Below are 48,277 nucleotides of genomic sequence, written 5' to 3'. Positions count from 1 at the left end.
ATAATAAAAAACTCTCGAAACAAGATTATGTTTCGAGAGTTTTTTAGTTATTTGTTTTGCTAGGAGCTGTGCATGGATGCTTTAGCTGAAAATTACTTTCATCGTTTCTAATAATTGATCAAATGAGGTGATTTCGATATCACAGTTCAATGGACCATCAACTTTTCGTTCACGATGGTTAAACCAAAGCGCTTGCCAACCAGCTCTTTTAGCACCTAATACGTCATTGTCGTAGTTATCGCCTACATATAGAGTTTCTTCTGCAGTTAGATTGAAACGTTCTTCAGCAAGTTGAAAAATCTCTTTTTCTGGTTTCTGAAATCCTGTTGCTTGCGAAACGATCATATGCTGTGAAGGAATCCAGTTTGCTAATTGAAGTTGATTCAATTTTTTGGTTTGATGATCGGTGGGACCATTGGTAATGATTCCGAGAGGGATATTCATTTCAGTCAAGAAGTCCAATGTTTTCTTTACTTCCTCATGAAGACAGATATTATCTAATTCTTCTTCATAAACTTGTTGGAAATAAAGACCTTCTTCTTCAGTAATATGTGGATAATCTAAGTCTTTTAGTGATTGGCTGATTCGATGTGCACGCATATACTCCAAGGTCCATTTTCCTGCCATCACTTTAGGGAAATTTTCATCACTGTGATGACGGAACCGGAGATATAATGGTCCCATATCTATATCTGAAACAAGCGGCACTACTTTTTTTACCGCATTTCTAAATGGCTGTTGTTGATCGTACATCGTATCATCAACGTCAAAAACAACTGACTTAATCAAATTCTACACGCCTTTCGGTTTTCATCATTTTTTTCATAAATCCTCGACTATTGTATCAGAAAAATACCGGTTAAAACGTTGTTAAATAAAGGTTTTTATTACTATATTTCGCTTTTCTTGACAGAATAAGCTTTTTAAGTTTCAGTTTTTTTCACTAAAATAGTAAAATTGAATATCATTTGATTATCTGATGAATAAATTAATCCTCAATGAAACGAAATTCTGACTAATTTTAATAGAATAATCCTATTTTACTTGATAAAGAATGTTTTTTTTAATACAGAAAAACGAAAATGATCAAAATATAAAATAACACTTAATGATGACGATAAGGCGTTTTGTAGTGATTTTCATTTTATAACCATTGTAATATAAAAGGGTGCTTAATTAGCGGACAAAATAAGGGTTAGGTTCAATTAAAAGGACTGTTGTAATAGCAAACAAAATAAAGCAGACAGAAATAAAAAACATAATTTTTTCAAAGAAACCGTTTTTTTGTGGGGTGAGTAATAAAATAATAGTACAACTTTAAAGCCTGTTTCAATGGCAGGTTATATTTGAATTAAATTTGAAAACTCTCATTTTTTAATTGCTAACTAAACGTAAAGTGTTGGTTTTACGGAATATAAATCTTAGATAACTTTCATTTTTTTGATAAAATATTATGAAAAAAGCTAGCTATTTAAAAGTTGATTATGTATAATAGAAACAGATGGAAGATTATAATGATCTTCTGTTACAAAAAAGTGACATTAGTCATGAAAAGGAGTGGTGCACGTTGTTAACACTATATACTTCCCCAAGTTGTACTTCCTGTAGAAAGGCCCGTGCGTGGTTACAAGAACATCAAATTCCATTTGTTGAACGAAATATCTTTTCTGAACCATTAAATAGTTCAGAATTAAAGGCAATCTTACAAATGACTGAAGATGGCACAGAAGAAATTATTTCAACACGTTCAAAAGTTTTCCAAAAACTAAACATGGATCTTGATGATTTACCATTGCAAGAACTGTTAGAACTCGTTCAAAATAACCCTGGATTGTTGCGTCGTCCGATTATGATCGATGACAAACGCCTACAAGTTGGTTTCAATGAAGATGAAATCCGTCGTTTCTTACCACGTGATGTACGTCAATTGGAATTGCGTCAAGCACAATTAATGGCTGGATTATAGAAAATAAACGTTAACTTAGAAAAACTATTTTTGTAGTTTTTCTAAGTTTTTTTTTACCAGAATAGAAAGTACATATAACTAGATGTAACATGCAAAGGAATTTTACTCTTTGGGTGATAGCGAGATTTGAGAAGACCAAAATACTTGGTCTCAAAAATTTGATTTATTGTTAAGGATTACTTTTTGAATGCCGTTTATTCGTTCTCGCATTAGGAGTGGCTTTTTGTCCTAAGCTCTTTTTTACGTTTAACTAAGTGAACAAAATGATGTCAAGGTTAAATTAAAAACTTATTTTGATTTTAAATGGTAATTTTTTTTCTTTACATTTAAGCTTATTTCGCTACAATGAAGTTATATTGATAGTTGTGGCAAAGTGAGGTGTAGCCAGATGGAAATGGAACATATTAATGAAAATACGATCCGAGTAATGATCGGTCATGAAGATTTAGAAGAGCGAGGCGTCTCATTTTTAGACTTGCTTGGTAACCATAGAGAGATCGAAAATTTTTTCTACAGTATTTTAGAAGAAGTTGATATTGAAGATGAGTTCCGCAGTAGCGAAGCTGTTACATTTCAAGTGCTTCCTAAAGGAGACGGTTTAGAACTTTTTATTAGTAAAAACTTACCGAATGAAGAAATGCTCCAAGAAGACGAAGACTCTTTAGACTCTGATGATGTAACTGAATTTATCCAGCAACAAATCTTAAATAATGAAGAAGAAACGACTGAACGCATTTCCGATGAAACAGAACACCAAGCGATTTTTGCTTTTGAAGACTTTGAACAAATGATTCAACTAGCCAATGATGTCGAGTTGGAATCAGCCTGGACAGATTTGTATTTACTAGATGGTATCTACTATTTAGCCGTACATTTTTGGATGGAAGATTTAAACCAAACAGATGTCGCGAATGAAGTAGCTCGAATTTTAGAGTTTGCAGAAAGAAGCGATCGGACCATTGAAACATTGAACGAATATGCGCAATTACTTATGGAACGAAATGCTTTGGAACGTACAAAATTTTATTTTGCGTAAGCAGCAAATAATCAAAGAAACAATTTGAAGAATCTGATCAATGAAAATGATCAGGTTCTTTTTTTGACGTATTTTCTTTTAGAAGGGGGGCAGCTAATTTATGATGGTTGCAATCGATAAACATGGAAAAAGATTTCTGGCTACAACATGTACGAAACGGCAAAGTCTTTTCTGCCCAGCTTGTAAGGAACCAGTGATATTAAAAACTGGGCAGCAAAAAACAGCACATTTTGCTCACAAAAATTTACAGGATTGTTTTGGTTTTAGTGAGAAAGAAACAACGGAGCATCTCCAACTCAAAAAATATTTTTTTGAGTGGTGTAGACAATTTGTTACTCATCCGCCTGTCTTAGAAGCCTATTTACCAGCCCTTCGACAAAGACCAGATATCCTTTGCGGGGATCTAGCCATAGAAATTCAGTGTTCAGTTCTCGCTTATGAACGGATGAAAGAACGAACAAAAGGATATCTAAGCAAAAACTATCGTGTTTGGTGGATCTTAGGCTCTGCTTTTTTCAAAAATGATCGTTTAAAAACGAGAGAAAAGTACTTTTGTATGTACAATGACACCATGGGCACTCATTTATGGAAAATCGATTGGCTGGAAAAAAGATTATATTTGTTTTATCATTTGGCAGAATTATTTTCTGGAACAGTAACCTATGAAACAATCAGCTGGCCTTTCTTTAGTGAATCTCCTGTAAGTCTATTAGAAAAACAGATGGAGAATCAAAATCGGCAAAAAGTTCTTACTAATGTTGGCTGTCAAAAATGGTTACAAAAAAAATTATACTATCGTCAGTCTAAATACGTTCATTTACAAAAACAATTCTATCTTAGAAAAAAACATTTACTTTATTTATCTCCATGGATGTACGCAGAAAGTCGATTTTTTTTTATTTTCAAGAAAAAGTCTTCTTTTATCGTCTTTTATTTGAAGAAATCATCAGTGAACAAGCAGGCAGAAGCCAACAATGGAAGTATCTCAATTGGCTCCAAAAAATTGAACCAAATAAAACAACTTGGCTTTATCCAATGGTTGATAAGAAAAAGATTTTCCGATTACTTTACCAGGAGTGTGAGGAGATATTCTTGATGTCAAACAGAAATAAATTATGATACACTAATTAAGAGTAGCTGATTTTAGTAGGCTTATTCATTTTTCTATTTTCAATATGAATTAGAAAAAAAGAGTGAAAACAATAAAGGAGTGTATTAAATGAGTGAAACGACCCAATTACCAAAACGAGAAGAATTGCCTGAAGAACTAACTTGGGATCTCACCAAAATCTTTTCTAGCGATCAAGAATTTGATGAAAAATACCAAGAATTAACAGAAGAATTAAAAAATTCCGATCAATATAAAGGAACATTAGCAAAGGGTGCGACAGAATTTCTGAATGCGCTTGAATTTGTTTTAGATGTTTACCGAAAAGTGGAACTCATTTATGTCTATGCTCATTTAAAAAATGACCAAGATACAGCAAATACGACTTATCAAGCGTTATATGCGAGAGCAGGAAGTTTATTTTCTAAAGTAAGTGAAGCAGTCTCTTGGTATGAACCAGAAGTCCTTCAACTTTCAGATGAGCAGATTTGGCAGTATTTTGAGCAAGAGCCGAAGTTAGAACTATATCGTCATTACGTAAAACAAATGGTGGATAATCGTGCGCATATATTATCTGCAGAACAAGAATCATTACTAGCTGGAGCAGGAGAAATTTTTGGCGCTTCCAGTGATACATTTGCTGTTTTAAACAATGCCGATCTAGAGTTTCCTACGATCGTGGGAGAAGATGGGAAAAAAATCCAGCTTTCTCATGGTGTCTATGGTCAATTGATGGAAAGCACAGATCGTACAGTTAGAGAAGCTGCATTCAAAGGGCTTTATCGTGTCTATGATCAATTTAAAAATACGTTTGCTTCAACATTGAGTACCCATATCAAAGGGCACAATTACAAAGCAAAAATTCGCCATTATCATTCTGCTAGAGAAGCTTCTTTGAGCAACAATCATATCCCAGAAAGTGTTTATGATACATTGATTGAAGTAGTCAATAAAAATCTTCCGCTATTGCATCGCTATATGGAATTACGCAAACGTCTTTTAAATGTAGAAAAACTGCATATGTATGATCTATATACACCAGTATTAGGAGAAGCTCCTATCAAGTTCACTTACGAAGAAGCGAAACAGAAAGCTTTGGAAGCTTTGGCACCAATGGGGGAAGAATATCTGTCAGTGGTAGAAAAAGCTTTTGCTGACCGTTGGATCGATGTGGTCGAAAATAAAGGGAAACGAAGTGGCGCTTATTCTTCAGGAAGCTATGATACCAATCCTTATATTTTAATGAACTGGCATGATACGTTGGATCAATTATTTACGCTCGTACATGAAATGGGACATAGTGTGCATAGTTACTTTACTCGTTCAAATCAACCGTTTGTTTACGGTGATTATTCCATTTTCTTAGCAGAGATTGCTTCAACAACTAATGAAAATATTTTGACAGAATACTTGCTTGAAACTGAACAAGATCCACGTGTTCGTGCATATGTCTTGAATCATTATCTTGATGGATTCAAAGGAACGATTTTCAGACAAACACAATTTGCAGAATTTGAGCATTTCATGCATGAAGAAGATGCCAAAGGTGTACCTTTGACCAGTGAATATCTAAGCGACAGTTATGGGGAATTGAATGCCAAATATTATGGATCAGCGGTAGAAAAAGATCCGGAAATCAAATATGAATGGTCTCGTATCCCACATTTCTACTATAATTATTATGTTTATCAATATGCAACAGGCTTTTCAGCTGCCTCTGCTTTGGCGCAGAAAATTTGGGGTCAAGAGCCAGATGCTCTAGAAAAATACCTTACGTATTTGAAATCAGGAAATAGTGATTACCCAGTTGAAGTCATGAAAAAAGCAGGCGTCGACATGACAAAAGCTGATTATATCGAATCAGCTATGACTAAGTTTGAACAACGATTAAATGAATTAGAGGAACTAGTTGAAAAATTGTCATAAGTGTTCGAGACAAGAATGCGTTGATTATCAACAGATAGCTTCTGTTTCTTTTATCTGATCTAAATAGCTGAAACCCACAAAAGTCCTATGTGGATTTCTGTGGGTTTTAGTTATTTACCTCATAATTAAAATAAATAAGAGCATTTTATTTTTTTATAGTTGCTTGTTTATATTGACGTAATTTTTATTTTTTCTTATGCTATAGAAAATAATTTGTCTGATAGATGTTGGGGATGCCTATCAATACTTCTAAAAATACATAGATGGTATTCAAGTGTCAACTCTATGAAATAAGCCAAAATTTTTCTTATTGTCAGAGAAGTTGCACAATATTTTTGTACCATACACATTCAAAAAAGAAATGGAAGGATGAATATGTCTTTTTGGGGATTTGAACAAGAGTCAGATGAAGTAGTGTTAACTTATGTCAATTGTCATGTACGTTGTCTGCGAGAAGCTGCTCGCTTGGAAATGAAGAAAAGAAGAGCAAAGAACGCGAAGAATAAAAAACAGAGCTATAATAGGAAGAAGGTGACCCATAAATGATGGAAGTACAAATCACTAGAAAAAGTGAGTTAACAGAAGGTGGTTGTAATGCCTGTGGTATCGTAGATGCTGCGATCTATTCGCTGCAATTAGGAACGAAAACAGCAATCATTGCTGATTTGACTGTGGGTTCGTTAGTTGACAGTCTAGCACTACTAGAAGGATATGAAGGTGAGGACATCTATGAAATGTTAGGAGAAGTTCGCCAGTTGAGTAGAGCAGGCAAGACGATCAATGTTTCTGACGAATTAGGGAATGTGACTTTTTGTACAGCTGATCAGCAACTGACCGTCAAAAATAGGATGGAGCGTCCAGCTTTATTTGAGCAAGTGAATCAGATCCTTCAACAGTTTTTTGAATTAGGACCATACAAATTTAAAGAAATAGCCACTGTACCAAACCATGATCCTGAATGGCAAAAACGAATCGAAGATCAAACGGATCATGCGTATTTATTTCAATAATAGCAGATGTTTTATTGAAATGGATATGGTGAGGAAATTAGCTGCAAAAAGACCGACTGCCAAAAGTTGTTTAAATGAACTTTTGACGGTCGGTCTTTATTTTGACACTTATTTTCAGGTAGCATTTCATGATTATTTGTTTTTTTGAAAAGTGACGATCTTAATTTAGCTTTATTCTTTTGAACCGTAACGTTGAACTACCTTACATTTCTTTCATTGGATTAAGCTGAAACACTTTCTTCCATAATCTTTGTAGTACCATTGCCGATGTGTGCCACATAAAATTCTGGGGCGTAGCCAACGACGTCTAAGTATTCATCATAGACCTTGTTTTTAAAGTTAGGGATATTTTCTTCTTTGACTAATGCGATCGCACAGCCACCGAAGCCAGCTCCTGTCATACGGGCGCCTAGAACACCTTCTTGTTTTTGAGCTGCATCGACTAATGTATCAAGCTCGATACCAGTTACTTCATAATCATGTCTCAACGAATCGTGTGAAGCATTTAATAATTGACCAAAAGCAGCCAAGTTTCCTTGTACTAGTTCAGCTTTAGCTTCTAATGTTCGTTGGTTTTCAGTAACTGCATGACGAGCACGACGAATCAATGTGTCATCACCAATCAAATCAATGTTTGCTTCAAATGTTTCTTCGTCTAAATCACCTAATGCTTGGATAGCTAATTTTTGTTGGAGACGTTTTAGTGCTTCTTCACATTCACTACGTCGTTCATTATATTTAGAATCAGCTAATTCACGACGTTTATTTGTATTCATGATTACTACTGCATAGCCATCTAATTTTACTGGAACCATTTCATATTTCAACGTATTTGTATCAAGTAGAATAGCTTTGTCTAATTCGCCAAAGCCAATCGCAAATTGGTCCATGATCCCTGAATTGACGCCGATAAATTCATTTTCTACTTTTTTACCAATTTGAACTAATTCAAGTCGATCAATGGATAAATGGAATAAGTCTTCTAAGGCAACTCCGACTAACAATTCTAAGGAAGCGCTACTTGAAAGTCCTGCACCGTTCGGGATCGTCCCTTCAACTAAGAGTTCAAAACCATGTTCAATTGGGTAGCCTGCTTCGTTTAGTTTAACAATCATACCTTTGACATAGTTTGCCCACCCTGCTTGTTTGTCGTAATCAAGTTGGTCTAAAGTAAAGCTGATGACACCGTCGTCTTCAAAGTTTGTTGAGTAGACCAATACTTTATTATCCTCACGAGGTGCGGCAACTCCTTGTGTGCCATAAGTGATGGAGGCAGGGAAAACATGACCACCGTTATAATCTGTATGTTCACCAATCAAGTTGATTCTGCCTGGAGAAAAATATTGTGTGGTTTTTTTAGGTCCAAAGATTTCTGCGAATTTTGTATTTAAACTGCGTTTGATTTCCATAGTTAGATACCCTCTCTTGTGTCGATTTTAAATTCTGTAGTTGTTTCAAATGGTGTGTGTGCTGCTAAATGAATATTTCCAAAAGCTGGATACTGTTCAGCTCCTGGAGCGATTTGAGTCTCAAACGTGATACCACCGTGGTTGGCTAGTTTCTTTCCATGCATTTCTGGGGTATCTTGCCCAAAGTTAGCAGTGAAGATCACAACACTAGGTGAATCGGTCATGATGCTTACTTTGATTTGTTCATCGGGACTTAATAAATAAGCCGATACATGATTCATATCTGGGTTATTTAAAAAGAAAGGATGATCGATCCCGTCAACGAGTTGTTTTTGTTCAAATTGACTAGTAAAGACAGTGGCTAGTTTTTGAGGTGTTTGAAAATCAAAAGGTGTTTGAGCAACACTCGCTTTTTCGCCAGTTGGTATACTATCAGGTCGTAATGGAGCGAAAGACTCACTGTCTAGCCAAAGTGTATGTTGATCAATTGATTCTTCTACATCGCCACTTAAATTGAAATACACGTGGTTGGTCGGATTGAAAAGCGTATCCTGATCACTGATTGCTTGCGTTCTAACACGCCAAATGTTGTCTTCTGTCAAAGTATAACAAACTTCTACGGATAGATTTCCAGGAAAACCATGTTCTCCGTCGGGACTGGTAGTAGTAAATGTGACTGAGCTTTCTTTGTCTGTTTCACTTAGTTGATACGTCCATTTTTTCTGTTCAAATCCTGGTGTACCTCCATGAAGTGAATGCCCTGTCTGAGGATCGACACTCAATTGATAGGTTTGATCATTCAAAGAAAATTGTCCTTTTTCAATCCTACCTGCTGTTCGTCCGATCGTTGCACCGATATAGGCATCTTTTGTCAAATATTCTTGTGCGGAGTCAAACCCTAAAATTAATTCCCGATCATTAGCAGTCAGTTGAACGATCCGTGCACCTAAGTCAGTGACGGCTAATTTAAGTCCGTGAGTATTGGATAATGTGATCAAATGGTACCCCTGACCAAAGTCTTTTTCTGTAATCGTCATAATATAATTCCTTTCTTAATGTTGTGGAATGATAAAGTCATCTTCTAATTCAGATGCGAGTTCTTCATGTGAAGCTAATTTATTTTCTAGTTCTTTGACGATTTGCGCATGTTTTTTCTCTGTCAAAGTGATCTTCCAAGCAAAAATGATGGCAGAAAAGAACATCAATGCTGCAGGAACATAAAATGCATACGCTTTAAAAGTCATGATCCCATGATTGGTAATATCAGCAGCAGAAGCATTTCCAGTCATACCAGCTGCGATTGCGACAAAACCAACGATCCCATTAGATAAAGCACCTGCAATTTTATCGAGCAGTGGGCGAATCGATAAAGTCACAGCTTCGTTACGAATCCCATTTTTCCATTGTCCATATTCCACAGAATCAGTGATTGTCATCAAGGCAGATAAAAAGATCAACTGTTGTGGGAAGTAAAATAAAACAAGTCCAACGATCACGATCGGTAAGCTAGTGCCTGCGATAGAGAAGAAGAAGTAAGAACTGATCATCATCGCAATACCGCCGATATAGACATAGCGTCTAGAAATCAATCGTGTCAAAGCAGGGAATAAAGGCACAGCGACTAGTCCAAGTAAAGCTGCTACTAAACCGACAATCCAGAATTGAGTTGGTTGACCTAAGACATATTTGAAAAAGTAGAATAAAACGGCAGTTGTTGCTACATTGGCAATAGCATAAGCAATGTAAGAAAGTGCTAACCACATTAATTGGTCATTTTGGGCAATTGCTTTAAAGACATCTTTGATACTTGCTTTTTCATTTTGTTGACGAATCGCCGTGTCGACTTCTTTTGTTCCTAAAGCTGTAATAATTGCAGTTCCTCCAGAGATCACAGCGGTAATCACACCGAACCAGAACCAACCTGAAGCGCCTTCAACATGATGAGCAGTAACTAAATAAGTGAAAAATGTGACGATTGGTACGACGACCAAAGTAGTCCCGTTTGCTCCTAAGGAAGAACCGAATCGAGCAAAAGTCGCGAATTTTTCTCTTTCTTTGGTTTCAGTACTTAAAGCTGGAATCATTGACCAGAAAGCAATATCTTTAAATGAATAAAAACTATCTAATAATACAAAAACAATGGTAAAAAGGATGATAAACAAAGTTGTATTGTGAGTAGCAAGGCCAAAGAAATTAGTAAAAAGAAAAATCAAAAGGAATGAACTAACTAAACCACCAATGACCAGCCATGGTTTAAATTTTCCATATTTTGTTCGAGTATTATCAATAATCCCGCCAATCAATGGATCGAAAACGATTTCAATCAAACGAATACCAACGACTAAACTGGTCACCGTAGCGATCATTCGAGCAGTAGTTGCTTTATCTGTACCTGCAAACATCTCGCTTGTTACAAAAACCATAAAATAAGTGCTGAGAGTAACATAAAAAGTATCATGACCGAATGCGCCTAAAGCATAAGAAACCCGTTGTATCATTTTGTTCTTCATAGTATCTAATCCCTTCTTTGTTAAATATACAATAAAAAGTTAAACGGTTACAATAAATAAATAAAGTTCTTTTTCTACTATTGACTTTATCAAGAAAACGCTTCCTGATGAATATATTTTTGTGACTAATATTTAACTTTTTGTTGCACGTTGTAGAACAAGAAGAGTAAAGTAAAAACAAAGGAGTGAGAGCGATGGAGCAAGCAATATTTTTAAAAAAAGAACGTCAAGAATTAGCTAAAGGGTGTTATTTTGACTTTTGTGGATTTTCAAAAACTTTGCCATATCATTCTTTCGGTCCAGCAATCAGACAAGATTATGTGTTACATGTCGTGATGGAAGGTAAAGGAACTTACCATGTGAAAGAACAGCAATATCAATTGCAAAAAGGGGATCTGTTTTTGATCCGGCCAGGGGATTCTACTTTTTATTTAGCAGATGGTGAAGAGCCTTGGGTCTACTGTTGGTTGTCTTTTGGAGGGCCATTAGCGAAAGAGATCATTGAACGTTCCTTATTCAAAGAAGATCAGTATACAATGGTTTCTGCAGGTATTTCGGCATATATAGATATTATTTTGGACTGTCTTCATTATTCACAAGACGGTTTAGCAGATGAATTAGAATTGACGGCTTTGACTTATCGCTTTTTATCCGTATTACTAAAAGATGGTGGGAAAATCGGTTTGGGAAATCAAAAGGTTTCTTCGCCACTAGCAATCGAGACAGTGAAGTATATTGAAGAACACTATCCAGAAAATTTAACAGTAGAGGAAATTGCTCGACAACTGTCAGTCAACCGGAGTCATCTATCAAGAGTCTTTAAAAATCAATTAGGAACGAGTATCAAAGAATATTTGATTGGCGTGCGAATCAACCGAGCAGCATTTTTATTATCGTTGACTGATGATTCAGTAGAGTGTATCGCTTATCAAGTTGGTTTTAATAGTTTAGTTGTATTTAGCCGAATGTTCAAAAAGACAACTGGAGAAACAGCAACAAATTATCGGAAACGGATGAAAAATGAAGCGTCCAAAAACCTTTCATTAGGTGCTTTGAAGAAAGAATTAGAAGAACAAGAGATTGTTTCCTGGTCTACCTAACCATAAGGCAGGAGACTAATGACATTTTGTGTTCTGTGCTAAACTAGGAAATAGCAAGAATGAAGAGGAGTCAAGAAATGAGAACTTTGATTATCGTTAGTCATCCTACGATTGAGACATCATTGAACCAACAATTTTTTAAAGAAGCAACTGAAAATTTAACGGTTACTTGGCATCATTTGGAAAAACATTATCCAGATTGGACGATTGATCGTGATACAGAACTTGAATTATTAAAAACACATGACCGGATCATCTTCCAATTCCCTTTGTATTGGTATAGTGCGCCAGCTCATTTAAAACTATGGGAGGACACTGTATTGGAACATGCTGACGAAATTCTTAGAGGCAAAGAATTAGGGGTTGTCGTGACAACTGGCGTTTCTGAAAAAGAATATCAAGCAGGCGGGAAAGAAGAATATACCATTTCTGAATTATTAAGACCGTATCAGCGGATTGCCCACAAGTTTGAAATGACTTTTTTACCTCCATTTGTGATGGCGCAATTCATGTATCAAACAGAAGAAAAGCGTTGGGAGCGTTTAGTGGCGTATCAACAATACCTGACATTAGTAGGCAAACCGACCTTGATCCAGCGAATAAACTGGTTTATTGAGCGACTAAGCAGCAATCATTCTTTACAACAACTAGATCAGACCAAGCAAGCATTCTTAATCGACTATTTAGAGAATGAAAAAGAAGAGATTGAAGACCTCACATTTATCTTACAAGAATTAAAGGAGCAATAAAATGGCGGAAGAATGGTTTGTACGACAATTGGAAGAATTAAGTACATCGGTAGATTATGAAACAAAAGCTGTGTTGCATGAAACAAAAAAACTTTTACTGGAAATTTCAGAACGAAAAGTCCAATTACAAGGAGAAATCGATGGAGAATCCTGGAATCATCAAAAATGGTGAGTTTTGTTTATAAATAACACAGTTTAAAATGTTCAGAATGATGATTATTTGCTACAATGGGATTAAAGTAGGATTGATAACGCTATTTTATATACTAATGGGTGGTGAAAGTAATGAACGAAGAAAACGAGCAAAGAGTCAATGTCCGAATGGCTCGTAGACAACAACAGAAAAAAGAAACGCAACGCCGATTGATCAAAATTGGTTCGGCTGTTGCTGTTTGCTTAGTCCTTATAGGTGCTGTTACAGCTCTTTATTTTCATGGAAAGAATAGTTCGAGTGCAGAAAGCTCGGTCGCAAAAACAAGCGAAACTACCACAAAAAAAGCTTCTTCCACAACGAAACCAAAAAATAAAGAAACTGCAAGTTCGACTCAAGAATCGAAAACAGGCACACTGACGGATCAGTTACAAACGATTATGACAGATTATACAAAGAAATTGGAAGAACAAACGCCTCGTTTGATCGAAGAATACCAAGCTGAGATTCAGAACAATCAAAACGGTGTGATGGGGTTGTCTGCGATTGCTAATCAAAAGGCTCGAGCGCTACAAGCTATTTCTGATGAAGGGATCAGCAAATTACAAGCAACGTATCAAGCAGCACCAACCAAAGAAGGCGTAGATCTTGCAAATTGGATCAACCAACTTTCAGCAGATTATACGGAACAAGTAGCTAAAATTTCTGATATCTATCTCCGAACAAGTGCTTCGGTACAAGCAGAAACGTCAAGCAGTCAAACAACTAGTGAAACGGAAACTAGTGTTTCTCAGACGACTGACTCAACGACACAATCTTCCAGTCAAGCTACCCAAGGAACCGAAGGACAGACAGCAAGTGCTACTTCAAATGAACAAGCTGCTACTACTGTCGTTCAACAAGGAGAAGGTCCCAACCAGATTGCGGAACGTACAGGGATACCAGTTGATAAGCTTTTATCATTGAATGGGATGACGATGGACAGCTATTTCTTCAGTCCTGGAGAAGTATTGAAATTGAATTAAGCCACTGACAAGATGCCTTGATCAGCAAAAATAAGCTAGCGACCAATTAATTGATTGGACACTAGCTTATTTTTTTGAATTGAAATGGTTTGTTTAAGTTCATCGTGAACTGAATAAAAGATATAGATAATAGTAAGATAGTGATACATAAATAATCGTAGAAATTTTTTTATTTTAGACCATAAAAAGCAGGGTCCCATTTGATGGGAAGCCCTGCTTTTTTGATGAAGATTAGCGACTTTTCAGTCTTCGTTCACGTAGAAAATAATGAATCGTCATGTAGCACAAAAACACGAGACCAATAATCAATGGAATTCTTGTTTCTTGATTGATAAACATAAAAATCAAGACAATGGCTAAAAATAATAAAGTAAGATAATTGGTATAAGGTGATAATGGCATTTTAAATGGATGATCTCTCATTTCTTCTGGGTGTTGTTTTTTAAATTGGATCTCACTAAGTAAGATAACTACCCAAGGAACCATCCCCGGTAAAATACTGGAACTATAGACAAAAACGAAAATATTTTCTGCATGATTCACAAACAAAGGTAACAGGTAATTTAAAACTAGGCCAATCAATATCCCGCTAGAAATCGCTACGACTGGATAAAAAGGTACGCCATGACGGGTTAGTTTTAAAAATTTCCTCGACATTTTTCCATTGATTGCTAAGGTGTAGATCATTCGACTGGCACTGAAAATACCCGAATTACACCCAGATAAGGCAGCCGTCAAGACGACGAAATTGATCAATCCGGCAGCAAATGTGATCCCGATTTTAGAAAATGTTTGAACAAATGGGGAACCTATTGTGCCTAATTGATTCCATGGATAGATACTAACGATAATAAAAATAGCACCAATGTAAAAAATCAAGATTCGTCCAATAGTTGATTGAACAGCTTCAACGATCGTTTTTTTCGGATTTGCAGCTTCTCCAGCGGCCATTCCGATCAGCTCGATTCCTTGATAAGATGCAACAACAATGGATAGCGCAAAAAAGAAACCTTTTACTCCGCCGGTAAAGAAACCGCCGTTTTTCCAAAGATTAGAGATCCCGACTGCTTGGCCTTGATTTCCTAAGCCAAATAAGATGACACCTAGCCCTACCAGAATCATCAAAACGATCGTGCCGACTTTAATCATTGAAAACCAAAATTCTAGTTCACCAAAAGCTTTAACAGAAGCTAAGTTGGCAAGCATCAAAAAGAGAATGACGACAATCCCAGGAATGATTGTTGGCAGATGAGGCCACCAATAATTCATATATTCACCGACTGCAATGACTTCACTGATCCCGACAACAATAAACTGAAAGATGTTACTCCAAGCAGTTAAATAACCAGCGACAGGATGAAGATAATTACTAGCATAATTCGCAAAAGAACCCGTTGAAGGATCGACATAAAGCATTTCGCCAAGTGCTCGCATGATCAAATAAAGAAAGAGACCTGCGACAGCATAGGCAACCATTACTGAGGGACCTGTCCAACGAATGGTTGAGGAAGCACCCATAAACAATCCTACGCCGATCGTTCCTCCTAGTGCAATCATCTGAATGTGACGGGCACTAAGGCTTCGAGTTAATTTTTCTTCTTCCATACTAAAACTCCTTTCATTTTTGAGTAAAACAAGCAAATACGAATAAATGATAGACATTAATAACAAATAAATGATCAATAAAGACAATTTGCTTTTAAAACTCTTGATGTGATTTTACAGAAAGTTCTCACAAATTGCGAGCCTTTCTTGTAAAAAAATCATGCGGGATACTTGAAAATGCTTTCGTCTTTAGTTAAACTATAGTTAAATAAAAAGTTAGGTAAACCTAAAAGGAGTGGAGAATGTGTCAGAAGCGATCATTAATATCCAGCAATTAACCGTTGCTTATCAAGGAAAGTTAGCGTTAAACGAAGTTGATGTAATGATCCAACCCAAAAAAATCACTGGGATCATCGGTCCAAATGGTGCGGGAAAATCAACTTTTATGAAAGCTATACTGGCTTTGATTCCCAAAGTATCTGGAGAAATTTCTTTTGGCGGTTCATTGCTAAAAGAAGCACGTAAAAAAATCGCTTATGTTGAACAACGAAATGAATTGGATCTCTCTTTTCCAATTGATGTGTTAGGTGTGGTCTTATTGGGGACTTATCCATCATTAAGGTTGGGACAACGTCCGGGAAAAAAAGAAAAAGAACGAGCACAGCAAGCATTAGAAAAAGTCGGTATGGCTTCGTATGGGAAGCGACAAATAAGCGAATTGTCGGGTGGACAGTTACAACGTGTTTTTATTGCCCGCGCATTGGCGCAACAAGCAGAATGGATTTTTCTTGATGAGCCATTTGTAGGGATTGATGCCGTAAGTGAGAAAAAAATTTTTTCAATATTGAAAGAATTAAAAGCAGCAGGTAAAACGATCATCATTGTTCATCACGACTTGTACAAAGTAACAGAATATTTTGATGAAGTGATTTTATTGAATCAGCAATTGATCGCTGCCGGACCTGTTGCAACGACATTTACTTCAGAAAATCTGAAGATTGCTTATGGTGAAGTGATCGGGCAATTAGTGAAAGGAGCAAAAGAAAAATGATCCAATCGTTTATTGAAGGAATGATGAACTACCAGTTTTTACAATATGCATTGTTCACATCAATGCTCGTTGGTTTGGCTTCCGGGGTGATCGGATCTTTTATCATCTTACGAGGGATGTCGTTGATGGGAGATGCTATTTCACATGCGGTCTTACCAGGAGTAGCAATTTCTTACATGTTTGGCTTTAGTTATATTTTAGGTGCCACGGTCTTCGGCATGTTGACGGCAGGGCTCATTGGTTTTGTCACCCAACGAAGTCGATTAAAAAATGATACAGCAATCGGTATCGTCTTTAGTTCATTCTTTGCATTAGGAGTCATTTTGATTTCTTTTGCCCAAAGTGCTACGGATCTGTACCATATATTATTTGGAAATGTGTTAGCGGTGAGAGAAAGCGACCTGCAGATGACGGCAATCGTTAGCGGTATTGTGTTATTGTTTGTGTTCATTTTCTATAAAGAACTCAAAATTACTTCTTTTGATCCGATGATGGCTAAAGCTTATGGGCTAAATATTACCTTGATCCACTATTTGCTCATGTTTTTCCTGACGTTAGTCGCAGTGGTTAGTTTACAGACAGTAGGGACGATCTTAGTGATTGCGATGTTGATCACACCAGCTGCTACAGCTTATCTATTAACGAATAGTTTAGTGAAAATGATTGCTATCTCATCAACAGTTGGTGTATTAAGTGCAATCTTAGGGGTATTTTTTAGTTATAGCTATAACTGGCCTTCCGGTGCAACCATCGTTTTAGCTTGCGCGCTATTCTTTCTGTTGGCATTTTGCTTTTCACCTTCTAAGGGAATCTTTTTTGCTCATAAACGGGTCATAAAAAGCGAGTAAAAAGAATGATCATGTAAAACAAATCATTTGAAAAAAGGAGTAATGAGATGAAAACCAATAACTATCGGATTTTTTGGGTAATGTTCGCAAGTTTCTTTTTGTTAGTGGGCTGTGGCAGTCAAGAAAAGCAGGAAGCTAATAAAGAAACGACTAAAGAAACATTGAATGTTGTAGCAACCAACTCTATCTTAGCGGATATGGCAAAAGAAGTAGGAAAGGAACATGTAGCTGTTCATAGTATCGTGCCTGTAGGAACAGATCCTCATGAATATGAAGTGTTACCAGAAGACATCAAAAAAGCGAGTGATGCCGATGTGATTTTATATAATGGGCTAAATCTAGAAACTGGTAATGGCTGGTTTACAAATTTAATGGAAACCACACATAAAAAAGAAGAGAAAGATTATTTTGCAGTGAGTAAAAAAGTAACACCCATTTATTTATCAGGTGGGACTTCCAAGAGTAAAGCTGACCCTCATGCCTGGTTAGATTTATCGAATGGGATGAAGTATGTAGAAGAAATTACCCGTATTTTTTCAGAAAAAGATGCTGAAAATAAAGCAGTCTATGAAGAAAACGCAAAAAAATATATTGAAAAGTTGAGCGAATTGGATGAAAAAGCTAAAACAAACTTTCAAACAATTCCTGAAGATAAAAGATTATTAGTAACGAGTGAAGGAGCTTTCAAATATTTTTCCAAAGCTTATGGAATCCCAGCAAGTTATATCTGGGAAATCAATACAGAAAGTCAGGGAACTCCTGAACAAATGAAACGAATCATCAATCAAGTAAGAGACTCTGCAGTACCCGCTTTGTTTGTCGAAACAAGTGTTGATCCGAGAAGCATGGAACGTGTGGCGAAAGAAACGGGAGTAGCTATCTATGATCGATTATATACAGACTCTATCGATAAGGAAGGAAAACCAGGAGATTCTTATTATAAGATGATGGACTGGAATATCCGAACGATCCATGATGGGTTGACACAAGAAAAATAAATGGTACAAAATAGCTTTCATTCAAAAAACTAGAAAAGAATGCGTGCTAAATAGCCAGCCGAAGAGATCAAAATCAGTTCGTTAGATTTTGGTTTCTTCGGCTTGTTTATGCTAAAAATCAAGATTCAAAAAACAAGAAGCAGGAGGATTCATTTACCTTGATTTATGTGGAAAGGAGATCAAGCGAAGGCTCACTTATTTTGCAAGTAAAAAAATAAAAAAAACGTCTGCTTTTTGTTAGTTTCGGATACCTTTTTTTGTTGTTTTCCGTTATAGTTAAAGATAAGAAAGGAAGGTAAAGCTATGAATTTTACGCGTAAAGATAAACAACTAATCAAAGAAGAAATCCTTAAAGTGATCGAACAACAGGATAGCTCTGATAAAGATCAAGACCTTCAATTTCTTGAAACAGAAATGGCTAAATTATTCATAGCAAGTCCAAGTGAATCGGATGTAGAAGAACGTTATCCGGGGAAATGGCTTTTTGATGAATTTCAGCCATTAGATGAACAGACTGGAATTGGTTATTTTGTCTCGATTTCTTCTGTTGGATTTATTCCAGGAGTATTAGTGAAACAAAATAATGAAATCAATATCAAGGCATGGCCAGCATTATTTTCCACAATGGGGACAGAAGGGGTCATTGAAAAAATTCAATCGGCTTATTATAAAAGTTCGTTTATTGCAAATAGTAAACTAATGAATACATTCTATAATCGTTTGGTTTTGATTGCCCGCCCAGGAGATATTCCACAAACATTTACCTACTCGCAGCAAAAGAATCTCTACGAAGAAACATTATATTCCAGAGATTTATCCACTTTTTCTGCAGTAGAACAGGTTCGATTGCATGAATTGTTGCATACTAAGCCAGTATCGCTCAACTTTTTTCAAGCGCTAGATAACCAAAGAAAATGGTTGTCTCTCAACTATTGGGAAATCTTTGCTACTAGAAAAAGATGGATGGAAGAACGAAAGATCGCAGATCAACAGATCCAATTTGTCCAGCTAAAAAGAGATCGGCTTTATTACGGAATTTATAGTCGCTAGCAATTATTTGAATAGGTGGAAAAGATGACAAAAACCTTAAAAGAAGAAATCATTGAAGAAAGCAAACGTTTAGGTATTGATAAAATCGGATTTACGACGGCAGAACCCTTTGATTATTTAAAAGAGTCTTTAGAAGAACAAAAAGCCGTTGGACATACTTCGGGATTTGAACATCCAGTGATTGAAGAACGTTTATATTTAGAAAAAACTTTTGATCGCCCACAATCGATTATCGCTATTGCTTTAGCTTATCCAACCAAGATCCATGAAGAGGTCCCAAAAGATGAAAAAAGAGGACAATTTGCACGGGCATCTTGGGGAATCGATTACCATGATATTTTACGTGACCGTCTCAATCAATTGATTACTTTTATCCAAAGCAGAGCAAGTGTCTGGCAACAAGAAGAAGCTTGGCGGTTTGCCCCACAAGTGGATACTGGAGAATTAGTAGATGTGGCTGTTGCACAAAGAGCAGGACTAGGATTTATTGGTCGAAATGGGTTGCTGATCACAGAAGAATACGGTTCATTCGTGTATCTTGGAGAAATTGTCACCAATATCGTATTTGAACCTGATGAACCAGGTGTTTTTGGCTGTGGTGATTGTACTCGTTGTGTGACAGCTTGTCCGACAAAAGCTTTGTTAGGCGATGGCAGGATGAATGCACAAAGATGTTTATCTTATCAGACCCAAACCAAAGGGCTAATGCCAAATGAGTATCGGAAAAAAATGCGAAATGTCATTTACGGGTGCGATATCTGTCAGTTAGTCTGTCCTTATAATCAAGGGAAAGATTTCCATTTCCATGAAGAAATGGAACCAAAAGTAGAAGAAGTCTATCCGAAATTAAAACCAATGCTTTCTTTATCAAATAAAGAGTTTAAACAACAGTTTGGGCATTTAGCTGGTTCATGGCGAGGGAAAAAACCATTGCAAAGAAATGCTTTGATTGCTTTAGCAAACCTTGGGGATACTTCGGCTTTACCTGAGATCGAAAGCTGCTTAAGTGATGTTCGACCGGTTATTCGAGCAACCGCTGCTTGGTCGATTGGGCGTTTAGGTAGAAAAGAACCAGAAAAATGGTTGGAAACTTTAGAGCAAATGAAACAACGCGAAGAAGACCAAGAAGTGATCACAGAAATTATAGAAGCGCAAGAAATGTTAGCCAAGAAAACGAAGCGAAAAAAGAGGACATGAAAGAAGCGGTCAGCTCCGAGCGAATAAGAGAAAATTTTATGTACAAGATTCCTTTCACTTCTATATAAGAAAAAAATAGAGTATTATGCTAAAACAAGCGTAGTACGACAAAGAGACTAGGACAGTTAGTTTGTTCTAGTCTTTTTATTGATTAAAGTAAAATAATGGATCATAACTAAATAATAAAAAGAATCTGTATTAGAAAATTTCAATACTTAGAGTAGTATAATCCACTGAATGTTCGACTTGTTTATAATTGAAGCAGTTCAAAAAATAGAATACTATCGGTTTTTTTTAGCAAAAAATCTAGAAATACCAGAAATTTCAAAAATATTAAAAAACTTATCCTAAAATTTTTTAGTAAAGGTTGTAATAATTACTCAATTTTTTGTCGTTTTGACACATAATTACTAAAAAAAAGGATAAATTAAATAAAAAAATCAAAAAAGTTAAAAAAAAATACTAGAAATATTACAAAATATAAGATTTTCTAAACTTTATAAGAAAATGTTAAAAAACGGTTTCTTTCTTATGATATAAGGGTTCTAGGACTTTAGTCGTACTTTTTTGTCCAGAGTTATGTTACAAATGTTAAAAATTAGGATATTTTGTCATTAAATGTCATATTTCTTTTACCTATGAAATATTTCTAGATGATAAAGTTAATGACGTTGATAAATACATGGAAAAAAAAGGAGATAAACATGAATTCAATTAAGAAGATCGTTTTAGGAACAACTTTTGCTGCTGGTGCAACTGCAATGTTTGTAGGAACAACTGCTCATGCTGACGAAGTCTATACAATTAAATCAGGTGATTCACTATCAAAAATCTCACAAAAATTTGTTGGAGATAACTCATTGATCGATGCAATCGCTGAAAAAAATGGTATCAAAGACATCAACCGCATCTATGTTGGCGAAGAATTAACGATCCCGACTTCAAGTGATGCTTCAGCAAAAACAGTCGAAGCACCAAAAACAACTGAAACAGTAACGGAAGAACATACATATGTTGCTCCAGTTAAAACAGTTGAAGTAACACCTGCTGCTCCAGCTGCTCAAACAGCAACAGCTCCAAGCAATTCAAGTTCTGCAAAAGAATGGATTGCGAATAAAGAATCAGGCGGTTCTTACACAGCAACTAACGGCCGTTACATCGGACGTTACCAATTAGATGCATCATACTTAAATGGTGACTATTCTGCTGCAAACCAAGAACGCGTAGCTGATCAATATGTATCATCACGTTATGGCTCATGGGATGCTGCTCAAGCATTCTGGTTAGCAAACGGCTGGTACTAAGTCGATTATTGAATACTAATAAAAAGACAAAACCAAGAAATCGTGTCATTCGATTTCTTGGTTTTTTTGCTGTTTAGGGATGAGACAGTAATGACGAAAAATAAATGAATGAAATAGTTATCTCTTTGTTCATCTTAGGTTTTCTTGATGTAGTTATGGAGATCTTTTTGATAGTCCGTTCCATGCCACGTACCAGTGTTTATAAATTCAGCTAAGAGATAACCGATATAAGGACCAGTCGTTAAACCAGAAGAACCGAGTCCACTTGCGACGATCAGATTTGGTTCATCGAATAAAGGACCAAAAAACGGAGCAAAATCAGACGTATATGCCCTCGTTCCTACTTGTAACTGATAAGGCTGTGAAAGTAATTTTTCTGGTTGTACAAAAAAAGCTTTTGTCTGTTCAGTCAACTGTAAAAATGCTTCATTAGTAGGAGTCAGATCCCATCCTTGTTCATTTTCATGTGTAGCGCCTAATAAGATTTTTCCGTCATTGAAGGGAATGAGGTCTGCTTCTCCATCTAGCATGGCAACAGGCCATTTTTGGCTTTGGAGCTGATGAGTAGTAAAAGCGATCAACTGCCCTTTTTGAGGACGAAGATCGACCTGATAGCCTAATGGTTCCAATAAAGGCTTCAAGGAAGGACCAGGAGTCAAAATGACCCGGTCAAACGGTTCTTCATCAAATTCTCCGAGGATCAGCCAATCATCATTCCTTTTTTGTAGGCGAATCTTATCGTTTATTACTGTTACACCAGCCCTTTTCAAGCGTGCCGTTAAATAATGAAGGTAAGCTTTTCCGTCTAAACGGCCACCACCAGTGATGAATAAAGAGGGGGTCGGTTTTAATAAAGGAAGTAAATCAGCTGTTTGATCCGCTTTTAATAAATGGATTTCTCCGATCTCAGGTGCCTCTTTTTTTCGTTCTTCTGCAAGATCAAGTAATTCTGCTAATTGTTCTTTTTGTCGAAGCAAGAGTGTACCGGAACGAGCATAAATGGTCGGATCAAGTGCGAAATCTTGCACTAATTTTGGGAAAAATGCCGCACCGTCTTTGGCTAAACGATACCATGTTTTATTTCTTCTTTTGGATAACCATGGAGAAATGATTCCCGCACTTGCTTTGGTTGCCTGACCAATTCCATAGTCAAATAAGGTGATGCTGTATTTTGTGGTATCTACATAATTGGCTAATGTCATACCGATGATTCCACCACCGATAATGGCGATTTTTTCCATGTTTGATTCCTCCTTTACTTACAAATTGTATTTTTGCACAAAAAAACGGCAGTTGCAAACGACTGCCGTTTCAATCAATCATGAATGTTTTGTAGTTAAACTATAACGAATAAATAAGATAAAGCTGATAACTAATAGAAGAAGTAATACACCTAAAGCAACTTGTGAACCGAATGTCGTGGCGACTTTATAGCTCAAATCAGCATGCGCTTGAATAAGGTTGATAATGATTGCCACTAATGAAGTAGCAACGGCACCAGAAAATTGTTGTAAGGTGTTAAAAACAGCATTGCCATCACTTTGATAGTCATCCGTTAAAGCATTCATCCCAGTGGTCATCATATTGCTATAAGACAAACCAATCCCTATCATATAGATCACGTGGCAAGTAATCAACAATAGCAATGAAACATGTCCTAGAAGAAAGACTAGTGCGGACCAACCAACAAGAGCAAGGAGTAATCCGGCAAAAATCGGTTTTTTGGGACCGTGTTGATCAAGCAGTTTTCCAGAAAAAGGCGATAATACAGCGCCAATCGTAGCTCCTGGCAACATGGCGATTCCAGCGATGAAAGGGCTGTTTCCTTGAACAATCTGAACAAAATTTGGTAAGACAAAAGAAACGCCTAGCAATAAGAACTGGTAGATTAAAAAGCTAAATAAGAATAAACGAAATGTTTTATTAGAAAAAATGGTTAGTTGGATCAATGGATAATCGGCTTTTTTTGTTCGTTGATAAAAAAGGATCCCACCAATAATCGCTATTAGTAACGCAAACCAACTAAGCGGTTGTCCTAGCATACTCAAAAACGTTAAGCTACCGCTAAATAATAAACACAAACTAAATACACTCAACACATCCAAACGTCCACTTTTTTGAACGGGCATTGAAGGAATAGCAACTAAGCCGATGCCAAGAGAAAGAATCAAAATAGGAATCAAGAAAAGAAAGATATGATTCCAAGTGAAATTTGAAGTTAAGATTCCCCCATATGTTGGCCCGATAGCCGGAGCAATTGCTGTGGTCAGTGTTCCCACCCCCATCATCGCTCCGCGGCGGTTCATAGGCGCAAAGGTCAAAATAATATGGAACATTAGTGGTAAAGCAATCCCGGTAGCTGCCCCTTGTAAAAGCCGACCAAGTAATAAAATGAAGAAAGTCGGAGAAAAGAAGTCAACAATGATTCCTGCTAAAAAAAGCAGGTTTGAAAGTAAAAAGAGACTTCTAAGGCTGAAATTTCGTGTTAAATAAGTTGATAATGGCACGATGATCGAGATCATCAGCAGGTAAATCGTTGTCACCCATTGAACTTGTGCAGTCGTTAATTGAAACTGGTTGATCAACGTTGGAAATGTGACGTTCATTGCTGTTTCGATCAACACTCCCGCAAAAGACATCATGCCGGTTGCGATGACTGCAGGTACTAAGAGTAATTGTTTTTGTTTTGTCATGTCCTCACCTCAAAAAATTTCGTAAAAAAAGAGAGTGATTTCTATTATAAAAATAGAAACCGCCTCTCTCTCGACACGTAATATACGTGTTATCTGTACGATTTATTTCCATCGCTTATTCTAGCATAGAGGTAAAAAAAGTGTCAACCAGGTTAGCCAAGTCTTTTGAAAAGAGTTATGATAGTAGAGAATAAATCATCGCAGGAGGAAAAAATGGCTACGATTGATTGGAAAAAAACGGAACCAGGTTATAGTAGTAAAAAAAAACCACAGATCTTAACGTTATCTCCACAGAATTTTTTTAGCATAAAAGGAGTAGGGGATCCAAATGAAGACGATTTTCAGCGACGAGTGGCAGCTTTATATGCTGTTAGTTATGCGATCCGAATGGCCCCAAAGAAAAATTGGCAGATTCCTAACTATCTTCCCTACACTGTTTATCCATTAGAAGGACATTGGGGATTACAAGAAGCTTATTTGCAAGAAAAAGTAATGAAGAAGAGTCATTTTGCTTATCAGATCATGATCAAACAACCTGAATTTGTGACGAAAGAAGTTGCACATGAGGCTCTACTACGTGTAGCGGACAAAATTCCCAATGATTTGTTCGACCAAGTAGTATTTAGTAGCATGGATGAAGGATTAGTCGCTCAGATGCTTCATGTAGGACCATATGAGGATGAGCCACAAACCTTTGAAAAATTAACAACGTTTATCGAAGAGCAGGGGTATCAACGGATAGCTAAAGAACATAAAGAAATTTATTTAGGGGATCCGCGCAGAGCCAACCCAGAAAAACTGAGAACGATTTTGCGTGTCAAGATTGCGCCAAAAAATCAACTAAAAAAATAAAAGTAAAAAATACCAAAAAAGGCAGAAAAACGATTATTTTTTTGCTATAATCAAAGACAAGAGGTGTCCGCTATGAAAAAAATCCAACGACAAGCATTGATTCGTCAGATCATCACAGAAAAGCCAATCAGCACACAAGAAGAACTATTGCTTTGTCTTCAAGACGCAGGGGTGACAGCCACTCAAGCAACTATTTCGCGTGATATCCGTGAGCTGAAGTTAGTGAAGTCTACGGATGAAAATAAGCAAGTTCGTTACAATCTATTCAGTCAGCCTGCTGAAACGTTACATGAAGAACGACTACAAGCAGCTGTTAAAAGAGAAGTTTTGAAAATACAAGTTGTTCAATTTATGATCGTGGTGCTAACAGAAAAAGATGGGGCGGATGTCGTAACCAATTGGCTAGATGAAGTCGCTTATCCAGAAGTTGTTGCAACGATTGCTGGAGTGGATACATTTATTGTGATTTGCCGTTCGGAAGAAGAAGCACAAGATTTTGCAGAAAAATTAGAAAGAATGAGGGAATAAAAGAAGGGAGAATGATTTATGTCTTTGTTGAAAGCGCTACAAAACGGATCTGATATTCGAGGGATTGCCATGACGACGGAAACACATTCAGCTAATTTGACACCAGCTGAAATCCAAAAAATAAGTTGTGGCTTGGTTAATTGGTTAAAAAGGGATCATCCACGCAAATATCAAGAAGGTAAATTAACGGTAGGAGTGGGGCGGGATAGTCGAATCAGTGGTCCAACGTTAGAAAAAGCGCTGATTGACGGATTAATCGAACAAGGCATAAATGTTCTTGATTTTGAGTTAGCTACGACACCGGCGATGTTTATGGCTACTCAGTTTTCTCAATTCCAGTGTGATGCAAGTGTGATGCTAACAGCTAGTCATTTGCCGTTTTACTTTAACGGCATGAAGTTTTTTACAGCTAATGGCGGCGCAGAAAAAGAAGATATCGCATTTATTTTATCAGAAACAACACCAAATAAAACCAATCATAAGGGGACAGTCCAAAAAGCCGATCTGTTAACACCTTATGCAGAAGACTTAGTTCAAAAAATCAAAAATGGTATTAGAAAGAAAGGAATGTCTGACACAAAACCGTTAGCTGGCTGGCGGATCATCGTAGATGCAGGAAATGGCTCCGGTGGTTTTTTTGCTGAAAAAGTACTACAACGATTAGGGGCAGATACGACAGGTTCGCAATTTTTAGACCCCGATGGTCATTTTCCGAACCATATCCCGAATCCAGATAATGCTGAAGCCATGGCAAGTATCAAGCAAGCTGTTTTGGAAAATCAAGCCGATTTAGGAGTGATCTTTGATACGGATGTTGACCGTTCGGCAGTAGTCAGTGCAAGTGGTCAAGTGATCAATCGTAACAATTTGATCGCCTTATTAAGTACGATCGTGTTAAAAGAATACCCTGGAGCGACGATCGTAACTAATTCACCAACGTCTAATCACCTAGAAACGTTTATTGAAGAAAAAGGTGGCAAACAAGATCGTTACATTTCAGGTTATCGTAATGTCATCAATCGTGCAATTGCATGCAATAAAGAAGGAATCGATGTTCCATTAGCGATTGAAACAAGTGGGCATGCAGCATTCAAGGAAAATTACTTTTTGGATGATGGTGCCTATGTCATTGCAAAAATTTTGATGCTTTTGCCAGAACTGAAACAAACAGAACAAACGTTGGAAGAGATTATCCACGACTTAAAACAGCCACAAGAAGTACAAGAAATTAGGTTAAGGCTTAGTGAAGAGGATCCGAAAAAACAAGGGGCAACAATTATTCAAGGGTTAGCGAACGAATTGAACGAAGAGGGACTGGTATTTCATCCGGAAAATGAAGAAGGAATTCGTTACGATCTAAAAGAACCATATGGGAATGGCTGGTTTTTATTACGAGCAAGTTTGCATGAACCATTACTGGTGCTCCAGATCGAAAATGATGAAGTTGGAAAAAATCAACACGTTTTACAGCTACTTGCGGAACATTTAAAGAAATACTCAAATGTTGAACCACTGATAGTGGATACTAAGGAAGCGAAGGGAAATGAAAAGTAAAAATGGTTGCGAACATAGTAATTTTTTTGACTATATTAGTTTATGGTGTTAATTTTTTAGTTTTTCTTTATCTTAGAATCAATCATATCAAAAATTGTGTAGAGAAATTAGCTATTTATTTGGGAACAAACATGACTTTATTATTTACGAGTGGTATTTTTCTCTTTTTTGGAAAAATCATTGAAGATGGCATCCTTGTTTTTGAATAAGTAACTTTCATGAGAAAATAAACTAAAATGCTCATGTTAATCAAGAAGTCCTCAACCGTTGCAGTATGAATCTAGGAGCAGAATTTTTGAACAAATCGCTGGATATGCTTACACTGGTAATAGACGAAGTGTCATATCGAAAGGAGCAGTACAATGAAAAAATTATACGAAACAGCGATGATCAATCATGGCGGACGAGAAGGCGAAGTAGCAGCACCAAATGGTTCGATGCAAATGAAGATCACTCCTCCAGGCATCCATGCTGAAGGAACAAATCCGGAACAACTATTTGCTGCGGGCTATGCCTCATGTTTCAATGGTGCACTGCAACATATGATCAAAGAAGCTAATTTGTCCGTAGACTCCACAGTTAAAGCACGGGTTTCACTTTACACACTTGATGAGGGTGGTTATAAAATCGGTGTGGTCTTAGAAGTACATGTTGACGATGTGAGCGAGGAACAAGCCAAGCAATTAGCGGAAGATGCCCATGATTACTGCCCTTATTCAAAAGCGACAAGAGGAAATATTGATGTTGAGGTAGTGACAGTTTAAACGATTTTTCTATCTAAGGAAGAAGTAAGTACCTTTAGATAACTACTTTTTGTAAAAAACAGGACCGGTAGAATTTTCTATCGGTCCTAAAAATGATGGTGACGAGTCCTAAGCTATTCTTAGCTTATAAATGCCAATAGAAGCTAAAAAATGATCGACCAGCAAGCATTTCTACTGTCTTTAGTAGGACAGCAATGGCTTGCAGGTCGATCATTCTTATTTTTATTCTGTTGAGTGGTAAGGACCCAAAGGATGTTGGACATAACCACTTTTGCATGTTTTATTTTTTACTTGGCGGTGTTCCATACATTTTTGGTGTAACCCGTTGTAATTTTGGTTTATCACCTTCAATTTTTGGTTCTGCTAACCATTGGTATTCGCCTTCACCATCTAAGGCTTCGCCACTTGCCCAAGAGCCTTTACTACTTTCATCACCTTCTGAGAAATTATAAAAGTCATAGGCGATATCTTTTCGTTCGTTTTCACGATTGAACGTACTTGGTACAAGAATGGAGCCTTCATTTTCTTCTAATTCTTTCACGGCACTTGCCCATAAGTTTTGATGATAACTATCTCTTGCAAGCAAGACTGCCAGTAAATCTTTGACGCCACGGTCATCGATCATTTCATAGATACGAGCGACTTGTAACCGTCCTTGAGATTCAGCATTTAGATTGGCACGGAAATCAGCTAACAAGTTTCCACTTGCAACGATATAACCGCCGCTCCAAGGATTGCCAACACTATCAGCAGGGCGTGGTCCTAAGCCAGCAACAATTGCATGTTGAGGATTCATACCAGAGATGATTGCACCGATCGTAGGATCTTTTTTCATTGCTTCTTCTTGGTCTTCAACTGGCGCATCTTCTAATAATCGTGCGACCATCGTTGCTAACATTTCGACATGTCCAAGTTCTTCTGTTGCGATATCCATTAACATGTCTTTATATTTTTCTTCTCCTCGACAGCTCCAACCTTGAAACAAGTATTGCATTGCCACACTCATTTCTCCGTATTGTCCACCGATAAGCTCTTGTAAATATTTTGCGATTAACGGATTCGGACGATCTGGTTTTGCTTCAAACTGTAGTTCCTTTTGGTGTCTGAACATCAAAAATTCCTCCTAATCTTTTATTAATACATTTACATTCTGCGCTTTAAAATGAGAAAACACAAAGGAAATGCTTAGAAAAAGTACGGTGACAGATTTAATCTGATATATGAGTAGACACGCCTAATAAATTGTTATTTTCTGATTAAAATGATATCGTTATATTAAAATGTTATCGGTTGCAAATGGCGAAAGATAACCTTTTTATTAAAAAATGGAGGGATAAAATGAAAAAGTTGTTAGTTACTGGGGTGCTGGCAAGTACAGCATTATTTTTGTTGGGAGGTTGTGGTTCAAGTAGTGCAAAGTCAAACGCAGCTAGTTCATCTGAAAAAACAAGTGACGGGAAGAAAACTATTGATTTCTGGTCATTTTGGGGATCAGGAGCACGTAAAGAAGTGATCGAAGAGATCATTGACGATTACAATCAATCACAAGATAAGATCCAAGTAAATTATAAATACCAACCGTGGGGGGATATTTGGACCAAATCATTGTCAGCGATTACAGCGGGGAATGCACCAGACGTGATTGTTCAAGATATCAATTCAGTTGCTCAAAGAGCTGAAGCGCAACAGGCCACAAACTTATCTAAATATGTAGATGAAGAGACCTCAAAAGATTTTTATCCACAATTGTGGGATACAGTGGAGTACAAAGGTGATCCATATGCGATTCCGTTCAACACAGATACTCAAGTTATTTTTTATAATAAAAAATTATTTAAAGAAGCAGGAATCGCTGAAAAAGATTTACCAACTACATGGGATGAATTAGAAAAAACCGCCCATCAATTGGATAAAAAAGATAAAAAAGAATTCACACGAATTGGATTTTATCCTTTATGGAATTTAGGGGCAGATGTCTGGGCATTAAATGCAGATAATGGGACAAGCTGGTTTGATCAAGACGGCAAAATCAAAATCGATACGAAGAATAAAGTTGAAGCATTAGAGTGGATCCAAGATTGGCAAGACTATTATGGGAAAGATACGATCAATAAATTAGAGGCAGAATTTGGCTCAGGTGTTTCTGATCCATTCATCTCAGGTTTAGTCGCAATGCGTGCCCAAAATATCAATTATTATTCGAGCTTGATGGAAAATGCTCCAGAAGATTTTGATTTTGGTGTCATTCCGCTTCCAGAAAAAGAAAAAGGTTCTGGTCATTGGTCATGGGGCGGCGGCTTTGTACTCGAAGTACCTTATGGGGCAAAAGATCCAGAAGCTTCTTATGACTTTATCAAGTATCTTTCTTCACCAGAAGTTCAAGAAAAATTTGGCGAAAAGAGTTTTGATATCATGGCAAGTAAAACAGCCAATGAGAACTTAGTGAAGAATGAACAGCTAAGTGACAAGGGACGAATGATCTATCAAATGGCTGATGAGAATTTCAAAAATACGGTCATTACACCTGTCCCATTAGCAGCACCAGATTATACGACACTAGTGAACGAACAAATCGATCAAATTCTCTTAGGAACAAAAACACCAAAAGAAGGTTTAGCTGATGCTCAAAAAGCGGTGGAGAATCTAGTAAAACAAAATAACTAATCAACTGTTGACTAATTGAAAGAAAAAAGGAGGCAAGAAAATGAAGCGTTTATCAATCCGAAAGAAAAAAGAGGCAAGATGGGCCTATTTATTTATCTCGCCTTTTATTATTGGCTTTGTCGTCTTTATGTTAGGGCCCATGCTTTTTTCTGTTATCGGAAGTTTCACTGATTATAATTTGACTTCTAAAATGAATTTCATTGGATTAGCTAATTTTAGACGGATGTTTCTACACGATGATCTTTTTTGGAAATCATTATACAATACAGTGTATTTCGTCCTATTCAATGTTCCTTTAACCACAATATTTAGCGTATTTCTAGCAACGATTTTAAATCAAAAGATCAGAGGTATCAGTATTTTCCGAACGATGTTTTATTTACCTGCAGTCCTATCTGGTGTTGCTGTTTATATTTTATGGATGCAGCTGCTTTCACCTTCTGCCGGGTTGATCAATACGTTTCTAGGTTGGTTCAATATTTCTGGACCAGCCTGGTTGTTTGATCCTAACTGGACAAAGCCAGCTTTGATTTTAATGAAAATCTGGAGTTCTGGCGGAGCAATGTTGCTTTATTTAGCGACTTTGCAAAACGTTCCACGCTCTTTATACGAATCAGCAGCGATTGATGGTGCTGGCGTATGGGGGAAATTTAAAAATATCACGTTGCCATTGATCACACCGATTATCTTTTACGATGTGATTACTTCAACGATTGGTTCTTTTCAAATTTTTCAAGAGGCTTATGTGATGACTAAAAATGGAACAGGTGGACCAGCTAACTCTTTACTATTTTATAATCTTCACATGTGGAATAAAGCTTTTGTCGCATTCGACATGGGGTACGCAATGGCGATGTCAATGATCCTATTTTTGATCGTGTTAGTATTGACTTTTATTAATTTGAAACTGGCACCTAGATGGGTCTATTACTCTGGAGGTGATGGCAAATGATGGAATATTTCAAAAGAACAAGTGTTAACCGCCAAACCAAAAAAATCGTTAGTTATCTCCTCATGACGGCTATCGGAATCGTATTGATCACACCATTATTGTGGATGGTATTTACTTCTTTAAAACCAATGGAAGAGATCGTACGTTATCCTCCAACTTTTTTTCCAGAAAAAATTGTTTGGCAAAACTATCTGGATACAATTACTGCTTTCCCATTCTGGCGTTATGCAAGGAATACTTTATTGATCACAGTCTTAGTGGTATTTGGCAATGTTCTCTCGAATTCCTTCATTGCTTATGGGTTTGCGAAATTAGATTTTCCAGGAAAAAAGCTAATGTTTGCTTTAGTCCTTTCTACGATGATGATTCCAGGTTTTGTGACCATGATCCCCCAATATGTTCTATTCTCAAAAATAGGCTGGGTAGGAACTTATTTACCATTGATCGTTCCATCATTCTTCGGCAATGCATTTAATATATTTTTGATGCGTCAATTTTATTTATCCATCAATGATGAATTAATTGAAGCGGCAGAAATCGATGGAGCAAATCATTTCTATATTTGGAGCCGTCTGATGCTGCCGCTGACTAAACCAGCGTTAATCACGATTGCAATCAATTCATTCAATGCGGCTTGGAACGATTTTTTAGGGCCGTTATTATACATCCAAGATCAAGAGAAGTATACTTTACAGATTGGGTTGCAAGTTTTCCAAAATCAGGCGACGACTCAATGGAATTATTTGATGGCAGGAGCCACACTTGTTTTGATCCCAACGATTTTGATGTTCTTCTTTGCGCAACGTTACTTTATTGAAGGAATGGATTTGACAGGAGGGTCAAAAGGCTAAATGAATAAAATTCATAGTGAAAAAATCAACCAGCATTTTTTGACAGTCATTGAATGGATTCCGTCATTGCTTATTTTGCAATCCTTATGGCTATTAACTAGCTTACCGCTGTTGACAATCGGCAGTGCTAGTCGTACGGTTATGTCTACCATTTATCACTACCACAAAAACGAAGAGAAAAAGATCCATACGTTGTTTTGGCAAGAACTTCGTCATAATTTTTTGACCTATCGTAAGCAAGACCTCATAGTCAGTTTCTATTTATTGCTTTTACTGATTGATAGTCGTATTTTTCTTTACTGGGGCGGAGCATGGGGATTGATATTGATGTATGCTTCGTTAAGTATCCTTTTTTTAAGTATCGTGATGGTTAGCTACCGTATGTTGCTCCAACTAGAGAGAGCAAACGAAGTCCCTCTTTTTACTGCTTTTATTTTATTTTTTTATCAATGGAAAAACGCTCTCTTACATTTAGGGGGAACCCTGCTACTACTGCTTTTTTTATTCTTCCTGGGACCTATTTATGTGGTTTTAGTCGGAGGAAGTTCATTGCTTTATTTACAAACTTTTTTGTTTTTTGGACGGAAAGAAATAAAGAGCCCTTCAAAAGTTTAAGAATAGTCAAAATATTTGCGATGAAAGAATCAACTACCTGACTAAATATTGAGGAATAAACCCATCGTTTCAGATGTAAGGCGTACGGAGAGAGAAATAGTTGAAAATATGGTTACTTGTCACGTTCGGCCTTCTTTGTTATGGTTATAGCAAGAAAGAAGTAGGAGGACAACAAGATGGCAAAAATTATGGTTGTAGAAGATGAAGAAATCATCCGCCAACTCATCATGGAAGAACTGGAAAAGTGGCAGTTTGAAACGTTCGGTACCTCTGATTTTAATCAAGTATTTGCAGACTTTGAAAAAGAAGAACCTCAACTTGTTTTATTAGATATCAATCTTCCGGTCTTTGATGGCTACTACTGGTGTCAAAAAATTCGAGAAGTCTCCAAAGTGCCGATTATTTTCATCTCCAGTCGAAATACCAATATGGATATGATCATGGCGATGAATATGGGCGCAGATGATTTTGTCACCAAGCCTTTTCAAATTGATGTGCTGATTGCCAAAATCAATGCTTTATTGCGACGTTCATACAATTATGGGGAACTGTCGAGTGAAGTCATGAGTCATAATGGGATCACGTTGAATGTTGATAATGGGAGTATGGAAATCAACGGTGAAATCATCGATTTAAGTAAGAACGAATATCGATTACTATTTATCTTGATGAAGCAACATGGGAAAATCCTTAGCAGAGAAAAGTTATTGAGAGCATTATGGGATGATGAGCGGTTTGTTGATGACAATACATTGACAGTCAATATCAATCGTTTACGTCGGAAAATCGAACAAGCAGGGATCAAAGGATATATCGAAACAAAAGTCGGGCAGGGCTATATTGTTCCCTGAAAGGATGAAAATAAATAATGAATTTCTTTAAATACTTAAAGGATCAATGGTCGTTGCTCTTAGGCTGGCTCTTTTTTGTCTTGCTAACGATTTTTGTCATGTGGTTAGCACCTAATATTTTAGTCGACTGGACGATGGTTGGCTATCTGGCGCTTATTCAAGCCGTATTTTTGTTTTTTTATTTACTTGTCCGTTATTTAAGTAAACGTCATTGGTGGGAAAAACTTGCCGATCTCAAACAAATATCTCCGCTACAAAGTTATTTGAGTGGCGGTCATACAGAAGAAGAAAAATTAGTCGAAGATTATATCAATCAATTGATCCGTGAGCACCAAGAAGTCATGCAAGAGGCGATTAGTAACCAACAGGATCAAAAAGATTACATTGATTCGTGGGTCCATGAAATCAAGGTGCCTTTAGCAGCCTCTGAACTCTTGGTGCGTTCGATTGAATTCGATATTGATGATCAAAAATATACCCTACTAGAAAACGAACTAGCTAAAATCGATGAATATGTAGAACAAGTTCTTTATTATGCTCGGTTGGATAGTTTTTCGAGAGATTATTTAATTCAAGAGTATGAATTAAAAAGCATCATTCAGCCAGTGATCCGCAGTCAGGCGAATTACTTTATTCAAAAAAATCTTCGGTATGAGATTATTGGAGAAGATCAAAGAGTTTTAACAGATGCCAAGTGGGTAGCTTTTATATTCAAACAAATTTTGAGCAATGCGATTAAATATACACCTGACCATCGAGAAATCATTATTTCGATCGAAAAGAACCAACAAGGGATCTCTTTAGCCATCAAAGACTCGGGCATCGGTATTCCTAAAGAAGACTTGTCGCGGATTTTTGACAAAGGATTCACAGGTTCTAATGGACGATTGAGTAAAACACATTCTACTGGTTTAGGGCTTTATTTGGCTAAATCCTTAGCTGAAAAACTTGGGATCCAACTACTTGCTGAATCAATTGTAGGAGAGGGAACAACGATGACCCTGTTTTTCCCAATCTTAAATTTCTATAATGAGAAACGTTAGAAAATAGTTAGAATCGAAAAAAACTTCTTGTGTTGTGAACGTTTTCGCTGATAAGTTTCATATCATGTGAAATAAAAGGAGATTAGTTATGGAAATTTTAATAGCATTAATCCCTATGGTAGCATGGGGAAGTATTGGTTTAGTAAGCGGGAAAATTGGTGGCGATGCCAATCAACAGACATTAGGGATGACGATTGGTGCATTTATCTTTTCATTAGTTGTCTTTTTCATCGTTAGCCCAACAATCACACCATGGATTTTCTTGATTGGATTCCTCTCTGGGTTAGCTTGGAGTGTTGGTCAAAACGGACAGTTCCATGGAATGAAATTTATGGGCGTTTCTGTTGGTTTGCCTTTATCGACTGGTTTTCAATTAATTTTGAATACGATTGCGGGAGCCGTTTTCTTTCATGAATGGACACAAACGAAAGATTATGTATACGGTATCCTAGCTTTAGCACTTCTTGTTAGCGGTGCCTATTTAACAGCACGCCAAGATGATGAAGGAAAAGTTGATACTGACAATAAAATGCTTGATTTTGGTAAAGGGTTTAGAGCATTGATCTATTCAACGATTGGTTATGGTGTTTATACGATCATTGTGAACTGGGCTAACTTGGATGCGATGTCAATCATCTTACCTCAAAGTATCGGAATGATCTTAGGTGCAAGTTTCTTTGCCTTTCGTAAAGTGAAAGTGGATCAATTTGTTTGGAAGAACATGATTTGTGGTTTGCTATGGGGAATTGGGAACGTGTGCATGCTCTTAACTGTTAAATCACTTGGTTTAGCTGTTGGATTTTCATTATCACAGATGGGGATTATCATCTCAACTTTAGGTGGTATTTTCATTTTGGGAGAAAAGAAAACGAAAAAAGAACTTGTTTACGTTATTGTCGGTTGCCTTTTAGTCATTTTAGGTGGTATCATTTTAGGGTATATGAAAACGGCTTAATGGCCGTTTTCCAACCTAAAATAGGGAGGTACTGCCATGGATTTGTTTCGTAAGAAAGAAATCAATCTCAACCACACAAGTGGGATGAAGAAAGATCTGAAAACGTCCGATTTAATTATGCTTGGAATTGGCGCAATTATCGGCACAGGAATATTTGTAGTGACAGGGGTTGCGGCCAATCAAAATGCGGGTCCAGCACTGTCACTTTCATTCGTTTTAGCTGCAATCGTTGTCATTTTATCGGGGTTAAGCTTTGCTGAGTTTGCCTCACGTGTGCCAGTCATTGGTGGCCCGTATGCGTATCTTTATGTTGTTTTTGGTGAATTTGCCGCCTGGTTAACAGGTTGGTTGTTGATTGGCGAATTTCTATTAGCAGTTTCGTCGGTTGCTTCCGGCTGGTCTGGTTATGTTCAAGGGTTCTTGGAAGGATTTGGAGTCCATTTACCACAAGCCTTGACCAGTGGTTATAATCCTGACAATGGCACCTATGTCGATTTGATCGCAGTGTTCGTTGTCATATTTGTGACATACATCGTTTCTTTAGAAGCCAAAAAAGCATTAAGATTGAATAATATCATGGTTTTTGTGAAATTCGGTATTATTGCATTATTTATCGTTGTAGGGATTTTCTTTGTAAAACCTGAAAACTGGCAACCATTTACACCATTTGGTTTTTCAGGCGTTTTAGATGGAGCAGCTCTAGTCTTCTTCGCTTTCTTGGGATTTGATTCAGTTGCAATGGCAGCCGAAGAAGTGAAAGAGCCACAAAAGGACGTTCCTCGAGGGATCATTGGTTCGATCTTGATTGCCACAGCTTTATACATCGTAGTTACCTTGATTTTAACGGGGATTGTTCCGTTTACTGAATTAGGGGTCAGTGACCCAGTTGCCTTTGCGATGCGTTACGTTGGTCATGGAACAATCGGAGCTGTGATTGCAGTCGGTGCCATTTTGACGCTCTTGACCGTAACGATTTCTATGATGTATTCGCTAGCTCGGTTATTGTTTGCTGTAAGTAAAGACGGTCTTTTACCTAAATTTATGACAGAGATCGATGAAAAGCATCGGACGCCTAGAAAGGCGACTTTTGTAGCTGGGGTAGCGGCTTTATTTTTCGCTGGTTTCTTCCCATTGAATATTCTCGCTGAACTAACAAACATCATGGCGTTGACCTATTTGATGTTAGTCAGCTTAGGATTACTTAAACTAAGAAAAATGTTTGGTAAACCAAAAGCCGGTGAATTTAAAGTGCCATTTGTACCGATATTACCGATCATATCTATCGGTACATGCTTGGTATTAATGCTTCGTTTACAACCAGTCACATGGATCGTCTTCGGTATCGTGATGGCGATTGGATTAGTGATTTACTTTGGTTATGGGTACCAACATAGTAAAATGAATCAACAAAATTGATGATTCGTTCTTTTCAAACGACCTGGGTTTAGAACCTATAGCGTAATTTGATAAGACGAGTGTAAGACATCTTGAGTCCTTCGATGAATTGGTTAGCCAAATTCATTTTGAAGGATTTCGGGGTGTCTTTTCTATCCTTTTAAAGCATAAAAAAGATGTTGGCGAATTTCACCAACATCAAAAATCTAGAGCTTTTTTGATTGATCCATATAGATCATTCTTATTGTGTTAAATCGAGTAATTTTTGTTTCAAGTCGTCTTCCATATGACCAAGTTCGACTTCTGCATGACGACGCTTTTCTTTTCCTTCTTTTTGGATGCGTAATGTTTCTTGGATCGTTTCGATCAAATCATTTTGAGTTGTTTGTAAGGTTTCAATATCAACGATCCCACGTTCATTTTCTTTTGCTGTTTCAATAGCAGAGATTTTCAACATTTCTGAATTTTTCTTCAATAGATCATTGGTTGTCTCAGAAACTTGACGTTGGGCAGTTACCGCATCTTTTTGGCGAAGTAACGTCAAGGCGATCACTACTTGGTTTTTCCATAGAGGGATCGCTGTTGCGATTGATGCTTGGATTTTTTCTGCTAACGCTTGGTTAGTATTTTGGATTAAACGGATCTGTGGTGCTTGCTGGATAGTGATCTGTCTTGCCAAACGTAAATCATGGGTTCGTTTGTCTAAACGATCTAGAAATTGAGTATAATCATTTGCAATTTGAACATCCATTTGATCGCCTGTTTCTTCGGCTTTTTTCATTGCTTTAGGAATGATCGTTGTTTGAAGTTCTTCCATCTTCAATTCGCCAGCTGCGATATAAATATTCAGTGCATCAAAATAATCTTTGTTTTTTTGATAGAGTTGTTCGAGCATCAAATTATCTTTTAAAAGCCCGTCTTTTTCTTTTTCTAGTTTAACAGAGATTTTATCGATTTGGGCACCGATCTTTTGATATTTTGCAGTCACTTCATAGATCGATTGTTTTACTTTGCCAAACATCCGTTGGAAAATATTGCCTTCGCCAGCTCGTAATTCATCAGGATTTGCTTCTTGCAGACGATACATCAATTCAGTCAATGAATCTCCGACAGGACCAATATCTTGTGCCTGTACATGATTTAACATGGATTGTGAAAATTCACTTAACTTCGTTTGTGCAGCAGAACCGTAGCTGATCACCGACTGTGCATCTGAAACATCGATTTTAGCTGCTAGCTCTTTGGCTTGCTCTTGTCGTTCAGCAGGTAGTTTATCAATCAAGCGTGCAGCGGTTTGTTGTTCTTGCAAAGCATTGATTTCTGACTGTTGTGTTTGGGTTAATTTATCTGTTGGGGTAGAGAACGGATTATTTAACAAATCATCTAACGTGTCATTTACAGGTGTTACCTCTTTAGGTTTATTATCCATTTAAAACTCCTCCTCGTGGTTCAATGTGATGCGATAGGTTCAATGTTATCATTTTTGTAAAAAAACAGTTGTTCATCTTATTCATCTATTATAAAGGATAAACAAAAGAAAGGATAAGCAAAAGGAGTGTCTAAGAAACAAAACACTCCTTTATGATTCTATTAACCGATCATTGAGATTGATTGTTATCATCAGATAGATTCTCTCGTTTTAAGCTTTGTTTCGCAACTGATATTTCTACATCTAGATCATCTAAATCTTCAGAGACAAATTGTTGATAGTCTTGAGCAATCAGATGTGCTAGTTGATCAATGATTTGTGAACTTTCTTCGAGCTTTTCATAAGTCTGTTTGTTTTTGATTTCATGGTCATTGATCTCAATATATTTATTGGTCAAATCGACTAAGTTTGGTAAGTGAGTATAAAGAAATTGACTTGCTTCGTGTAATCGGTTGGGCTCTTTCACCAATGCTTTGAAGAGTGCTTTGGCCGCCTTCACTGTATCGTGACGAAGATCGACAGCTTTTAGTTTGGCTGTTTGTTGCATGTTTTGTTGCAATTGTTCAATTTCGACTTTCGTTTGATTCATTGTCTGTCTAAAGAAAGTAATCTCACTAGGTGTCATCCCGCTTTTTGTATAATGTGATTCAAGTTCATCAGATAAATCGGGCATTTCATTTTTTGCTGATTTTTTCTTGCCAGAGCCAAAGATTCCCCAAATCACTAAAGCTGCGCCGATAATCAAAATGACTGTTACTAAAGAAAAGTGACCTTGACGAATCAAAAGAAACACCAACAATAGACCTAAGATCCATCGCCAATTTAATTTTCGCATAATAAGCCCTCCATATATATTCCATCCATTTTAAGTAATGAAGCGTTGTTCTCATTTCCACCCTTATTTTAGCACACTCAACCTAAGAAAGAGTATGGGACTAAAGGAGGATTTTGTAGATTTAGAGAATTTCTAAGGTTTAGTTATGGTAAACTAAAAGAAAACTCTAGAAAAATTGAAAAGTAAACGAAAAGCGGGTATTATTACAAAGAAAGTGGGAGAAAGATGCTTGAATATGAGCAATTTGAAGAAAAAACGATCGAACGAAAAGAAATCTATCACGGAGCAATCATCGATGTTGCAGTAGATGACGTCCGCCTGCCAGATGGGAAACTTGCCAAACGTGAATTAGTGTTTCATCCGGGTGGTGTAGGGATCATCGCATTTGATGATCAGGATCGTTTATTATTAGTGAAACAGTTTCGGAAACCATTAGAAAAAGTGATTTTGGAGATCCCTGCTGGGAAAATCGATCCAGAAGAAAGCCAAACACCGGAACGTACCGCTGCAAGAGAACTGGAAGAAGAGACTGGGTATCGGGCAGGAAAGCTCAAACATGTTTCATCTATGTATCTTTCACCAGGATTTGCAAATGAGATCATGCATATTTATCATGCGATTGATTTACAGAAAGTAGAGAATCCGTTGGCTCAAGATGAAGATAAGGTGCTTGAATTATATGCACTGACTTTCGCAGAAGCTAAACAAGCAATAGATGATCAACTGATCTGTGATGCGAAAACCATGTATGCGATCCAATATTGGGAGCTATTGATTAAAGGAAAGTAGAGGGATCGGCTGATGGCCAAAGGACCGCTGATTACGAGAAGTGAATTACGTAAACGACAGCAGGCGCAAGCCCAAGAGTCATTAAAACGGCAAAGAAAAGAAGAGGCTGCTTATCAGCAAGAAGAAAAGAAAATTGCTAGTTTTTATCGAAAGGAACAAAAACGGAACAAACCTATCACAAAAACAAGAATCGGTGAACGTGAAAAAACGACGAAGTGGAATTCATTTTTGATGAAATCCTTGATTATTGTTATTCTATTATTGTGTGTCGTATTTTTTGCGGTCGCATTTATTTAGAAAGAAGGAAAAAGCTATGAAAATCGGTATTATCGGTGCAATGGAAGAAGAAATCAAAATTTTAAGAGAAAAGCTAAGTGAACCCTTGTCATGGGAACGAGCAGGAGCATTGTTCATTTCAGGTTCTTTAGGAAGACATGAAGTAATTGTGGTTCGTTCAGGGATCGGTAAAGTTTTGGCATCAGTCACGACTAGTTTGTTGATCCAACAATATGGTGTAAATATGGTCATCAATACAGGTTCAGCGGGTGGTATCGGACAAGGGCTACAAGTAGGCGATATCGTAATCTCTGATAAAGTAGCTTATTTTGATGCAGATGCAACCGGATTTGGCTATAAGCCAGGACAAATACCAGGGATGCCGCTTTATTATGAAGCAAGTACGTATCTTCGCACAGAGATGGCAAGAGCAGCCAAAGCGATAGATCTGAATGTGAAAGAAGGCTTGATCGTTACTGGAGATACGTTTGTTGATTCTTCCGAAAAAGTAGAAGAGATTTTAACAAACTTTCCAGATGCGTTGGCTTGTGAAATGGAAGGAGCGGCTGTTGGACAAACGGCTCGTCAGTTCAATATTCCTTTCTTGATCGTTCGTGCGATGAGTGATACTGCTGATCATGCAGCGACACAAACCTTTGATGAGTTTATTGAAGATGCAGGGAAACGTTCTGCTGAGATGGTAATCGAATTTGTCAAACATCTTGTATAAGGAGCCCATTAATGAAAGCATTGATCTCGATTGATTACACGTATGATTTTGTGGCAGATGACGGGAAATTAACGACAGGTAAAGCTGGGCAAGTGATTGAACAAGCAGTGACGACTCACACGAAAAAGTTTATCGAAGAGGGAGACTTTGTGGTGTTTGCGATTGATGCGCATGACCCATCGGATAACTTCCATCCTGAAAATAAACTATTTCCTCCGCATAACGTGATTGGCACCAATGGTCGTGCCCTTTATGGTTCGCTACAAGCTGTTTACGAAAGAGCTCAAGAACAAGCCAATGTCTATTGGATCGATAAGCGGCATTACTCTGCTTTTAGTGGAACAGATCTAGATATTCGGCTCCGTGAGCGGGGGGTCACTGAACTCTATTTGACTGGCGTATGTACGGACATTTGTGTGTTGCACACAGCTGTTGATGCATATAATTTAGGCTATCAACTGTTTATTTTTGAAGATGCTGTAGCTAGCTTTGATCCAGTCGGTCATGACTGGGCACTACGTCATTTTGAAACAGTCCTCGGGGCAACGTTGATCAAGTAAATATATAATAAGCTTGTTAATGATTTGTGGGCCTAACTGGTTCATGAAGTAACCAGATCGTTCTGTTGTATATTCTGTCGTACGTCTGTCGTACGATAGAGTAAGTCAATACGGAAAAATAAACCGAAGGATTCGAACATAGTTTATCTATTTTCGAATTTCTTCGGTTTATTTTCTTTCATAATTTTGTAAGATTTTTTAAGTCAATCAATCAGTATCCATTTTAAGCCGATGGTTCGATTCTTTTCCAATCGCTGAAATAGCGGCTTTTATTAGGAGATAAAGAGTTGGTTTGCTAGTTTGTGCTTATGAATGAGTGGCAATAACTTATAGGTAAGCAAACTAGCTACGAACACAAGTAAGATATCGCAACTTAAATCAATCAATGTGGAAACTGCTAGCACACTGTAAAGAACATTCGTTTCTTTAAGGTAAAAGAATAAAATCAAGCATTTATACAACAGACCGATTAAATAGAGATAAAGTAATCCTGAATAGTTAATGATCAGGATTTTTTTTAATGGGAGCCATTTTCTGCGCCAGAACAATTTTGACAGTGTAGCTTGAATCAGTGGGAAAGTTGCAAAAGATAGTAGAAAGCCAAAACTAGGTTTAAAAATATAAAAAATACCTCCGCCACTAGCGAAAATCGGTAATCCAATGAGCCCTAGGATCAAATAACTGAATGTGACAATGAGCCCGTATTTTGTTCCTAATAAAGGATAAATCAGATAAATCGTTATAATTTGTAAAGATAAATAATCGAATAGTGGTAACGGAATCACTAGTTTTGCTGTGATGATCAATAATGCCATCATCATCGCCATCATGGTGATATCTCGCCTATTTGTATACATTTAAATGCCACTCCTTACTAAGTTCTCTTTTTTTTGTTCTCGATTTTAACCAATGAGTTAAATCCTCTAAATAGGGTAATTTGCCAATTTGTGTGATTCCTGTCTTATCTGTCATCCATTGGCTTAAATCTTCCATGTCATTCTTTTCATTTGCTTTACTTGAATTAAAAACCAGACCTGCTATTGGAATGTTTTCGCTTTGTAATAAACTAGTCGTTAGCAACGTATGATTGATTGCACCTAAATAATTATCCGAAACGAGAATAACCGGTAATTGCAAAAGTTTGATCATGTCTAACATGGTTTGCGAGTCATTAATGGGAGAAAGCAGACCACCTGCTAATTCAAAAATCGTGGGTCGATTTTTTTTCAAGACAACATGTGCTTTTTCCTTCAAGACAAGTAGATCGATCCATTGATGCTCTTTTCTGCTAGCGATATGTGGAGAAGCTTCTAATGACATTGAATAGAAATGAACAATATTTTGTTTCTCAATATGGCATGCTTGATAAAAATCTGTATCAGGAAACGGTCCTGTTTGGATCGGTTTCACGAGTAACGGTTCCTGATTTGTCAGATCACGTAAATATTCATAGAGTAAGACACTGATCACTGATTTTCCACAATCGGTATGAATCCCGCAAATAATATAATTATTCTTCATCACAGACACCAGCCACAACTAAACCTAAACGATCAAGCATTTTTTGATCTTCAGAAATAGGTGCTCCTTTCTCTGTCAAATAGTTGCCTAAAAAAATAGAATCCACGATCAATAAAGCAAATGGTTGGAGTTCTCCTAAATGAAACTCTCTTCCGGCACTTACCCTAAGTTCTGTAGTAGGGAATAGTAACCTCAGCATGGTTAAGATTTTTAAACATTTCATAGGGGTTAATTCATTGTGTTCCTCAAACATTGTTCCAGCAATTGGAAGTAAAAAATTGACTGGAACGGAATAAGGCTCTTGATCTTTTAAGTCAAAAGCCAGATCGACTAATTGTTCATCTGTTTCTCCCATGCCACAAATAAAACCAGAGCAAATATTCATTTTGTGCTGACGAAGTTTGTTTAATGTTTCTAACCGATCATCATAGGAATGGGTTGTTGTGATGTTTGGGTAATTATCTCGACTAGTATTAAGATTATGATTCAACCGATCTACTCCACACGATTTTAAATAATCAATTTGTTCCTCAGTAACTAAGCCAATGGATAAACAAATCTCAATCGACATTATGCTTTTGATCGTTTGAATTGCCTCACCTAAAAGGTGGATTTCTTTTTTTGATGGGCGTGTTCCGCTTAACGCAATGCAAAACACACTGGAATGATTCTTTTTAGCAATCAACGCTTTACGAATGATTTCTTTTTTGGGTAATAATCCATATGTTTCAATCGTTGCAAAACTTTTTTTTGATTGCGCACAATAACCACAATCTTCTCTACACAAGCCGCTCTTAGCATTCAGCAATGTATTCAGACGGATGATATTTTGTGACTTGTTTGTTTTGAGCTGAAGGGCTTGTGCATAATACCCCCATAAATTAGTTTTGTCTTTTAGTATCTCCAGACATGTTGTTTTTGTTAGCGGAACACAAGGTTCGAATAGATTTTCCATAAAAACACCTCTTTACTTTCGTTAACTAATTTTATTACAAAGGTTAACGAAAATAAAGGGGTAAATGAAATGATGCAGTTTTATGACTATTTATGGTCGGAAAGAGTAGATAACACTAGAGAACAGTGAAGGAAGATGGAAGGATTTATTTTTCTTTATTAAGTGGATTTGGTTTGTGGGTAGTCAAAATGAGCTTGGTAGAAAAGTAAATGATAATATTAAGAGAGGTTGAGACAAAAGTGTTCAGCATCAAGAAATAAGAAGGAATTTCCGAAAATTGACAAGAAACACAAAAACTAGTTTTTGATGTTGATTGTTACCTACTTGGTGCTTCTCAAATTTTCCGAAGATGCTACTTTTGTCTCACCGTGAACAAGAGGTCGTGAAAAGAGTGGTTTGACCTGAGCGCTCACCAAGTAAAAACTGCGACGAGTAATCGCAGGAGCATTAAGGATGGAAATCTCGAAACAGCTTCCCTGTTTTGAGATTTTTTGACTTATCGCCGAAGGTCAGCTCTTTGAACACCGTGAATCAGAGGTCGTGAAAACATCGGGTAGCTCTGATGACAATAAGAAAGAATTTTTTGAAACAGCTCCTCATGTTTTGAAAAATTCAGGCTTATTGTTGAGGAGTTGCTTCTTGAACGCCGTTTATCCGTTTTTAGAGATACTAGAAGAGACTGAGACAACTTTTGTCTCAGTCCCTCGTAAAGAGAAAAATAGTGTTCAAACAACCGCTCCTTGAAATAAGTCAATTTTTTTATATGAGAGGTTGTTTCAAAAAATTTTCTTATTGCCATTGGAGCGTTTTTTAACTGTATTACCAGATATGCACTCGTTTTTCAGGTGGAAGATACATCGCGTCTTTTTCAGTGATCGCAAATGTTTCATAAAATTCCATCAAGTTTTGGGGTTGGATATTGGCACGTAATTTAGCAGGGGCATGAACGTCGATTTGTAACAACAATTGTTGGTATTCTTTTTTTGCTTTTGTCCGCCAAATCGTCGCCCAGCTGACGAAAAAGTCTGCTAGTGAGTGATCTGCTTCGGTTTTTGCTGCTTCTAAAGCACAACTTAGACCGCCCGCATCTGCGATATTTTCTGAAACAGTAAGCTTACCATTAACAGTACCATCAGCAAATGATAAGCCATCAAATTCTTCGATCATTGCTTGGGCTTTTTCTTGGAAGTGCGCTAGATCTTCTTCCGTCCACCAGTTATTTAAATTACCATATTCATCGAATAAGGCACCATTATTATCGAAGGCATGAGAGATTTCATGGGCGATGACAGCGCCGATCCCACCGTAGTTTGCTGAACTTGATTGTTCTAAACTGTAAAATGGTGCTTGTAAAATAGCAGCTGGAAAAACAATGACATTTCTGAAAGGGTGGTAATAGGCGTTGACTGTATCAGCACTCATTTCCCATTCCGTCCGATCAACAGGTTGATTCCAGCGACCAAAACGTTCTTTCAATTCGATTTTGCTGAAGGCTAAAGCGTTGGAAAGCAAGGTTCCGCCTTCTTCTTGTGTCACTGTGTGGTACTTCGTATATAACGCAGGGATTTGGTCTGGATAGCCGACCTGAACTCCTAGTTTATCTAATTTGATGATCGCTTTTTTTCGAGTAGTATCGCTTAACCAGTTGTTTTTTTCTAAACGATCTTTATAGACAGAGATCATTTTTTCGATCATATGCTCAACATCTTTTTTGGCCGCTTCACCAAAGTATTTTTTGCCATAATAATCGCCAACGACTTGGTCAAATTGACCTGAAGCTAAGTAATAGGCAGCTTTTTTCTGCGGCATGGCTTCATCTGTGCCTGAGAGTGTCCGTGAGAAGATTCCGCTGATTTGTCTAAAGTCTTCTGATAGATAACTACTCAACGAACGAATCGTTCGGACGATCATCCAGCTTTTGATCAATTGAAAATGTTCTGTGGTTAGTAGTTCGCCTAACTGTTCAAAATAAACAGGATCCGTCACGATTACTTTATCCGGTGTGGTACCAATCAATCCCACTGTCAACTTTTCCAGATCCAGTTTATCGGTATAGTGGATGAAGGTGTCAAATGACCGGGGATTGTACATTTTGCTGTAATCCGCTTTTTCTTCCGCACTTTTAACATGAGGCGCAACCAATCGATCAAATTGGATAGCTTGTTCAACGATTGCCTCTGCTTGGCTTTTTTCTTTTCCGGTTAATTCAACGAGTTGGACCATCATATCAAAGAAAACGCCTAATAGTTGCGCACCATTTGGATGTTCTGCAGTATAGTAAGTTTTGTCAGGTAAAAATAATGAAGGGGGATAAGCAAATAATGCGTTTGTTTGTGCATTTTTCATATCCGCATCGACATCTAAGCTAAATGGTAAAGGTAAACTATCCAATGTCCAAGTAGGAAATTGTTGGTTCAAGTCTTCAAAAGATTCGATTTTTTCAATTCGTTCAATTAAAGGAAGCAACGGTTTAGCAGCTAACTGGTTTCTTCGATCATAATCATTAGCTAATTGATAAAAATGAAGAAAGTGACGCATCATATCTGATTGGACTTTATCAGGTTCAGCCAGCATATGATCAATATCTGTCATCAAAAGATCATCGATACCGTCAACTAAGTCCTGGAAACCGCCAGTGGCTGGTTTATCAGCGGGGATCTTGGCTGTTTTTAGCCATTCTTCATTCACAGCTTCAAAAAAGTCTTGCTTTATAAGTTCTTTGTTCATTCGGTTATCGCTCCTTTTTATCTAATGTTCCTATTATCATATAAAAACAGCGAATAAACAAATAGAAAGAGGAAAGAAGCACTTGTTGGGGTCTTGCCGTAGGCACAGCAGAACTAGTCTATCTGATTTGTTTTTCTCCTTATTTCACTTATAATAAAAAAGACGGAGGTGATTCGTTCTTGAAAACTGTATTTGAACAATCAATCGAATGGAATCTAGATGGTATCAAGAAACGGTTAAGCGCTGTGGAACAGTTGGCGATGAAGGATGAAGAGAAGGGTTACGCTTTAATTTTTGAAGATGGTAGTTATGTCATCCTAGATCAAAACAAACAACCAATAGAATACGGTCCTGCGAGCCACTCCTACCCAGATGCAAGAAAAGCTTATCAACTCGTACCGATGACTGAAGCAGAAGTCACCAATATTTCTCGTTGGCTTGCAGATGATCGTGAAAAAGCTTTGATTGCGCCAAAGGAAAACGGACAAGAACTTTTGGATTGTTGGGTGGGATTGCCTGAACAACGGTTTTTAAACTATAAAAATTGGCGGACACCGTCTGGCTATCTTTGTGGGACCTATGCTGCAACTGTCCTTATTGCTTATTACCAAGATTTTCAAAACGAATTGTTTTTCTCTCCAACGTTACGTGAAAAAAGAACGAAAGACCATGCGCAACTAAGTGAAGCATTACGCCAAGCGATCCAGCCGCTAGGACTTCCGACGGTTCCCGGTCAAGTCAGTCATGGTATCACG

At 37.2% G+C, this 48,277-nt stretch carries 47 protein-coding genes (1 of these 47 running past the window's edge); 33 read left to right on the top strand and 14 right to left on the bottom strand.

Annotated features, from left to right (window positions below; translation table 11 throughout):
• Window positions 1-81: 81 nt before the first annotated feature.
• On the bottom strand, window positions 82-789 hold the full coding sequence (locus AB3I12_RS11730) for an HAD family hydrolase (RefSeq protein ID WP_010720866.1): 708 nt from the start codon (window positions 787-789) through the stop codon (window positions 82-84).
• 778 nt (window positions 790-1,567) lie between these two features.
• Between AB3I12_RS11730 and spxA the strand changes: the two genes are divergently transcribed.
• The 5 genes from spxA (at window position 1,568) to AB3I12_RS11705 (ending at window position 7,046) form a co-directional block, all read left to right on the top strand.
• Window positions 1,568-1,966, top strand: a complete 399-nt coding sequence (spxA, locus tag AB3I12_RS11725) for a transcriptional regulator SpxA (protein WP_002296384.1) — start codon at window positions 1,568-1,570, stop codon at window positions 1,964-1,966.
• 388 nt (window positions 1,967-2,354) lie between these two features.
• Window positions 2,355-3,002, top strand: a complete 648-nt coding sequence (locus tag AB3I12_RS11720; protein WP_010720865.1) for an adaptor protein MecA — start codon at window positions 2,355-2,357, stop codon at window positions 3,000-3,002.
• Between the two features lie 100 nt (window positions 3,003-3,102).
• Window positions 3,103-4,098, top strand: a complete 996-nt coding sequence (locus AB3I12_RS11715; protein ID WP_081248844.1) for a competence protein CoiA — start codon at window positions 3,103-3,105, stop codon at window positions 4,096-4,098.
• Between the two features lie 123 nt (window positions 4,099-4,221).
• Window positions 4,222-6,036, top strand: coding sequence for an oligoendopeptidase F (pepF, locus tag AB3I12_RS11710; RefSeq protein WP_034699929.1), 1,815 nt, complete (start codon window positions 4,222-4,224; stop codon window positions 6,034-6,036).
• A gap of 542 nt (window positions 6,037-6,578) precedes the next feature.
• On the top strand, window positions 6,579-7,046 hold the full coding sequence (locus AB3I12_RS11705) for a DUF4809 family protein (RefSeq protein ID WP_063627536.1): 468 nt from the start codon (window positions 6,579-6,581) through the stop codon (window positions 7,044-7,046).
• A 221-nt stretch (window positions 7,047-7,267) separates the two neighbouring features.
• Here the strand turns inward: AB3I12_RS11705 and AB3I12_RS11700 are convergent, their stop codons facing one another.
• Genes AB3I12_RS11700 through AB3I12_RS11690 form a run of 3 tightly spaced genes read right to left on the bottom strand, consistent with a single transcriptional unit; the run spans window position 7,268 to window position 10,965 of the window.
• A complete protein-coding gene (locus AB3I12_RS11700) occupies window positions 7,268-8,455 on the bottom strand; it encodes a galactokinase (protein WP_010720860.1) in 1,188 nt (395 codons plus the stop codon).
• A gap of 2 nt (window positions 8,456-8,457) precedes the next feature.
• A complete protein-coding gene (locus AB3I12_RS11695; RefSeq protein WP_063627535.1) occupies window positions 8,458-9,492 on the bottom strand; it encodes an aldose epimerase family protein in 1,035 nt (344 codons plus the stop codon).
• Between the two features lie 15 nt (window positions 9,493-9,507).
• Complete coding sequence (locus tag AB3I12_RS11690; protein ID WP_034699920.1) at window positions 9,508-10,965, bottom strand: glycoside-pentoside-hexuronide (GPH):cation symporter; 1,458 nt, start codon at window positions 10,963-10,965, stop codon at window positions 9,508-9,510.
• 194 nt (window positions 10,966-11,159) lie between these two features.
• On the opposite strand from AB3I12_RS11690, the gene AB3I12_RS11685 reads away from it, so the two are divergent.
• The 4 genes from AB3I12_RS11685 to AB3I12_RS11670 all read left to right on the top strand — a co-directional run bounded on the left by AB3I12_RS11685 (window position 11,160) and on the right by AB3I12_RS11670 (window position 13,990).
• Window positions 11,160-12,065: an AraC family transcriptional regulator gene (locus AB3I12_RS11685; RefSeq protein WP_063627534.1), complete on the top strand. Its 906-nt coding sequence runs from the start codon at window positions 11,160-11,162 to the stop codon at window positions 12,063-12,065.
• Between the two features lie 77 nt (window positions 12,066-12,142).
• Window positions 12,143-12,814: an NAD(P)H-dependent oxidoreductase gene (locus AB3I12_RS11680; protein WP_063627533.1), complete on the top strand. Its 672-nt coding sequence runs from the start codon at window positions 12,143-12,145 to the stop codon at window positions 12,812-12,814.
• 1 nt (window position 12,815) lies between these two features.
• Window positions 12,816-12,986, top strand: coding sequence for a hypothetical protein (locus AB3I12_RS11675; RefSeq protein ID WP_010720855.1), 171 nt, complete (start codon window positions 12,816-12,818; stop codon window positions 12,984-12,986).
• Window positions 12,987-13,099: 113 nt separating this feature from the next.
• Complete coding sequence (locus AB3I12_RS11670) at window positions 13,100-13,990, top strand: LysM domain-containing protein (protein WP_010737107.1); 891 nt, start codon at window positions 13,100-13,102, stop codon at window positions 13,988-13,990.
• Between the two features lie 231 nt (window positions 13,991-14,221).
• Here AB3I12_RS11670 and AB3I12_RS11665 read toward each other — a convergent pair whose 3' ends face one another.
• Window positions 14,222-15,595, bottom strand: a complete 1,374-nt coding sequence (locus tag AB3I12_RS11665) for an amino acid permease (RefSeq protein WP_010737111.1) — start codon at window positions 15,593-15,595, stop codon at window positions 14,222-14,224.
• Between the two features lie 244 nt (window positions 15,596-15,839).
• Here AB3I12_RS11665 and AB3I12_RS11660 point away from each other — a divergent pair, with 244 nt between their 5' ends.
• The 6 genes from AB3I12_RS11660 (at window position 15,840) to AB3I12_RS11635 (ending at window position 21,983) form a co-directional block, all read left to right on the top strand.
• Window positions 15,840-16,586: a metal ABC transporter ATP-binding protein gene (locus AB3I12_RS11660; RefSeq protein ID WP_063627532.1), complete on the top strand. Its 747-nt coding sequence runs from the start codon at window positions 15,840-15,842 to the stop codon at window positions 16,584-16,586.
• Window positions 16,583-17,434 (top strand): metal ABC transporter permease, encoded by an 852-nt coding sequence (locus AB3I12_RS11655; protein WP_010720851.1) that lies wholly within the window; start codon window positions 16,583-16,585, stop codon window positions 17,432-17,434. Before AB3I12_RS11660 ends, AB3I12_RS11655 begins: the two co-directional genes overlap by 4 nt.
• Window positions 17,435-17,481: 47 nt before the next feature.
• The gene (locus AB3I12_RS11650) at window positions 17,482-18,432 is read left to right on the top strand and encodes a metal ABC transporter substrate-binding protein (protein ID WP_063627531.1); all 951 of its coding nucleotides are present in this window, start codon (window positions 17,482-17,484) and stop codon (window positions 18,430-18,432) included.
• Window positions 18,433-18,735: 303 nt separating this feature from the next.
• The gene (locus AB3I12_RS11645) at window positions 18,736-19,482 is read left to right on the top strand and encodes a hypothetical protein (RefSeq protein WP_010720849.1); all 747 of its coding nucleotides are present in this window, start codon (window positions 18,736-18,738) and stop codon (window positions 19,480-19,482) included.
• A gap of 24 nt (window positions 19,483-19,506) precedes the next feature.
• Window positions 19,507-20,679, top strand: a complete 1,173-nt coding sequence (queG, locus tag AB3I12_RS11640) for a tRNA epoxyqueuosine(34) reductase QueG (protein ID WP_063627530.1) — start codon at window positions 19,507-19,509, stop codon at window positions 20,677-20,679.
• Between the two features lie 704 nt (window positions 20,680-21,383).
• Window positions 21,384-21,983 (top strand): LysM peptidoglycan-binding domain-containing protein, encoded by a 600-nt coding sequence (locus AB3I12_RS11635; protein WP_010737115.1) that lies wholly within the window; start codon window positions 21,384-21,386, stop codon window positions 21,981-21,983.
• A 134-nt stretch (window positions 21,984-22,117) separates the two neighbouring features.
• Here the strand turns inward: AB3I12_RS11635 and AB3I12_RS11630 are convergent, their stop codons facing one another.
• Complete coding sequence (locus tag AB3I12_RS11630; protein WP_063627529.1) at window positions 22,118-23,224, bottom strand: FAD-binding oxidoreductase; 1,107 nt, start codon at window positions 23,222-23,224, stop codon at window positions 22,118-22,120.
• Window positions 23,225-23,302: 78 nt separating this feature from the next.
• On the bottom strand, window positions 23,303-24,676 hold the full coding sequence (locus tag AB3I12_RS11625) for an MFS transporter (protein ID WP_010737117.1): 1,374 nt from the start codon (window positions 24,674-24,676) through the stop codon (window positions 23,303-23,305).
• Window positions 24,677-24,889: 213 nt separating this feature from the next.
• Between AB3I12_RS11625 and AB3I12_RS11620 the strand changes: the two genes are divergently transcribed.
• The 5 genes from AB3I12_RS11620 to AB3I12_RS11600 all read left to right on the top strand — a co-directional run bounded on the left by AB3I12_RS11620 (window position 24,890) and on the right by AB3I12_RS11600 (window position 28,374).
• Window positions 24,890-25,528 (top strand): GyrI-like domain-containing protein, encoded by a 639-nt coding sequence (locus AB3I12_RS11620; RefSeq protein WP_010720844.1) that lies wholly within the window; start codon window positions 24,890-24,892, stop codon window positions 25,526-25,528.
• A 72-nt stretch (window positions 25,529-25,600) separates the two neighbouring features.
• Entirely contained in the window at window positions 25,601-26,056 is a 456-nt protein-coding gene (locus AB3I12_RS11615; RefSeq protein ID WP_010737119.1) for an arginine repressor, read from the top strand.
• Between the two features lie 18 nt (window positions 26,057-26,074).
• The gene (locus AB3I12_RS11610; protein WP_063627528.1) at window positions 26,075-27,610 is read left to right on the top strand and encodes a phosphoglucomutase; all 1,536 of its coding nucleotides are present in this window, start codon (window positions 26,075-26,077) and stop codon (window positions 27,608-27,610) included.
• Between the two features lie 2 nt (window positions 27,611-27,612).
• Window positions 27,613-27,819 (top strand): hypothetical protein, encoded by a 207-nt coding sequence (locus AB3I12_RS11605; protein WP_034699898.1) that lies wholly within the window; start codon window positions 27,613-27,615, stop codon window positions 27,817-27,819.
• 153 nt (window positions 27,820-27,972) lie between these two features.
• Complete coding sequence (locus AB3I12_RS11600; RefSeq protein WP_010720840.1) at window positions 27,973-28,374, top strand: organic hydroperoxide resistance protein; 402 nt, start codon at window positions 27,973-27,975, stop codon at window positions 28,372-28,374.
• A gap of 280 nt (window positions 28,375-28,654) precedes the next feature.
• On the opposite strand, the gene AB3I12_RS11595 is transcribed toward AB3I12_RS11600, so the two are convergent.
• Window positions 28,655-29,485, bottom strand: coding sequence for a manganese catalase family protein (locus AB3I12_RS11595; RefSeq protein ID WP_010720838.1), 831 nt, complete (start codon window positions 29,483-29,485; stop codon window positions 28,655-28,657).
• Between the two features lie 227 nt (window positions 29,486-29,712).
• Here AB3I12_RS11595 and AB3I12_RS11590 point away from each other — a divergent pair, with 227 nt between their 5' ends.
• The 8 genes from AB3I12_RS11590 to AB3I12_RS11555 all read left to right on the top strand — a co-directional run bounded on the left by AB3I12_RS11590 (window position 29,713) and on the right by AB3I12_RS11555 (window position 37,721).
• Window positions 29,713-31,038: an ABC transporter substrate-binding protein gene (locus tag AB3I12_RS11590; protein ID WP_063627526.1), complete on the top strand. Its 1,326-nt coding sequence runs from the start codon at window positions 29,713-29,715 to the stop codon at window positions 31,036-31,038.
• A gap of 40 nt (window positions 31,039-31,078) precedes the next feature.
• On the top strand, window positions 31,079-31,990 hold the full coding sequence (locus AB3I12_RS11585) for a carbohydrate ABC transporter permease (RefSeq protein WP_063627525.1): 912 nt from the start codon (window positions 31,079-31,081) through the stop codon (window positions 31,988-31,990).
• Window positions 31,987-32,841 carry a carbohydrate ABC transporter permease gene (locus AB3I12_RS11580; RefSeq protein ID WP_053766292.1) on the top strand — a complete coding sequence of 285 codons (855 nt, stop codon included), beginning with the start codon at window positions 31,987-31,989 and terminating at the stop codon, window positions 32,839-32,841. The genes AB3I12_RS11585 and AB3I12_RS11580 overlap by 4 nt, the downstream gene beginning before the upstream one ends.
• The gene (locus AB3I12_RS11575; protein ID WP_063627524.1) at window positions 32,842-33,456 is read left to right on the top strand and encodes a DUF624 domain-containing protein; all 615 of its coding nucleotides are present in this window, start codon (window positions 32,842-32,844) and stop codon (window positions 33,454-33,456) included.
• Between the two features lie 176 nt (window positions 33,457-33,632).
• The gene (locus AB3I12_RS11570) at window positions 33,633-34,307 is read left to right on the top strand and encodes a response regulator transcription factor (RefSeq protein WP_010720833.1); all 675 of its coding nucleotides are present in this window, start codon (window positions 33,633-33,635) and stop codon (window positions 34,305-34,307) included.
• A gap of 17 nt (window positions 34,308-34,324) precedes the next feature.
• Window positions 34,325-35,350: a HAMP domain-containing sensor histidine kinase gene (locus tag AB3I12_RS11565; protein ID WP_010720832.1), complete on the top strand. Its 1,026-nt coding sequence runs from the start codon at window positions 34,325-34,327 to the stop codon at window positions 35,348-35,350.
• Window positions 35,351-35,438: 88 nt separating this feature from the next.
• A complete protein-coding gene (locus AB3I12_RS11560; protein WP_010720831.1) occupies window positions 35,439-36,305 on the top strand; it encodes a GRP family sugar transporter in 867 nt (288 codons plus the stop codon).
• A 36-nt stretch (window positions 36,306-36,341) separates the two neighbouring features.
• The gene (locus AB3I12_RS11555; RefSeq protein WP_010720830.1) at window positions 36,342-37,721 is read left to right on the top strand and encodes an APC family permease; all 1,380 of its coding nucleotides are present in this window, start codon (window positions 36,342-36,344) and stop codon (window positions 37,719-37,721) included.
• A gap of 220 nt (window positions 37,722-37,941) precedes the next feature.
• Here the strand turns inward: AB3I12_RS11555 and AB3I12_RS11550 are convergent, their stop codons facing one another.
• The gene (locus AB3I12_RS11550) at window positions 37,942-39,129 is read right to left on the bottom strand and encodes a toxic anion resistance protein (RefSeq protein WP_010720829.1); all 1,188 of its coding nucleotides are present in this window, start codon (window positions 39,127-39,129) and stop codon (window positions 37,942-37,944) included.
• 169 nt (window positions 39,130-39,298) lie between these two features.
• A complete protein-coding gene (locus AB3I12_RS11545) occupies window positions 39,299-39,964 on the bottom strand; it encodes a 5-bromo-4-chloroindolyl phosphate hydrolysis family protein (RefSeq protein WP_010737126.1) in 666 nt (221 codons plus the stop codon).
• 225 nt (window positions 39,965-40,189) lie between these two features.
• Here AB3I12_RS11545 and AB3I12_RS11540 point away from each other — a divergent pair, with 225 nt between their 5' ends.
• From AB3I12_RS11540 to AB3I12_RS11525, 4 genes are read left to right on the top strand one after another with little or no spacing between them, the layout of a single operon-like run.
• A complete protein-coding gene (locus AB3I12_RS11540) occupies window positions 40,190-40,753 on the top strand; it encodes an NUDIX hydrolase (protein WP_063627523.1) in 564 nt (187 codons plus the stop codon).
• A gap of 12 nt (window positions 40,754-40,765) precedes the next feature.
• Window positions 40,766-41,050 carry a cell wall synthase accessory phosphoprotein MacP gene (macP, locus tag AB3I12_RS11535; RefSeq protein WP_010720826.1) on the top strand — a complete coding sequence of 95 codons (285 nt, stop codon included), beginning with the start codon at window positions 40,766-40,768 and terminating at the stop codon, window positions 41,048-41,050.
• 16 nt (window positions 41,051-41,066) lie between these two features.
• Window positions 41,067-41,759, top strand: a complete 693-nt coding sequence (locus AB3I12_RS11530; RefSeq protein WP_010737128.1) for a 5'-methylthioadenosine/adenosylhomocysteine nucleosidase — start codon at window positions 41,067-41,069, stop codon at window positions 41,757-41,759.
• Window positions 41,760-41,770: 11 nt separating this feature from the next.
• On the top strand, window positions 41,771-42,319 hold the full coding sequence (locus AB3I12_RS11525) for a cysteine hydrolase family protein (protein WP_063627522.1): 549 nt from the start codon (window positions 41,771-41,773) through the stop codon (window positions 42,317-42,319).
• A gap of 272 nt (window positions 42,320-42,591) precedes the next feature.
• Here AB3I12_RS11525 and AB3I12_RS11520 read toward each other — a convergent pair whose 3' ends face one another.
• The 4 genes from AB3I12_RS11520 to AB3I12_RS11505 all read right to left on the bottom strand — a co-directional run bounded on the left by AB3I12_RS11520 (window position 42,592) and on the right by AB3I12_RS11505 (window position 47,522).
• Window positions 42,592-43,176 carry a biotin transporter BioY gene (locus AB3I12_RS11520; RefSeq protein WP_010737130.1) on the bottom strand — a complete coding sequence of 195 codons (585 nt, stop codon included), beginning with the start codon at window positions 43,174-43,176 and terminating at the stop codon, window positions 42,592-42,594.
• Complete coding sequence (gene bioD, locus AB3I12_RS11515) at window positions 43,163-43,840, bottom strand: dethiobiotin synthase (protein ID WP_063627521.1); 678 nt, start codon at window positions 43,838-43,840, stop codon at window positions 43,163-43,165. The genes AB3I12_RS11520 and bioD overlap by 14 nt, the downstream gene beginning before the upstream one ends.
• Entirely contained in the window at window positions 43,830-44,795 is a 966-nt protein-coding gene (gene bioB / locus AB3I12_RS11510; protein ID WP_063627520.1) for a biotin synthase BioB, read from the bottom strand. The genes bioD and bioB overlap by 11 nt, the downstream gene beginning before the upstream one ends.
• Window positions 44,796-45,614: 819 nt before the next feature.
• Entirely contained in the window at window positions 45,615-47,522 is a 1,908-nt protein-coding gene (locus AB3I12_RS11505) for a M13 family metallopeptidase (protein WP_053766300.1), read from the bottom strand.
• A 179-nt stretch (window positions 47,523-47,701) separates the two neighbouring features.
• On the opposite strand from AB3I12_RS11505, the gene AB3I12_RS11500 reads away from it, so the two are divergent.
• Window positions 47,702-48,277, top strand: the 5' portion of a protein-coding gene (locus tag AB3I12_RS11500) for a hypothetical protein (RefSeq protein ID WP_063627519.1). The gene runs 273 nt beyond the window's last position; only the first 576 of its 849 coding nucleotides appear in the window; its start codon is at window positions 47,702-47,704; its stop codon lies off the right edge, out of view.

The organism is Enterococcus sp. C65 (genome assembly GCF_040887165.1).
In the GTDB taxonomy this organism is placed as follows: Bacteria; Bacillota; Bacilli; order Lactobacillales; family Enterococcaceae; genus Enterococcus_B; species Enterococcus_B hirae.
This window is presented reverse-complemented; position numbering and strand designations above follow the sequence as displayed.

Excerpts from the sequence above, each read along its gene's own strand:
- AB3I12_RS11530 (WP_010737128.1), top strand. The coding sequence starts at position 41,067 with ATGAAAATCGGTATTATCGGTGCAATGGAAGAAGAAATCAAAATTTTA.
- AB3I12_RS11695 (WP_063627535.1), bottom strand. The coding sequence starts at position 9,492 with ATGACGATTACAGAAAAAGACTTTGGTCAGGGGTACCATTTGATCACA.
- AB3I12_RS11690 (WP_034699920.1), bottom strand. The coding sequence starts at position 10,965 with ATGAAGAACAAAATGATACAACGGGTTTCTTATGCTTTAGGCGCATTC.
- AB3I12_RS11615 (WP_010737119.1), top strand. The coding sequence starts at position 25,601 with ATGAAAAAAATCCAACGACAAGCATTGATTCGTCAGATCATCACAGAA.
- AB3I12_RS11675 (WP_010720855.1), top strand. The coding sequence starts at position 12,816 with ATGGCGGAAGAATGGTTTGTACGACAATTGGAAGAATTAAGTACATCG.
- AB3I12_RS11720 (WP_010720865.1), top strand. The coding sequence starts at position 2,355 with ATGGAAATGGAACATATTAATGAAAATACGATCCGAGTAATGATCGGT.
- AB3I12_RS11570 (WP_010720833.1), top strand. The coding sequence starts at position 33,633 with ATGGCAAAAATTATGGTTGTAGAAGATGAAGAAATCATCCGCCAACTC.
- AB3I12_RS11540 (WP_063627523.1), top strand. The coding sequence starts at position 40,190 with ATGCTTGAATATGAGCAATTTGAAGAAAAAACGATCGAACGAAAAGAA.
- pepF (WP_034699929.1), top strand. The coding sequence starts at position 4,222 with ATGAGTGAAACGACCCAATTACCAAAACGAGAAGAATTGCCTGAAGAA.
- AB3I12_RS11580 (WP_053766292.1), top strand. The coding sequence starts at position 31,987 with ATGATGGAATATTTCAAAAGAACAAGTGTTAACCGCCAAACCAAAAAA.
- AB3I12_RS11525 (WP_063627522.1), top strand. The coding sequence starts at position 41,771 with ATGAAAGCATTGATCTCGATTGATTACACGTATGATTTTGTGGCAGAT.
- AB3I12_RS11625 (WP_010737117.1), bottom strand. The coding sequence starts at position 24,676 with ATGACAAAACAAAAACAATTACTCTTAGTACCTGCAGTCATCGCAACC.
- AB3I12_RS11635 (WP_010737115.1), top strand. The coding sequence starts at position 21,384 with ATGAATTCAATTAAGAAGATCGTTTTAGGAACAACTTTTGCTGCTGGT.
- AB3I12_RS11610 (WP_063627528.1), top strand. The coding sequence starts at position 26,075 with ATGTCTTTGTTGAAAGCGCTACAAAACGGATCTGATATTCGAGGGATT.
- AB3I12_RS11700 (WP_010720860.1), bottom strand. The coding sequence starts at position 8,455 with ATGGAAATCAAACGCAGTTTAAATACAAAATTCGCAGAAATCTTTGGA.
- AB3I12_RS11680 (WP_063627533.1), top strand. The coding sequence starts at position 12,143 with ATGAGAACTTTGATTATCGTTAGTCATCCTACGATTGAGACATCATTG.
- AB3I12_RS11600 (WP_010720840.1), top strand. The coding sequence starts at position 27,973 with ATGAAAAAATTATACGAAACAGCGATGATCAATCATGGCGGACGAGAA.
- AB3I12_RS11575 (WP_063627524.1), top strand. The coding sequence starts at position 32,842 with ATGAATAAAATTCATAGTGAAAAAATCAACCAGCATTTTTTGACAGTC.
- AB3I12_RS11655 (WP_010720851.1), top strand. The coding sequence starts at position 16,583 with ATGATCCAATCGTTTATTGAAGGAATGATGAACTACCAGTTTTTACAA.
- AB3I12_RS11645 (WP_010720849.1), top strand. The coding sequence starts at position 18,736 with ATGAATTTTACGCGTAAAGATAAACAACTAATCAAAGAAGAAATCCTT.
- AB3I12_RS11560 (WP_010720831.1), top strand. The coding sequence starts at position 35,439 with ATGGAAATTTTAATAGCATTAATCCCTATGGTAGCATGGGGAAGTATT.
- AB3I12_RS11595 (WP_010720838.1), bottom strand. The coding sequence starts at position 29,485 with ATGTTCAGACACCAAAAGGAACTACAGTTTGAAGCAAAACCAGATCGT.
- AB3I12_RS11520 (WP_010737130.1), bottom strand. The coding sequence starts at position 43,176 with ATGTATACAAATAGGCGAGATATCACCATGATGGCGATGATGATGGCA.
- AB3I12_RS11665 (WP_010737111.1), bottom strand. The coding sequence starts at position 15,595 with ATGGAAGAAGAAAAATTAACTCGAAGCCTTAGTGCCCGTCACATTCAG.
- AB3I12_RS11590 (WP_063627526.1), top strand. The coding sequence starts at position 29,713 with ATGAAAAAGTTGTTAGTTACTGGGGTGCTGGCAAGTACAGCATTATTT.
- queG (WP_063627530.1), top strand. The coding sequence starts at position 19,507 with ATGACAAAAACCTTAAAAGAAGAAATCATTGAAGAAAGCAAACGTTTA.
- AB3I12_RS11565 (WP_010720832.1), top strand. The coding sequence starts at position 34,325 with ATGAATTTCTTTAAATACTTAAAGGATCAATGGTCGTTGCTCTTAGGC.
- AB3I12_RS11685 (WP_063627534.1), top strand. The coding sequence starts at position 11,160 with ATGGAGCAAGCAATATTTTTAAAAAAAGAACGTCAAGAATTAGCTAAA.
- bioD (WP_063627521.1), bottom strand. The coding sequence starts at position 43,840 with ATGAAGAATAATTATATTATTTGCGGGATTCATACCGATTGTGGAAAA.
- bioB (WP_063627520.1), bottom strand. The coding sequence starts at position 44,795 with ATGGAAAATCTATTCGAACCTTGTGTTCCGCTAACAAAAACAACATGT.
- AB3I12_RS11555 (WP_010720830.1), top strand. The coding sequence starts at position 36,342 with ATGGATTTGTTTCGTAAGAAAGAAATCAATCTCAACCACACAAGTGGG.
- AB3I12_RS11630 (WP_063627529.1), bottom strand. The coding sequence starts at position 23,224 with ATGGAAAAAATCGCCATTATCGGTGGTGGAATCATCGGTATGACATTA.
- AB3I12_RS11715 (WP_081248844.1), top strand. The coding sequence starts at position 3,103 with ATGATGGTTGCAATCGATAAACATGGAAAAAGATTTCTGGCTACAACA.
- AB3I12_RS11605 (WP_034699898.1), top strand. The coding sequence starts at position 27,613 with ATGGTTGCGAACATAGTAATTTTTTTGACTATATTAGTTTATGGTGTT.
- AB3I12_RS11545 (WP_010737126.1), bottom strand. The coding sequence starts at position 39,964 with ATGCGAAAATTAAATTGGCGATGGATCTTAGGTCTATTGTTGGTGTTT.
- AB3I12_RS11650 (WP_063627531.1), top strand. The coding sequence starts at position 17,482 with ATGAAAACCAATAACTATCGGATTTTTTGGGTAATGTTCGCAAGTTTC.
- AB3I12_RS11620 (WP_010720844.1), top strand. The coding sequence starts at position 24,890 with ATGGCTACGATTGATTGGAAAAAAACGGAACCAGGTTATAGTAGTAAA.
- AB3I12_RS11705 (WP_063627536.1), top strand. The coding sequence starts at position 6,579 with ATGATGGAAGTACAAATCACTAGAAAAAGTGAGTTAACAGAAGGTGGT.
- AB3I12_RS11505 (WP_053766300.1), bottom strand. The coding sequence starts at position 47,522 with ATGAACAAAGAACTTATAAAGCAAGACTTTTTTGAAGCTGTGAATGAA.
- AB3I12_RS11550 (WP_010720829.1), bottom strand. The coding sequence starts at position 39,129 with ATGGATAATAAACCTAAAGAGGTAACACCTGTAAATGACACGTTAGAT.
- AB3I12_RS11585 (WP_063627525.1), top strand. The coding sequence starts at position 31,079 with ATGAAGCGTTTATCAATCCGAAAGAAAAAAGAGGCAAGATGGGCCTAT.
- AB3I12_RS11670 (WP_010737107.1), top strand. The coding sequence starts at position 13,100 with ATGAACGAAGAAAACGAGCAAAGAGTCAATGTCCGAATGGCTCGTAGA.
- macP (WP_010720826.1), top strand. The coding sequence starts at position 40,766 with ATGGCCAAAGGACCGCTGATTACGAGAAGTGAATTACGTAAACGACAG.